Genomic DNA, 46,907 nt, shown 5'->3' with positions numbered 1-46,907 from the left:
CGCAAGATCGTGATTCCGAGCATGCGTCCGGTGTTTTTCTCGGTGCTGCTGATCCTGTGCCACATCACGATCAAGACGTTCGACCTGGTTGTCGCGCTCACCGCGGGCGGCCCGGGCACGTCGTCGTCGCTGCCGGCCATCTTCATGTACACGTTTTCGTTCAACCGCGGGCAGCTCGGCGTCGGCGCAGCTTCGTCGATGATGATGCTCGCGACGGTGGTGGCCGTGCTCGTGCCGCTCATGTACCTGGAATCGAGGAGCACGCGCAATGCAGCCTAAGATGAAGGTGAGCCGCGTATTCATCTACGCGGTGCTGATCCTGTTCGCCTTGTACTTCCTGTTCCCGCTTTACGTGATGCTCTCGACGTCGTTCAAGACGCTCGACGAACTTCACACGGGCAACATGCTCACGCTGCCCGCGCACCCCAGTTTCGCGCCGTGGGTGAAGGCGTGGAGCAAAGCCTGTACCGGCGTGCGCTGTGACGGCATGCAGCCGTTCTTCATGAACTCGGTGAAGATGGTGATTCCGGCCGTGCTGATCTCGTCGATCATCGGCGCGTTCAACGGCTACGTGCTCACGCACTGGCGCTTCCGTGGCGCGGATGCGCTCTTCACGATGCTGCTGGTGGGCTGCTTCATCCCGTTCCAGGCCATCCTGTTGCCGATGGCGCGTCTCGAAGGCTTCTTTGGCCTCTCGAACACGATTGGCGGCCTGGTGCTGGTGCACGTGGTCTACGGTATCGCGTTCACGACGATGTTCTTCCGCAACTTCTACGTGAGCGTGCCCGCTGAACTCGTGAAGGCCGCGCGCATCGACGGCGCCGGTTTCTTCATGATCTTCACGAAGATCATGCTGCCGATCTCGCTGCCCATCTTCATGGTGTGCCTGATCTGGCAATTCACACAGATCTGGAATGACTTCCTGTTCGGTATCGTGTTCTCGGGCGTCGATTCGATGCCGATCACGGTGGCGCTGAACAATCTCGTGAACACGTCCACGGGCGTGAAGGAATACAACGTCGACATGGCCGGCGCGATCATCGCCGCGCTGCCCACGTTGCTCGTCTACGTGATCGCCGGCCGCTACTTCGTGCGCGGTCTCACGGCGGGCGCGGTGAAGGGCTAAGAAGCTCTAATCGATTAAAAGGATTCATAGCATGGCAAGCCTTTCCATTCGCGACGTCTACAAGACCTACCCGAACGGCGTCCCCGTCCTCAAGGGCGTGAACATCGACATCGAAGACGGCCAGTTCCTGATTCTGGTCGGCGGCTCGGGCTGCGGGAAATCGACGCTGCTCAACATGATCGCGGGTCTCGAAACCGTGACCAAGGGCGAGATCATGATGGACGGCAAGGTGGTGAACAACCTCTCGCCGAAGGATCGCGACATTGCGATGGTGTTCCAGTCGTACGCGCTCTATCCGTCGATGACGGTGCGCGAGAACATCTCGTTCGGCCTGAACATCCGCAAGGTGCCGAAGGCCGAGCAGACGCAGATCGTCGACCGCGTCTCCAGCATGCTGCAGATCCAGCATCTGCTCGACCGCAAGCCGGGCCAGCTCTCGGGCGGCCAGCGCCAGCGCGTTGCGATGGGCCGCGCGCTTGCACGCGACCCGATCATGTTCCTGTTCGACGAGCCGCTGTCGAACCTCGACGCCAAGCTGCGTATCGAGATGCGCTCGGAAATCAAGCTGCTGCATCAGCGCGTGGGCAAGACCATCGTCTACGTGACGCACGACCAGATCGAAGCCATGACGCTGGGCGACCGCATCGCGGTGATGAAGGACGGCATCGTGCAGCAGTTCGGCGCGCCGCAGGACATCTACGATTCGCCGTCGAACCTGTTCGTGGCGGGCTTTATCGGCGCGCCGCCGATGAACTTCATCAACGGTCGGCTGGTGGAGCAGGGCTCGGGCGTGGGTATCGAGCTGGACACGGGCGTGGCGCGCAACGTGCTGAATCTGCCGTTCGAGGCGAATAAGGTGCGCGGCCATATCGGCCAGGAAGTGGTGCTGGGCCTGCGCCCGGAACGCATCACCGACGCGCGCAGCTCGCACGACGGTCACGGCCACGAACTGCAACGTCACACGGTCAAGGTCGATGTGATCGAGCCGACCGGTCCGGACACGCTGGTGTTCGCGCAGGTCAACGGCAAGCGCGTGGTGAGCCGCGTGCACCCGGGCGCGAATCCGCAGCCGCTCAACAGCATGGAACTGCTGTTCGACGTGTCGAAGGCCGTGCTGTTCGATCCGAAGACGGAAGAGCGCATCGCGTAACGTCTGCGCTTCGCTGTAAAAGAAAAACCCGTTCGCTGCGCAAGCAGGAACGGGTTTTTTGTTGGGCGCCGCGAGTGATCAGATCAAAGATGACCGTGCTGGCCGTGCCCATGGCCATGCAGCGGCTGCAGCAGCACGAGCACCGCGCCCGCGCCGCCGTCATGCGGGCGCGCCTGGCAGAACGCAATCACTTCTTCCTTCTGCACGAGCCACGCGCGCACTTTGCCCTTGAGCACGGGCTCCTTGCCCACCGAGCCGAGTCCCTTGCCGTGAATCACGCGCACGCAGCGCAGGCCGCGCTTGCCGGCTTCGCGAATGAACGTCTGCAGCGACTCGCGCGCTTCTTCGCGGCGCATGCCGTGCAAATCGAGTTGAGCCTGCACGATCCACGTGCCGCGCCGCAGCTTTTTGACGACTTCCTCGCTGATGCCGGGGCGGTGGTAGTAGAGCGAATCGTCGGTATCGAGCAGGGCTTCGGGATCGAATTCGTCGGAGATCGCTTCGTGAAGGACGGCCTGTTCGTCCAGACGCGTCTGCAACGGCAGCGGCACGGGCGCCGCACGGCGCGGCTGGGCGCGCGGCGGGGCCACGAGCGGCGCGACCGAGCCGATCTCACGGCGGAACAGATCGCTGTCGGCGGCGGCTTCGACGCGCGCCGCCTGAGCGACGACGCGTTCGCGCTCGCGTTGGCGCGTCTGGGTCTTGAGCGCGTCGCGCAGGCTGCCGAGGCCGGAGAAGCCGCTGGCCACCTTGCCGGCTTCCAGTGCGGGCGCAGGCGCTGCGGCGGGAGCCGCGGCGGGGCGCGGGCTGGCAGGGCGCTTGGGCTCGCCCGGATGGGGGACGTTCTTGGGCATGACGAAAGAAACGGGAGGCGCGGGTTAAGTCGATTTTGAAGCGGCGGCGTCTGGCGACGAAGCCAATGAAAAAGGGCCGCCGGCTGGCTGGCCGCGACCCTTCCTGCAATGCGCCGCCAGACTTCAGGGCGCTATTTTACCGGCTTGACGCAAACCGGCTGGCTTCGGCCGCGTTCGGCTTAACGATCCGCTTCGGCGCTCATGACGTGCGCCTGGCCGAGTTCGTCCACGCTTTCCAGGTAGCGCTGCGCGTCGAGCGCGGCCATGCAGCCCGTGCCGGCGCTGGTGATCGCCTGACGATAGACGTGATCCTGCACGTCACCCGCCGCGAACACGCCGGCAACGCTGGTGCCGGTGGCGTTACCGTTCAGGCCGCCGTTGGTGATGATGTAGCCGTTCTTCATCTCCAGCTGGCCTTCGAAGATGTCGGTGTTCGGCTTGTGGCCGATCGCCACGAACACGCCTTGCAGGTCGAGATCGGTGGTTTCGCCGGTCTTGGTGTTCTTGATGCGCAGGCCGTTCACGCCGCCTTCGTTGCCCTTCACTTCGTCGAGGACGTGGTCCCACTTGATCTCGACCACGCCTTCCTTTTCCTTCGCCAGCAGGCGGTCGATCAGGATCGGCTCGGCGCGGAACTTGTCGCGGCGGTGGATCACCGTGACCTTCTTGGCGATGCCAGCCAGGTAGAGCGCTTCTTCGACCGCCGTATTGCCGCCGCCGATCACGGCGACGTGCTGGTTGCGGTAGAAGAAACCGTCGCAGGTCGCGCAGGCCGACACGCCGCGGCCCATGAACAGCTCTTCGCTGGGGAGGCCCAGGTATTGCGCCGATGCGCCGGTCGCGATGATCAGCGAGTCGCAGGTGTATTCGGCCGAATCGCCGATCAGGCGGATGGGCTTTTCATCGAGCTTGGCCGTGTGGATGTGATCGAACACGATTTCCGTGTTGAAGCGCTCTGCGTGCTCCAGGAAGCGCTGCATCAGTTCCGGACCCTGCACGCCGTTCGGGTCGGCGGGCCAGTTTTCCACGTCGGTCGTGGTCATCAGCTGGCCGCCCTGGGCCAGACCCGTGACGAGCAGCGGCGACAGGTTCGCGCGCGCCGCATAAACGGCTGCCGTGTAGCCGGCGGGGCCGGAACCGAGAATCAGGACTTTGGCGTGTTTGGTTGCGGGCATGGTCGAATTCCGTAGAAGGCGCTGCGCGGCGGGAAAGCGGGCGCGGCTGCCGGGGTTCGCATGAGCCGCGCGATGCTGCGGCGGCGCTCATGCAGGTAGTTGGGTATCAGCCCGTAATTATAAAGGCCGTGGCAGACCGATGCGTCATGAGGGTTTCTCATCGCGACGATAGTGTGCCGGTTGCGTGCCGATAGCCGTGCGGGCGCTCCCGCCGCACGGTAAGGTGCCCGCCCGCGCCGTTGTCAGTTACCGTCATTTACAGCGTGGGGGCGCCGGGGCCTAAACAACGCGTTTACAATAGGCCGGATCGGACGGCCGCCGCGCCCGTCTGCCGGGGCCTCCGGCAGCGCGCCCGCGCCGCGCAAGCATCAAGAGTCACCGGGATTCAATGGCCAAAGCTCCCTATTCCGCGCCGGCGCAGGCATTGCCTCACCGCATGTCGCGTCTTTTCACCGAAATCCGCTGGATCCTGCAGGTCGCGCTGGGCGTGTTCCTGCTGATGGCGCTCATCAGCTACAGCCGCCGCGATCCGAGCTGGACCCATGCCGCCCAGGTCGACCATATCTCGAACTGGGCCGGGCGCGTGGGCGCCTGGACGTCGGACATCCTGTTGCTGCTGTTCGGGCTGTCGGCCTATTGGTGGGTCGTGATCCTGGCGCGCCATATTTCGAAGAACTACCGCCGCATCACGCGCCACGAGGCGCTCGCCGACGAGGACGAAGACAAGCCGCGCGACCATAGCTGGATCGCCGAGGGCTTCGCCTTCGTGCTGGTGCTGCTGGCTTGCGACGGCATCGAAGCGTTGCGCATGTGGTCGCTAAAGGTGCAACTGCCGCGCGCGCCGGGCGGCGTGGTGGGGGAGGCCGTGGCGCGCGGCGTCTCGCATGCGCTCGGGTTCACGGGCGGCACGCTGGCGCTGCTGGTGGCGCTGGGCATCGGACTGTCGCTGTATTTCCGCTTTTCGTGGCTTTCGGTATCCGAGAAGGTCGGCGAATCGATCATCAATGCCGTGACGATGGCGCGTCTGCGCCGCGAGGAACGCAGCGACCGCAAGCTCGGCGAAGCCGCCGCGGTCAAGCGCGAAGGCAAGGTCGAGCGCGGCCGCGTCAAGATCGAAGAGCATGAACCGGTCACGATCGTGCCGCCAGTGGTCACGCCGCAGCGCTCGGAGCGCGTGGAGAAAGAGCGCCAGGTGCCGCTCTTCACCGACCTGCCGGGCGACTCCACCTTGCCGGCGATTTCGCTGCTCGACCCCGCGCCCGCCGCGCAGGAAACCATCTCGGACGACACGCTCGAATTCACCTCGCGTCTGATCGAGAAAAAGCTCAAGGACTTTGGCGTCGATGTGGCCGTGGTCGCCGCCTATCCGGGGCCGGTGGTGACGCGCTACGAAATCGAGCCCGCGACCGGCGTGAAGGGCAGCCAGATCGTCAATCTGGCCAAGGATCTCGCGCGCTCGCTGTCGCTCGTGTCGATCCGCGTGGTGGAGACGATTCCGGGCAAGAACTGTATGGCGCTCGAACTGCCGAACCAGCGCCGCCAGACCGTGCGCCTGTCGGAAATCCTCGGCTCGGCGGTTTATGCCGATGCGCCTTCGGCGCTCACCATGGGGCTCGGCAAGGATATCGGCGGCAAGCCGGTGTGCGCCGATCTCGCCAAGATGCCTCACCTGCTGGTGGCCGGCACGACCGGTTCGGGCAAGTCGGTGGGCATCAACGCGATGATCCTGTCGCTGCTCTACAAGGCCAGCGCGGAACAGGTCCGCATGATCCTGATCGACCCGAAGATGCTGGAAATGAGCGTCTACGAGGGCATTCCGCATCTGCTCTGCCCGGTCGTGACCGATATGCGCCAGGCCGGCAACGCGCTGAACTGGACCGTGGCCGAGATGGAGCGCCGCTACAAGCTCATGAGCAAGCTGGGCGTGCGCAATCTGGCGGGCTACAACAACAAGATCGAAGAGGCGAACAAGCGCGAGGAAAAGATTCCGAACCCGTTCAGCCTCACGCCGGACGATCCGGAACCGTGTCAGAAACTGCCGCATATCGTCGTGGTGATCGACGAGCTGGCCGATCTGATGATGGTGGTCGGCAAGAAGGTCGAAGAGCTGATTGCGCGGATCGCCCAGAAGGCGCGCGCGGCCGGCATTCACCTGATTCTGGCGACGCAGCGCCCGTCGGTGGACGTCATCACCGGGCTGATCAAGGCCAACGTGCCCACGCGCATGGCGTTCCAGGTGTCGTCGAAGATCGACTCGCGCACGATTCTCGACCAGATGGGCGCGGAATCGCTGCTCGGCATGGGCGACATGCTGTATCTGCCGCCCGGCAGCGGGCTGCCGGTGCGCGTGCACGGCGCATTCGTCGGCGACGACGAGGTGCATCGCGTGGTGGACAAGCTCAAGGAGCAGGGCGAGCCGAACTATATCGAGGGCATTCTCGAAGGCGGCGTGACGGGCGAGGGCGACGAGGGCACGGCAAGTGCTTCCGGCACCGGCGACGAGTCCGATCCGCTCTACGATCAGGCCGTCGAAGTGGTCATCAAGAACAAGCGCGCTTCGATTTCGCTTGTGCAGCGGCATCTGCGCATCGGGTATAACCGTGCTGCGCGGCTGCTCGAGCAGATGGAGCAGTCGGGGCTGGTTTCGGCGATGTCGTCGAGCGGCAACCGCGAAATCCTCGCGCCCACGCGCGACGCCGATTAAGGCGCACGCGCCCCCATTCGCTATTGGAGAACGATAGATGCAGTTTTTCGCAGGACATTCCGCAGGTTCAACGCTGGCGCGCGCGGGCCGCTCGCTCGCCGTGGCGCTGGGCGCAACGCTCGTGATGGCGAGCCACGCCTACGCCAGTGGCACCGACCAGCTCAAGCAGTTCGTCAGCCAGGTTCACGCCGCGCGCGGCAGCTTCGTGCAGCGCGAACTGAAACCGCCCTCAAGCGCCAAAAACGCCAGCGACGCCATCGCCACGGCCACGCTCAACGCCAAGGTGTCGAGCGGCACCTTCGTGTTCTCGCGCCCGGGCAAGTTCGTCTGGTCGTATGAAAAGCCGTACCAGCAACTGCTGCAATCGGACGGCGACAACCTCTACGTCTACGACAAGGATCTGAACCAGGTCACCGAGCGCAAGCTCGGCGGCGCGCTGGGTGCGAGCCCGGCGGCGATCCTGTTCGGCAGCAACGATCTGGACAAGAACTTCACGCTTTCCGATGCGGGCGTGAAGAACGGCATCGACTGGCTCGAACTGATTCCGAAGTCGAAGGACACGCAGTTCAAGAGCGTGGGCATCGGCTTTCGCGACGGCAACCTCGAAGCGATGGAACTGCACGACGTGTTCGGCAACGTGACGCTGCTGACCTTCTCGAACATCGAGAAGAACCCGTCCCTGCCGGCCTCGACGTTCAAATTCGTGCGACCCAAGGGCGCCGATCTGATTACGGGCGGCGCGAACTGATCCGCGCGTAGCCTGAAGTGAAAAGGGGCGGCTCGCACATCGCGAGCCGCCCCTTTGTTTTTCAGCGCTGATTGTTCAGGAGGAGAAGCGGATCACGCCATCCTCGCCGATCTGGCGCGTGAGCTTGCCCTCAAGCCAGAGCAGATGCAGATGCGCCAGCGCCTCGCCCAGCGCGAAGGTCAACTGATGCATGTCGAGCTTGCGCTTGAACATGAGCGGCACGATGTCGGCGGCGCATTGCGGCGCGGCAGCGCACGCTTCCTGCACTTCGGCCAGGCGCGCGTCGTGGTGCTCGCGCAGTTGCGCAATGCGCGTGTGCAGGCCGCGAAACGGCTTGCCGTGCGAGGGCAGCACGAGGGTGTCAGCCGCCATCGTCTCGTAGCGGCCCAGCGATTCCAGATAGAGGCCGAGCGGATTACCCTCCGGCTCCATATCGAACACCGACACGTTGGTCGAGATGCGCGGCAGCACCATGTCGCCCGAAATCAGCACGCCGGTTTCTTCGCACAGCAGCGCGCAATGTTCGGGCGAATGGCCAAAGCCCGTGACGACGCGCCAGTCGCGCCCGCCAATCTTCACCGTATCGGCTTCGCGCAGGCGACGATACTGCGAGGGCAGTGCGGGCACGAGGTTCGAGTAGTAGTTGCGGCGCGTGCGCAACTGGTCGAGCGAGCCTTCGTCGGTTACGCCATGGCGCGCGAAATGGCGCGCCGCGCCTTCGCCACCGGCGTTCGAGCCGTTGCCCGAAGCCAGCACGCAGGCGCTCATATATTCGCCAAGCGTCGTCCACAGGCGCACGTCCCAGCGCTGCTTGTCGCCGCCCGCGCAGATCCAGTGCGCGAGACCAATATGGTCCGGATGGCAGTGCGTGACCAGCACGCGCAGCACCGGCAGGCCCTCCAGCTGGCTTTCGAACACCTTTTCCCAGTGCGCCTTGATGGTGTCGTCGGTGATGCCGCAGTCCACCACGGTCCAGCCCTGCTGGCCGTCGATCTCGTCGCGCAGCAGCCAGAGATTGATGTGGTCGAGCACGAAAGGCAGCGGCATGCGCAGCCATTTCACGCCGGGCGCGACGTCGAAAGCGATGCCGGCGTCGGGCAGGGTATCGGCGAAAGGGTAGTCGAGCTGGTGTTCGAGGGCGTTCATCTTGGGTGGTGTCTCTGTCGTTATCGTGGGATTTCAGTGCGCATCAGACGTTGCCTGACAGCATTGTCGCCGCATTGCATCATTTCTGCTGGCGGCCCCGTAGACTGTTCCGACATGCGGAACAACAAGGGTGGTTGCGCAAGCCCGGACTTGACGATAACGTAAACGTCGATCCCAACGATAGCCATGCCGCCCGGCCCCAGGCCGCCCGCAGCGAAGCGCCCCCGCCATGAACCAGTACACGATTACCGAGCTCGCCCGCGAATTCGACGTGACGCCCCGTGCGATCCGTTTCTACGAAGACCAGGGCCTGCTCGCGCCAAGCCGCGAAGGCGCCGGCGGCCTCAAGCGCGTGTTCTCGGGCCGCGACCGCACCCGCCTGAGGCTCACGCTGCGCGGCAAGCGGCTGGGTTTCACGCTCAATGAGATTCGCGCGCTGCTCGATCTCTACGAATCGCCCACCGACACGCTACCGCAGTTGCAGGCCTTCCTCGAAACCGTCGTGCGCCACCGCGAAATCCTGGAGCGCCAGCGCGACGATCTCGACGCCACGCTCGAGGACCTCGCGCAGTACGAAGCGCAGGCGCGCGCGCTGCTGGCGAAGAACGCGGCGGGCGACGTGCGGCAGGCGCCGTCCGAAGTGAAATAAGAGCAAGCGACCAGACCGCGCCGGGAAACGCGCCATGAGACATTTTCCGAAACTGCTTTCCTCGCAGATCGGCTTCGATGTGGCGCAGACCGTGCTGGACGGTTTCAATCGCCATTACCAGAGCTTTACCGCCGCAGCGGTGCGCGCGCGAGCGTGTTTCGAGTCGGCCGACTGGCGTGGCCTGCAGCAACTCGCGCGCGAGCGCATCGTGTCCTATGACGAGCGCGTGCGCGAATGCCTCTACACGCTTCAGGACGAATACGACGCCGAAAGCATCGAAGACGAGGTGTGGGAACAGATCAAGCTCCACTACATCGGCTTGCTGACCACCCACCGGCAGCCCGAATGCGCCGAGACGTTTTTTAATTCGGTGTGCTGCAAGATTCTGCATCGCTCGTACTTCAATAACGATTTCATTTTCGTGCGGCCCGCGATCTCGACCGAATATATCGAAAACGACGAGGCCGCCGCGAGACCCACGTATCGCGCCTACTATCCGGCCAAAGATGGGCTTGCCGCCACGCTGGCGCGCATCGTCACGAATTTCCAGCTGGACACGCCTTTCGAGGACCTGGAGCGCGATGTGGGCTGCGTGATGCGGACCATGCTGGACACCTTCGGCATGGTCGAGCCGAAGCCCAATTTCCAGATTCATACGCTGGCTTCGCTGTTCTTTCGCAACCAGTCGGCGTATATCGTCGGGCGCATCATCAACGGCGATCAGATCGCGCCGTTTGTCGTGCCGATCCGGCATGTCGAAGGTGGCAAGCTCGCGCTCGATACGGTGCTGTTGCGCACAGACCCGGTGCTCATCATGTTCAGCTTCGCGCACTCATATTGCTTCGTGGATATGGAAGTGCCGTCCGCGTACGTCGAGTTTTTGCGCACCATCATGCCGCGCAAGGCGAAGGGTGAGATCTACACCTCGCTCGGGCTGCAGAAGCAGGGCAAGAATCTTTTCTATCGCGATCTGCTGCACCATCTGTCGCATTCGAGCGATCAGTTCGTCGCCGCGCCCGGGATTCGCGGCATGGTGATGATCGTGTTCACGCTGCCGTCGTTTCCCTATGTGTTCAAGGTCATCAAGGACCGCTTTCCCGCGCCGAAGGAAACCACGCGCGAGCAGGTGGAAGCCAAATATCAACTGGTGAAGCGCCACGACCGGCTGGGCCGTCTGGCCGATACGCTCGAATATTCGAGCGTCGCGCTGCCCATCGCGCGGCTCGACGAGGCGCTGCTGAAAGAGCTGGAAACGCTCGCGCCTTCAATGCTCGAATACGAAGGCGACAAGCTTGTGATCCGTCATCTCTACATCGAGCGCCGCATGGTGCCGCTCAATATGTGGCTGCAAAACGGCAGCGACGCAGACGTGGAGCACGGCATTCGCGAATACGGCAACGCGGTGAAGGATCTGATGCGCGCGAATATCTTTCCGGGCGACATGCTCTACAAGAATTTCGGCGTGACGCGACATGGCCGCGTGGTGTTCTACGACTACGACGAAATCGAATATCTCACCGATTGCAACGTGCGCGCCGTGCCCGCGCCACGTTATGAGGATGACGAACTATTGGACGAGCCGTGGTACGCGGTGGGCCCGCGCGATATTTTTCCGGAAACGTATGGCACGTTTTTGCTCGGCGACCCGCGCGTGAAGCGCTATTTCCTTGAGCATCACGCCGACTTCTTCGAGCCCGCGCTCTGGCAGGAAAGCCGTGCGCGCCTGCTGGCGGGCGAGGTGCCCGATTGCCTGCCTTATGACGCTGCGGAACGCTTTCGGGAACGGTATCCCGAGCGATTCCACGCATCATCGAACCTATGAACAAGGAGGATGGACATGAGTGAGACACAGACACAATCCCAGCAAGATCCGATCGTGATCGTCGCCGTGGCGCGCACGCCGATGGCCGGTTTTCAGGGCGAATTCGCTACGTTGACGGCGCCGCAACTGGGCGCGACGGCCATTGCTGCAGCAGTCGAGCGCGCGGGCCTCAAGCCCGAACAGATCGACGAAGTGGTGATGGGCTGCGTGCTGCCGGCGGGCCAGGGTCAGGCGCCCGCGCGCCAGGCGGCGCTGGGCGCGGGCCTGCCGCTCGCGGCGGGCGCGACCACCGTGAACAAGATGTGCGGCTCGGGCATGCGCGCGGCCATGTTTGCGCACGACATGCTGCTGGCGGGTTCCGCCGATGTGATCGTCGCGGGCGGCATGGAGAGCATGTCGAACGCGCCGTATCTGCTGCCGAAGGCGCGCGCGGGCATGCGCATGGGGCACGGCCAGGTGCTTGACCATATGTTCCTCGACGGTCTCGAAGACGCCTACGACAAGGGGCGTTTGATGGGCACCTTCGCCGAGGAATGCGCGGGCGAATTCGACTTTTCGCGCGAGCGTCAGGATGCCTTCGCCATCGAGTCGCTCAAGCGCGCGAAGCGCGCCAACGAGGACGGCGCGTTCGCGTGGGAGATCGCTCCCGTGAAGGTCGCATCGCGCGCGGGCGAAACCACCGTCGAGCGCGACGAGCAGCCCTTCAAGGCCAACCTCGACAAGATTGCCACGCTCAAGCCTGCGTTCAGCAAGACGGGCACGGTGACGGCTGCGAATGCGTCGTCGATTTCGGACGGCGCGGCGGCGCTGGTGATGATGCGCGAATCGACGGCAAAGCGTCTGGGCGTCCAGCCGCTCGCGCGTGTGGCGGGTCACACGAGCTTCGCGCAGGCGCCCGCGAAGTTCACGACTGCGCCGGTCGGCGCAATTGCAAAGCTGTTCGACAAGACCGGCTGGAAGGCCGAGGACGTCGATCTCTACGAGATCAACGAAGCCTTCGCCGTGGTCACGATGGCGGCGATGAAGGAGCACAACCTGCCGCACGACAAGGTCAACGTGAATGGCGGCGCGTGCGCGCTCGGGCATCCGATCGGCGCTTCGGGCGCGCGCATTCTCGTCACGCTGATCGGCGCATTGCGTGCGCGCGGCGGCAAGCGCGGTGTGGCGAGCCTGTGCATCGGCGGCGGCGAGGCCACGGCAATGGCCGTCGAACTCATGTAGGCTCTTGAGTGACGTGCGCCGCAGGGAGGCGGCGCGCGGCAAGACCCGCACGCGATGCGTCATGAAGATCGCGGCATACAAGACAGGTGCAACATGAAAACAGCATTGATCGTGGGTGCCTCGCGCGGCCTCGGCCTTGAGTTCGCGCGCCAGTATGTGAAGGCCGGCTGGCGCGTGCTGGCCACGGCCCGCTCCGAAGCGTCGCTGGCGGAGTTACGCGCGCTGGGTGCGCAAACTTATCCGCTCGATATCGCGCGGCCTGAAGACATCGCCGCGCTGGGCTCCAGGCTCGACGGCGAGCGGCTCGATGTGGCGCTGATCGTGTCGGGCGTCTATGGCCCGCGCACCGAGGGCGTCGAGACCATCACCGCCGAAGACTTCGAGTACGTGATGAACACCAACGTGCGCGGCCCGATGCAGATCATCCCGATCCTGCTGCCGCTCGTCGATGCAGCGCATGGCGTGCTCGGCGTGCTGTCCAGCCGCATGGGCAGCATCACGCAGACCACGGGCACGACTGGCTGGCTGTATCGCGCGAGCAAGGCGGCGGTGAACGACGTGCTCAAGATCACCTCGCTGCAGACGCGCCGCGCTACCTGCATCGCGCTGCATCCAGGCTGGGTGCGCACTGACATGGGCGGCGCGCACGCGGCCATCGACGCGACGGCGAGCGTCGCCGGCATGCGCGAAGTGGTCGCCGAGGCCGCCGCCGCGCGCGAAGTCTTCAACGGGCGCTTCTTCCAGTACGACGGCACCGAACTCGACTGGTAAGCTCTTCCGTGTGAATGAATCAGGGCCGCTACGCTCGCGCGGGCGGCTTTTTTGTTTTGTCGAAGGAATGGCTTTTTTATGAGCGCAAATCTACAGCGTCCCGTCGAATGTCCCTGCGGCGGCGCCGCGTCGGATCAAAAATCGGGCGCGAAGTCACCGCGTTACGCCGACTGCTGCGGCCGCTTTATCGACGGTGGCGCGTTGCCCGCCACCGCGCTCGAACTGATGCGCTCGCGCTATACGGCATACGTGCTGGGCGACGTGCCGTATCTGCGCGCGACATGGGCCGTGGAAACCTGTCCCGCCGATCTCGACGTCGATACCAATGCGCCGGGCGCGCCGCGCTGGCTGGGACTGGCCGTCAAGCGCCACGAAAGCATCGACGCCACGCATGCGATCGTCGAGTTTGTGGCGCGCCATAAAAGCGGGGGAAGGGCGTATCGGCTGCATGAAACAAGCCGCTTCACACGCGGTGACGACGGTCGCTGGCGCTACGTGGACGGCGATATCCTGGAAGGCTGACGCTTTAGCAGCGATCCGGCGCTTTCAATAAAATGCGTGTCCAGGCACGCAAAATCACGCTGTTGCAAACACACGCTTACCTGCAAAAAACGGGGATGTAGACGCCGCGCGACACGTCGCATCCGCCATTATTTTCTGTTTTCGTTACTTCGCATTACCCCGAAATCCACCGATGCGCCGTGCTTAAAGGCATGGGCGCGGTTGGCACGCCTTATGCCGGGTTAGCCCTGAATTGCACAACAATTATTTGTCGTGCGAGGATGCAATCACGGTGTCCGTTTCGCCATTAAGAGTTTGTTGAAAAACAATTTCGCGGCGACTTCAAAACGGGTGCTGGCGGCGAGTCTGATCGATGACAGAAAGGCGCCGCATAGGTGTTCCGATCGGTTTTACTTCCCTGCAACGGGTCATATCCCACGCCGGCCTCAGGTCCTGGCGCGCAAGTGTCCTGTTGTGCCCGCGAGGGGCGGGAAGTGTTGCTCGGTAGTCAGATTCACAGCAGGATTTTCGCAGGCGGGTGTAGCGCATGGCGTTCAGGAAGCTTCTTACCGGATGGGCGGTGGCCGGCACAGCATGTTTGCTGTCGGTGGCGCACGCAGCTTCTCTTTCCGATCCGGCGGCCTTGTCGGGCGCGCATGGCAGCGCCAGCAGCGGCGCGCAATCCTCCCTCGCATCGAACGCAAACAGCGCAAACGGCGCAGCCGGCCCGCTCGGCAGCGCGCACGTACCGCGCATCGCGCTCGACGATGCCTATCTGCCCGTCGTGCATGCGGGCATGAACGCCCAGATCATCCAGATTCCCGTGCCGGGCGAGTCCGACGTGACGCTCGAAACCACGGTCTACCGCCCGGACGGCCCCGGCCCGTTCCCGATGGTGGTGTTCAACCACGGCAAGATTCCCGGCGACCCGCGCATGCAGCCGCGCAGCGACCCGATGTCGTTCGCGCGCGAATTCGTGCGCCGCGGCTATGTCGTCGTCGCGCCGAATCGTCGTGGCTTCGCGGGCTCGGGCGGCAGCTACGAGCAGGACGGCTGCGATGTGGCGAGCAACGGCATGGGCCAGGCCGCCGACGTCGCCACGACGGTCGATTACATGGCGAAGCAGCCCTATGTGGACGCGAACCATATTGCCGTAGCGGGCACCTCGCATGGCGGTCTCGCGACCATGGCTTATGGCACCGAAGCTGCGCACGGCGTGCGCGCGCTCATCAACTTTTCGGGTGGCCTGCGCCAGGATGCCTGCACGGGCTGGCAGGACAATCTGACCCAGGCATTCGGCTCGTACGGCGGCAAGGCGCGCGTGGCCTCGCTCTGGCTCTACGGCGACAACGATTCGGTGTGGACGCCCGATCTCGTCACGAAGATGTTCACGGCTTTCCGCACCGCGCAGGCGCAAGACCCGCAGGCGGGCTCGGGCGCGAAGCTGGTCGATTTCGGCGCTTACAAGAACGACGCGCACCGCCTCGTGGGAGACCGCGACGGCGTGCAGGTCTGGTGGCCGACGGTCGAAGCCTTCCTCGCGAACCAGGGCATGCCCACGTCGGTGCAGTACCGCGTGGAGACGCCGTCCGCGCCGCGCGCCAGCGGCTACGCGTCGATCGAATCGGTGGGCGCGGTGCCGTTCCTCGATCAGGCGGGCCGCGACGGCTATCGCAATTTCCTCAAGCAGTACCCGAGCCGCGCGTTCGCGGTGTCCGATTCGGGCGCGTGGTCGTGGGCCGAAGGCGGCGACAATCCGATGGATGTCGCCATCGCGAACTGCCAGAAGCACAGCTCGGACCCGTGTCGGCTCTATGCGGTGAACGCCAGCGTGGTGTGGGCGAACGAAAACGCCGCCACCGCGCAGAACGATCATGCCGACGACGGTCACGCCGTGGCTGACAACGGCAACGCCGTGCCCACAACCGCCGATTCGTCGCATTCGCTGGCGAGCCGCTAAAGCGACGCCGCCGCACGCGCTCCCGCGCGTTGCGTGATTCCGTAGCCACGAAGGCGCCCTTGCGGCGCCTTTTTTATCGGCTGGTTCTGCGGCCTCGCATCGCGATGCCACCCCAAATAATTCACCCGTTCGCGCGGCAAACGCGGCCTGCGACGGCCGCGCGCGCATATTTTTTTGCACAAGCGCGCGTCACTTTGACGTCGTCATCTACGGTCATTTCGAGCCTTTGCAAACGAATGGCTCCCAGCTGTCACGAACCCCGGCAAACCTCGCCGCGACGGGCTTCGAAAGCCCATTTTGGGGGTAGTGCATTGCGCGATCGAACGCGCTAAATTCGGCTGCGCTGTCGTATCGGGAGCCGTAAGTGGACTCGCAAAACAAGAATTCGCAACTCAAACCTGGCAACGATGCCTGGATCGCGCGCAGCCTGCGCGCGGTCTGGCACCCTTGCACCCAGATGAAACACCACGAGCGCCTGCCGCTCGTCGCCGTCGCACGCGGTGAGGGTCCGTGGCTCTATGACCACGAGGACCGGCGCTATCTCGACGCCATCAGTTCGTGGTGGGTGAATCTGTTCGGCCACGCCAATCCGGCCATCAACGCCGCGCTCAAGGCGCAGCTCGATACGCTCGAGCACGTGATGCTCGCGGGCTGCACGCACGAGCCCGCGGTTGAGTTGGCCGAGCACCTCGCGGCCCTCACGGACAATGTGCTCGGTCACGCGTTCTTTGCTTCGGATGGCGCGTCGGCAGTCGAGATCGCGCTGAAGATGAGCTTCCACGCGTGGCGCAATCAGGGCGCGAGCGACAAGCGCGAATTCGTGTGCCTCGCCAACAGCTATCACGGCGAGACCATCGGCGCGCTCGGCGTAACCGATGTGAAGCTGTTCCGCGACGCCTACGATCCGCTGCTCACGCACGCGCACGTGGTTGCTTCGCCCGATGCGCGCACGGCGCGCGAAGGCGAAAGCGCCGCCGATGTGGCGCGCCGCGCGCTCGCCGATGTGGAAAGGCTCTTTGCCGAACGCGAAGGCCGTATCGCCGCGCTGATCGTCGAGCCGCTGGTGCAGTGCGCCGCCGGCATGGCGATGCACGACCCGTCGTACCTGCGCGGCCTGCGCGCGCTGTGCGACCAGTACCGCGTGCATCTGATCGCCGATGAAATCGCGGTGGGCTGCGGGCGCACCGGCACCTTCTTCGCCTGCGAGCAGGCCGGCATCTGGCCCGATCTGCTCACGCTTTCGAAGGGCATCAGCGGCGGTTATCTGCCACTGTCGATCGTGCTCTCGCGCGACGAAATCTACGCGGCGTTCTACGACGACGACACCACGCGCGGCTTCCTGCATTCGCATTCGTACACGGGCAATCCGCTCGCGTGCCGCGCGGCGCTGGCGACGCTCGACCTGTTCGCGCGCGACGGCGTGCTGGAGTCGAACGCGCGCAAGTCCGTACAACTGCGCGAAGCGTTCGCGCCGCTCGAATTGCATCCGCTCGTGCGCAATATGCGCCAGTGCGGCACGATCCTCGCGTTCGACGTGGCGCTCGCCGATGCCGAACGCGCGCGCACGTTCTCGCGCCGTTTCTTCGAAAACGCCTTGCAGCGCGAATTGCTGCTGCGTCCGATCGGCACGACGGTCTACGTGATGCCGCCATATATTCTGGATACCGAAACACAGGCGCTGCTCGCGACACGTACACGCGAGACATTCGACGCCACCGTCGCGGAGGACCTCTGATGCATCTGCTGGACACGCTCGAACAGAGCCTGCGCGAACTCGATACGCACGGCTTGCGCCGCCGCCGCCGCACCATCGACACGCCGTGCGACGCGCACATGACGGTCGACGGCCGCGAGACGATTGGTTTCGCGAGCAACGATTATCTGGGCCTCGCCGCCCATCCGCAGCTTGTCGCGGCGCTGGCCGAAGGCGCGCAGCGCTACGGCGCGGGCAGCGGCGGCTCGCACCTGCTGGGCGGTCACTCGCGTGCGCACGCGCAGCTCGAAGACGATCTCGCGGCTTTCGCGGGCGGCTTTGTCGATGCGCCGCGCGCGCTGTATTTCAGCACCGGCTATATGGCGAACCTCGCGGTGCTCACGGCGCTGGCTGGCCGCGGCACGACGATCTTCTCCGATTCGCTCAATCACGCCTCGCTGATCGACGGCGCGCGCCTGTCGCGTGCCGAGATCCAGATCTATCCGCATGCGGATATGGAGGCGCTTGGCGCGATGCTCGACGCTTCGGACGCCGGCGCGAAGCTGATCGTGAGCGATACGGTGTTCAGCATGGACGGCGATGTCGCGCCGCTCGCGCGTCTCGTCGAACTGGCGGAGCAGCACGGCGCGTGGCTCGTCGTTGACGATGCGCACGGTCTGGGCGTGCTCGGCCCGCAAGGGCGCGGCGCGATTGCCGAAGCTGCGCTGCGCTCGCCGTATCTCGTGATGGTGGGCACGCTCGGCAAGGCGGCGGGTGTGTCGGGCGCGTTCGTCTGCGCGCACGCCACCGTGATCGAATGGCTCGTGCAGCGCGCGCGTCCGTATATCTTCACGACGGCGTCGTCGCCGGCCGTGGCGCACGCCGTTAGCGCGAGCCTGCGCATCATCGCGGGCGAAGAGGGCGATGCACGCCGCGCACATCTGGGCCATCTGATCGCGCGCACGCGCGGGATTCTCAAGGAGACCTGCTGGATGCCGGTCGATTCGGCGAGCGCCGTGCAGGCGCTGGTGATCGGCTCGAACGACGCCACGCTGGCGCTGCAGGCCACGCTCGAAAGCGACGGCCTGTGGGTGCCCGCGATCCGCCCGCCGACCGTGCCGGTGGGCACGTCGCGCCTGCGCATTTCGCTGTCGGCGGCTCACTCGGATGCCGATCTCGACCGTCTGAACGATTCACTGCAACGCGCGAGCCGCGCGGCCATGGAGGGCGCATGAGCCTCGCTAAAGTTTCTTTCTTCGTCACCGGCACCGATACGGAAATCGGCAAGACCTTCGTGAGCGCGGCGCTGCTGCGCGGCCTCACGCACGCGGGTCTGCGTGCGACGGCGCTCAAGCCCATCGCCGCGGGCGCCTACGAAGTTGACGGCGTCTGGCACAACGAAGACGCCGATCAGCTCGACGCCGCCGCGAGCGTCCTGTTGCCGCCCGAGATGCGCACGCCCTTCCTGCTCAAGGAACCGGCCGCGCCGCACATCGCTGCCGCGCTCGAAGGCGTGACGCTCGACATGACCCGCATCGTCGATTGCCATCGCGCCGCCTGCGAGCGCGCCGATGCGGTCGTGGTGGAAGGCGTCGGCGGTTTTCGCGTGCCGCTCACGCCGACTGAAGACACCGCCGATCTGGCCGTCGCGCTTGGCCTGCCGGTCGTGCTGGTGGTCGGCATGCGGCTGGGCTGCATCAGCCACGCACTGCTCGCCGCCGAGGCCGTCGCCGCGCGCGGGCTGAAGATCGCGGGCTGGGTCGCCAACCGAATCGACCCGAACATGACTTTCCCGCAGGAAAACATCGACACGTTGCGCACGCTTTTAGCCGCGCAATTCGACGCGCCGCTGCTGGGCGTCGTGCCGCACATGCGCGGCGCGAGCGCCGACGACGCGGCTGCACACCTGAACATCGACACCTTGCTTGCGCGCCTGGCTATGCTTGCCGCGCGCTAAGACAGAACCCAGCAGAACAACACAGTCACACGTCACGAAGGACTTCGACACCATGACGCAAACCCACATCGACCTCACCTCGCTGAAGGCCACCGCGCCGAGCGCCCACGCCGCCGCCGAAGCCGAAGCGCGCTGGAAAGTCGCCGACGTCGCCGCGCTCTACGAGCTGCCGTTCAACGACCTGATGTTCCGCGCCCAACAGGTGCATCGCGAGCACTTCGACGCCAACGCCGTGCAGCTTTCGACGCTGCTGTCGATCAAGACCGGCGGCTGCGAAGAAGACTGCGCGTACTGCCCGCAGTCGTCGCACTACGAAACCGAACTCGAAGCCGGCAAGCTGATGGCTGTGGACGCCGTGCTGGACGCCGCACGCGCGGCCAAGTCCAACGGCGCGACGCGTTTCTGCATGGGCGCGGCGTGGCGTAACCCGAAGGATCGCCACCTCGAGCCGATCAAGGACATGATCCGTGGCGTGAAGGCGATGGGTCTGGAAACCTGCGTGACGCTCGGCATGCTCGAAGATCACCAGGCGAAGGAACTCGCCGACGCGGGCCTCGACTACTACAACCACAACCTCGATACCTCGCCCGAGTACTACGGCAAGATCATCACGACGCGCACCTACGAGGACCGTCTGGAGACGCTCGAACGCGTGCGCGACGCGGGCATCAACGTGTGCTGCGGCGGCATCGTCGGCATGGGCGAGTCGCGCCGCGAGCGCGCGGGCCTGATCGCCCAGCTCGCCAACATGGAGCCGTACCCGGAATCGGTGCCTATCAACAATCTCGTGCAGGTCACGGGCACGCCGCTCGAAGGCACCGAGCCGATCGATCCGTTCGAATTCGTGCGCACGATCGCGGTCGCGCGCATCACCATGCCGAAGGCGATGGTGCGCCTGTCGGCGGGCCGCGAACAGATGGACGACGCGCTGCAGGCGCTGTGCTTCATGGCCGGCGCAAACTCGATTTTCTACGGCGATCAACTGCTGACGACCAGCAACCCGCAAGCCGAAGCCGACCGCAAGCTGCTCACGCGTCTGGGCATCTCGGCGCAGGCCGCACAGCATCTTCCTGCTGATGACCATGGCCACGCCCACGGCCACGATCATTCGCACGGCGGCTGCGGCCACTGCGAATAAGCCGCTTTTGCAGGGCTAAAAACAAAAACGCCACGCTGATGCAAACAGCGTGGCGTTTTTTATTGCGGATCTGGATGCTTTACGCGTAAGCCGCGCGACGGCGTCCCGCGAGCACCAGATAGCACAGCGCGCCAATCACGAGCGAAGGCAGCGTCGCGCCCAGATTCGGCAGCCATTGGTTGAGCGCCTGATACGCGCCAAAGCCGATACCCCACGCGACAAACGCCGTCACATGCCAGCCGCCCGTGTAGCCATAGGCGCCGTTCAGATCGGCCAGCGCCTGCGCGTCGATCCGGCGGCGGCGCACGATGAAGTGATCCGCCAGCACCACGCCAAACAGCGGCGCAAACACCGAGCCGATGAAGAGCAGGAAGTTTTCGTACTTCGCCATCGGCACGATCAGGCCGATCAGCGTGCAGATCGCGCCAAACGCCGCCGACAGGAACGGCACGCCCGCGCGCGTCCAGACCGTGCCGGTCGACACGGCCGCCGAGTGGATATCGGCGAAGGCATTGTCGATTTCGTCGATCAGCACCAGCAGCAGCGCAAGGCCGCCGCCCGCCTGGGCCAGTGCCGTGGTGAGCAGCGCGTCGCCGCCGCCTGCCGCGAGGCCATAGATCGCGCCGAGCGCGTAGAACCACAGATTCGCGATGCCATAGCCGAACAGCGTGCCGCGGAAGGTTTCGCCCGCCTTGCGGCCGAAACGCGTGTAGTCGGCGATCAGCGGCAGCCACGACAGCGGCATTGCCACCACCAGATCGATCGCGCTGCCGAACGGCATGTCGCCGGTGCCGGGGCGCTTCATCAGCGCGCCGATGTCGTGCTGCGCCAGCAGGCTCCACGTGAGCCACGCCGCGCCCGCGAGCAGCAGCCAGATGCCCCACGTGCGCAGGAAGCGGCGCACGAACGAGAGCGGACCGCTCACGGCCAGCAATGTCGCCAGAATGCCGAAGATCACGGTCCAGACGAGCGGCATCGACAGGCCGAACGCCTGTTTGGCCAGCGCATCGGCGGAATCGCGCATCACGATGATCTCGAACGAGCCCCAGCCGACCAGTTGCACCATGTTGATGACGGCCGGCACCGACGCGCCGCGAATGCCGAGCGTCGGGCGCAGCGAGGACATGGCCGCGAGGCCCGTATCGGTGCCGATCACGCCCGCGAGCGCGAGCAGCACCACGCCGATCACGCTGCCGATGCCGATGGCCAGCAGCGCATGCGGCAGCGACAGGCCAGGCACGAGCAGGGCGCCTGCCTGCGCGACCAGCAGGCCAATGCCGAGGGAGAACCAGAGCGCGAAGGCGTCGCCGGTGCGGAACTGGCGGCGCGCGTCGGGCACCGGCACATTGGGCGCGTAAGTCGAGCCGGATTGCGATCCGGCTTGCGAATTTTCAGTCATGGGAAAAGCTGTCCTCTGTGTCGTCTGTATTGAATTCGTATGGTGTGCGTAGGGATCACGCAAAGTTCGTGCGGACGGCGCGCCTCGCGCGGCGACGCGGACTGTCATAATGCACGACTGATTCCCGCGCGGCGGCCCATTTTCAGGGGCGCGAACACAGGGCGTTCGTGGCGCTGCCCGAACCCGCCCGCCGGAAAAGCCGACATTATCGCGAAAACGCCATGTTTGAAGAAACCCGTGCCAACGTTCCGCTCGCCGAGCGGCTGCGCCCGCGCACCATCGACGAAGTCATCGGCCAGAAGCATCTGCTTGGGCCCAACAAGCCGCTGCGCGTTGCTTTCGAGTCGGGCGAAGCGCATTCGATGATTCTCTGGGGGCCGCCGGGCGTGGGCAAGACCACGCTCGCGCGCCTCATGGCCGACGCGTTTCACGCTGAATTCATCGCGCTCTCGGCGGTGCTCTCGGGCGTGAAGGATATCCGCGAAGCCGTCGAGCAGGCGCAGATGCATCGTGCGCACGGCCACCAGACGCTGGTGTTCGTCGACGAGGTGCATCGCTTCAACAAGAGCCAGCAGGACGCCTTCCTGCCGCACGTCGAGTCGGGCCTGTTCGTGTTTATCGGCGCGACCACGGAAAATCCGTCGTTCGAGGTGAACAGCGCCTTGCTCTCGCGCGCGGCCGTCTACGTGCTGCGCAGCCTCGACGAGGACGAGCAGGGCGAACTGCTCGCGCGCGCGGCGCAGGAACTGGGCGGCCTGACCTTCACCGACGAAGCGAAGCAGGCGCTGATCGGTTCCGCCGATGGCGACGGCCGCAAGCTCCTCAACAATCTGGAGATCGTCGCGCGCGCGGCGGCCCAGCAGAAGAAGAGCGAAATCGACGGCGAGCTGCTCGGCAGCGCGCTCGCGGAGAACTTGCGTCGCTTCGACAAGGGCGGCGACGCCTTTTACGACCAGATCAGCGCGCTGCATAAATCGGTGCGCGGCAGCAATCCGGACGGCGCGCTCTATTGGTTCTGCCGCATGCTCGACGGCGGCGCGGACCCGCGCTATCTCGCCCGCCGCATCGTGCGCATGGCGTGGGAGGATATCGGTCTGGCCGACCCGCGCGCCGCGCGCATCACGCTAGACGCCTCGGAAACCTACGAGCGGCTCGGTTCGCCCGAAGGCGAACTGGCGCTTGCGCAGGCGGTGATCTATCTGGCTGTCGCGCCCAAGTCGAACGCCGGCTACAACGCCTACAACGAAGCGCGCCGCTTCGTGAGCAAGGACCAGTCGCGCGCGGTGCCCATCCACCTGCGCAACGCGCCGACCAAACTCATGAAGGAACTGGGCTACGGCCACGAGTACCGCTACGCGCACGACGAGCCGGACGCCTACGCAGCCGGCGAAACCTACATCCCCGATGGCATGCGCGAGCCCAACTGGTATCGGCCCACGCCGCGCGGGCTCGAAGGCAAGATCGGCGAGAAGCTCGCGCGCCTGGCCGATCTCGACGCGCAATGGCGCGAAGAACATCGCGACGAAATCCGCGAACGCAAACGCAAGGGTCAAAGCTAAGGCCCACGCGCACGGACTCAGCGCGCCGGTGCGCTAAAATCGACTCCTCACACAACGAAACTGCGTCTCACAATCCCATGCTCGACATCCAGCTGCTGCGTAAAGACCTCGACGGCGTTGCCAAACGCCTCGCCGACCGCGGCTACACCCTCGACGTCGCGGCTTTCTCCGCGCTCGAAGCGGAACGCCGTGACATCCAGACCCGCACCGAAGAACTCCAGGCGCGCCGCAACAGCCTGTCGAAGCAGATCGGCGCGATGAAGGGCCGCGGCGAGGACACCTCGGCGGTCATGGCCGAAGTGGGCGGCATCGGCGACGAAATGAAGGCGTCGGCCGCCAAGCTCGACGAGATCCAGGCGAAGCTCTCGGATCTGCTGCTCGGCGTGCCGAACCTGCCGCACGAAAGCGTGCCGGTGGGCCGTGACGAAAACGGCAACGTGGAAGTGCGCCGCTGGGGCACGCCGCGCGCGTTCGACTTCGAGGTGAAGGATCACGTCGATGTCGGCACGCCGCTGGGTCTGGACTTCGAGACGGGCGCCAAGCTCTCGGGCGCGCGCTTCACGATGCTGCGTGGCCAGATCGCGCGCCTGCACCGCGCGCTCGCGCAGTTCATGATCGACACGCACACGCTCAATCACGGCTACACGGAAACCTACACGCCGTACATCGTGAACCCGGAAATCCTCTACGGCACGGGCCAGTTGCCCAAGTTCGCCGAGGACATGTTCCGCGTGGAGAAGGGCGGCGCAGAGAACACGGTCACGCAGTACCTCATTTCGACTTCGGAAATCTCGCTGACGAACACGGTGCGCGAGAGCATCCTCGAAGCCAACGCGCTGCCGGTCAAGCTCACCGCGCATTCGCCGTGCTTCCGCTCGGAAGCGGGCTCGTATGGCCGCGACACGCGCGGCATGATCCGTCAGCACCAGTTCGACAAGGTCGAAATGGTTCAGGTGACCACGCCGGAAACGTCGTACAACGCGCTGGAAGAGATGGTCGTGCACGCCGAGACCATTCTGCAGAAGCTCGGCCTGCCGTATCGCGTGATGTCGCTGTGCACGGGTGACATGGGTTTCTCGGCCAGCAAGACCTATGACCTCGAAGTCTGGCTGCCGGCACAGAACACCTATCGCGAAATCTCCAGCTGCTCGAACACCGAAGCGTTCCAGGCCCGCCGCATGCAGGCGCGTTATCGCAACGCGCAGGGCAAGCCGGAACTCGTGCATACGCTCAACGGCTCGGGCCTGGCCGTGGGCCGCACGCTGGTGGCGGTGCTGGAGAACTATCAGGAAGCCGACGGCTCGATCACCGTGCCCGAAGCACTGCGTCCGTATATGAACGGCGTGGCGCGTCTGGCAGTGGGCGGCTGAGGTTTCTGAGGATGATGGAACATGGGTCTGCAAAGCCCTCGAAAAATTTTTCGAAAAAGGGCTTGCAAGATCCAAATTATGTTCTATAATCTTCGCTTCTCTGGTCGCCGACCAAGACCTGAGAAGCAGTAAATAGCAGTACCCCGGAGAGGTGGCAGAGTGGTCGAATGTACCTGACTCGAAATCAGGCGTACGGTAACCCCGTACCGTGGGTTCGAATCCCACCCTCTCCGCCAAATTTAGAAAACCCCTGCATGCTTAACCGCTGCAGGGGTTTTTGCTTTTCTACGCCGCTTTTCTACGCCGCTTTTCAGTTGGCGCTACCCGATACCGTCGACACCACCGGCGCATGCCCACGCTGCTCAAGCGAGCGCAAGAACGTGCCCGAGATCGCCGACGCGCCGTGATGCACGATCTTCTCGTCGATCAGCGCCCATACCGGCATGCCAGCCGCCCGCGCGCGCTGGCAGAACGACAGGTCCTCCGAGAGATACACGCCTTTGTCGCCGACCGTGTCGAAGAACGCGTGAAAGCGCCCGTCGGGCAGATACGCCGCGTATTGCGAAGGCGGGCGATAGAGCTGCGTGAGCGGCGCCATCGCCTGCATGGCGTCGCGGCGCACGAGGAAGATGCCCGTGCCGATGTGATTCACCTCGACCCAGCCGTCACTAACGCTGCCGTTGCCGTTCGCATCGGTGCGGATCGCCGTGTTGTAGTCCACGGTCTTTTCCTGCCACTCGCGCAGCGTGAGGCCCGCATCCGCGCTGGTGATCTTCTTTTCCACGTCGAAGAAGCGGTAGGGGCACGCGATGCCCGCCACCGGCTTGTTGCCAGCCAGCAGGCGCGGAATCGCCTCGCGCGAGAAGTCCATGTCCGTGTCGAGGAACAACACGTGCGTGAACTGCGGATGGCTCAGGAAATAATTCGCAAAGAAGTTGCGCGCGCGGATGATGTGCGACGACGCCGTGTGGATGTACTCGAAGCCGATACCGCGCTCCTTGAACGTCTCCATCAGGCGCGCTAGCGCCATGGCGAAGTCGAAGTGCACTGAATTGTCGTAAGTGGGCAGCGCGATGAGGATATTGAGGGGCGCTTGCGTGGGTGCGTCGATGCTCGCGTTGGCGCTGGAAGAATGGGGCGTTTGGGTCATGATCTGGCGTTCTGCTCACGTCGTTGTAAGATATTTCCCATTCTTGACGGCGGCTTGCGCCAGGACAATCGGACGTATCTGAATATTGCCGATCCGGCCTGCGCGGCCTGCCCGGTACAATGGCGCCTCCGAGCGGCGCTCCCATGAATTCGCGGCGAGGCGCATCATGCGCCGTCGCGCCCACTTTGGTTCTCAGATGGCTATCACTTACAAATCCGCTGGCGACATCGAGCGTCTGCGCATTTCCGGCCGGCTTGCCGCCGACGTGCTCGCCATGATCGGCGAACACGTCAAGCCCGGCGTCTCCACCGACGATCTCGACGCAATCTGCAACGACTTCATCGTCAATACGCTCAAGGCCGTGCCGGCTAACGTCGGCTATCTCGGCTTCCCGAAGACGATCTGCACGTCCGTCAATTCCGTGGTCTGCCACGGCATTCCGAGCCGCAACGAGGTGCTCAAGGACGGCGACATCATCAACATCGACGTGGCCGTGATCAAGGACGGCTATTTCGGGGACACGAGCCGCATGTACACGGTCGGCACGCCCAGTTCGGTGGGGCGCCAGTTGATCGACACGACCTATGAGGCGATGCTCGCGGGCATCCGCCAGGTGAAGCCGGGCGCCACGCTCGGCGATGTGGGTCACGCGATCCAGAAGCGCGCCCAGGCCGATGGCTTTTCGATCGTGCGCGAGTACTGCGGCCACGGCATCGGCAAGGTGTATCACGAGGAGCCGCAGGTGCTGCACTACGGCCAGCCGGGGCAGGGTGTGCGTCTGAAGCCGGGCATGGTCTTCACGATCGAGCCGATGGTCAACGCGGGACGCGCGGGCACGGCGGTGCAACGCGACGGCTGGACCGTGGTGACGAAGGACCGCTCGCTCTCCGCGCAGTGGGAACACATGGTCGCCGTCACCGACGACGGCTATGAACTGCTCACGCCCTGGCCGGATGGCACGGGTGCGTATGAAGCCCCGTGAGGGCAGCCCGGGCAGTGAGCGCCGCGATACAGCGGCCTGTGAAGGGTGTCGGCCAGTCTGTCAAGCCTTGTGCGCGCGGCGTTCAAGGAACTTTTTTGTCAAATAAGGATTTGACTCTCTGGCCAGTTCGGTTAAAGCTACGCGTTAGTGCTTTATTGGGGTTTACGACTGCATGAGTCCGTCACTGACCGTTCGCCGTATCGTTGCCGATCAGGGTGCCGTGCTCCGCGAGCTTCGAACTGCTTCGCTGCGCGATGCGCCTTATGCGTTCGGCGACTCGCTCGAAGACGCCTTGTCCGCCGATGCGGCCGTCTTTGACGCCGCGGCCGCCCGTCATGCCGATTCGCATACCGCCACGTCGTTCATCCTCTACACGGAAGGCCATCCGGCCGGCCTGATCGGCGCGAACTTCGAAAGCGCGCCGGCGCGCCGGGCGTTCGTGTTCGCGTTGTGGGTGGCGCCGGCGGTGCGGCATCTGCGTGGCGGCGAGCTGCTCGTCAACGCGGCCATCGACTGGCTCGCGAGCGAAGGCGCCAACCAGATCTATGCGTGGGTCACCGACAGCAACACCACCGCGATGCGTTTCTACGAGCGTCTGGGTTTTGTTGCCACGGGCGACCACGCGCGCAGCACGCAGACGCCCGAGCAATGGGAAACGCTGCTGATGCGTGAGCTTGCCGGCGCCGCGCCGCTTGCTTCCGCGCAGTAAGCGCGGTCCATTTTTGCGGTTGTTGCGCGGTTTTTTCCGCCACATGTCGTGCACGCAGTGCGTCATGTGGCGGCTTCCCGGATGTCTTCCACGGCGGATTCAACGCCAATCTTTCGTCTTTCCCTTCGCTGCCGCATTTTGAGCCGTTAAAAATAATGGCCGTGCGCGTCGACGCCTGTAAAATACGCAAAATTTTTCGCCGATCGCCATGTCGCCCAAGAAATCGCCATATTTTGAACTGAAGAGCGGTTCAGTCGATACGCTGCTGTTCGTGGTCAAAACGACTGAACTCGATGCGATGCGCGCCGAACTCACGCGGCGCTTCGAGGCGACGCCGGAATTCTTCGCCAACGACACAGTGGCCATCGACCTGCGCCGTCTCGCCGACGGCGAGCAGGTCGCGCTGGGCGACATCGCGCGCCTGCTCGAAAGCGTGCGCATGCGCCCCGTGGGCGTGGTGGCCCTTCCCGCGCAGCATGGTTGGGCCGCCGATGCGGGCCTGCCGTTCCTCGAAGCGCGCGACAAGCGCGTGGCGGGTGGCGCTGCAGCCAGCGCGAAGGCCGAAGCCGAAGACCACGCCGCCGACGCTAGCAAAGCCAACGCGCCGGCCACCGCGCAGCCCGAACTCTTCCCCCTCGATTCCACGCAAGACGCGAACACTGGCGGCGACGCCGATGTTGATATCGACTCACGTGGCACGGCGCCGCGCGAGGCGACGCTCGTGGTCGACCGTCCGCTGCGCTCGGGTCAGCGCGTCTATGCGAAGGGCGATCTGGTGGTGCTCGGCATGGTGTCCAATGGCGCGGAAGTGATCGCCGAAGGCAACATCCATATTTACGCGCCGTTGCGTGGCCGCGCGCTCGCGGGCGTGCATGGCAACCACGACGCACGTATTTTCTGCACGAGTCTCGAAGCGGAACTGATTTCGATTGCGGGCATCTACCGTACCACTGAAGTTCCACTGGCCGAGGACGTGCGCGGCAAGCCGGCGCAGATCCGGCTCGACGATGAAGAAAAGCTGTTGATCGAACCGTTGAGGCTCACCTGAGCCGCCGCTTGCGCGTGGCGAAACGCTGCGCGTGCGAGCGGTGCGCGATGAGACCAAACTGGGAAACTGACGAACGCAAGGTAAGGGAATGGCAAAAATCATTGTGGTGACTTCGGGCAAGGGTGGCGTTGGCAAAACGACCACGAGCGCGAGTTTCGCATCGGGCCTCGCGTTGCGTGGCCACAAAACCGCTGTTATCGACTTCGACGTCGGTCTGCGCAATCTCGACCTCATCATGGGTTGCGAGCGCCGCGTCGTGTACGATCTGATCAACGTCATCCAGGGCGAGGCCAACCTCAACCAGGCGCTGATCAAGGACAAGAAGTGCGAGAACCTTCACATCCTGCCGGCCTCGCAGACGCGCGACAAAGACGCGCTGACGAAGGAAGGCGTGGAGAAGGTGATCGAAGATCTGCGCAAGATGGACTTCGAGTACATCGTCTGCGATTCGCCCGCAGGGATCGAATCGGGCGCGATGCTGGCGATGCACTTCGCCGACGAAGCGCTGATCGTGACGAATCCGGAAGTGTCGTCGGTGCGTGACTCGGATCGCATCCTCGGCATGCTGTCGTCGAAGACCAAACGTGCGATCGACGGCAAGGAACCGATCAAGGAACACCTGCTCATCACGCGCTATAGCCCGAAACGCGTCAACGAAGGCGAAATGCTTTCGCTCGCGGATATCTCGGAAATCCTGCGCATTGAGCTGATCGGCGTGATTCCTGAATCGGAGGCCGTGCTGCACGCATCCAACCAGGGCCTGCCCGCCGTTCATCTGGACGGCACCGACGTCGCGGAAGCCTACAAGGACGTCGTCGCGCGCTTTCTTGGCGAAGACAAGGCGCTTCGCTTCACCGATTACCAGAAGCCGGGGCTCCTGCAGCGCCTGTTCGGTAGCAAGTAAGGGAGGCGCACGTCATGTCGTTTCTTTCGTTTTTTCTCGGCGAGAAGAAGAAGTCCGCCTCGGTAGCGAAGGAACGCCTGCAGCTCATCATCGCTCACGAGCGCGCAGGCGGCCATCCGCCCGCCGATTACCTGCCGGCCCTGCAACGCGAACTTGTCGCCGTGATCTCGAAGTACGTGAAGATCTCCGATGAAGACATCCGCGTGAGCCTGGAACGCCAGGACGACCTCGAAGTGCTCGAGGTCAAGATCGAGATTCCGCAGGCCTGACCTGCGCGGAGAGTGCGGCGCATTCGTGTGCCGCACTCATCTCGATATTGCTGCGCGACCATCTTTCGCGCGCTTTCAGCACGCCCCGCGCAGCATTCCTTACCTTACCGAAATATTCAGTTTCACTTCACCCGCTGCGGTTACACGGCCGCTGTCAGCGCAGTCGCACGCTCGCGCATTGATCGGGTAACGCCACTCATGGCGTCCAACTCGAAGGGTGATCAACATGAATAACTCCATCCGCCTGCTTATCGCCAAGGCCGCAATCGTCGCTGCGGGGACTTGCGCTGTCGCTGCGCCCGCATTCGCTGAAATCGTCGTCGTCGAGCCGAGCGCACCGCCGCCCGCCGAGCGTATCGAAGTCGTGCCCGCGCCGCGCGTCGGCTATGTCTGGGACAAGGGCCACTGGCGCTGGGATCATGGCCGCTATGTCTGGATCGCTGGCCACTGGCAAGCCGAGCGCGTGGGCTATCACTGGGTGCCGGGCCACTGGATCGCACACGGTCCGAACTGGCGCTGGGTCGAAGGTCACTGGGCCGCTTGATAGCTCGCGGTACACCGCTTGATATCGCTTGATTGGCCACTGGTTCTATCGGCAAGGAGAAACACCATGAGCAGAAAACTGCTCGCTGTGGCGGCGCTCGCCATCGTGCTGGCGGGTTGCGTCGTCGTCCCCGCGCGGCCGATGTATGTGCGAGCCGCGCCCGTTGTGATTTATTGAGGTTGGTTGGCGGCTCGCTGGCGTAGATCGGCATGCCGCGCCAGGCCCGGCGTGCGTCAGTGTTCGAGCGATCGAGCGCTGATGTGCCGCCGGGTTTTTTTTGTTTTTGCACGCTGCGACGCCCGTCCAGCACGGCGGGTCCATGATTCCTGCAAAGCGGGGTCCGATGAAATCCGCAAACGTTCGCAGATTTCGCCTGTTGCGAACGGCTCCGTCCGATAGAATCTCGGAAAAAATGCCGGCAAATCATCGAAATCGGACCTCAACGTCCGCAGCACAATGAAACGAGTTTTGATAGTCAAGGTGACCTCGCTTGGCGACGTCGTCGAGGCCCTTCCCGTAGTCGCCGATGTTCAGCGCAAATTCCCCGGCGTGAAGGTCGATTGGGCCGTAGACGACGCCTTCGCGGAGATCGTGCACTGGAACGCGGGCATTGACCGCGTGCTGTGCGCGCCGCTGCGCCGCTTCAAGAAGGCGCGCCGCTGGAGCGACTTCAAGGCGATCTGGGACTCGATCGCGGAACTGCGCGCCGAGCGCTACGACGCCATCATCGACATCCACGGTGTCTACAAGAGCGCGATCATCGCGTTTATCGCGCGCGGCAAGCGCCGCTTTGGCTATCTCGCGCAGGATCTCGGCGAGCAGGGCGCGGCGTTTGCCTATAACGGCCGCTTCGGTCCGCGCCCCAAATGCGATGCGTGGCTCGGCATGCGTATCAGCACGGGCGAGGCGCTCGGCTATAGCATCGATACACCGCCCGACTTCCAGATGCGCATTCCGCGCGACGGCAATGCGCTGCCCGCGCCCGATGCGCCCACCGCGCTGATCTTCCACGCCACGTCGAAGGAAGAGAAGAAGTGGCCGGTCGCTCACTGGGGCGAGCTGTGCAACGAACTCGTCAAACGCGGCCTGCGCATCGAATTGCCGTGGGGCTCCGACGCCGAGCACGCGACGGCGAAGGAAATCGCGGCGCTGGTGCCGGGCGCGGTGATCCTGCCGCGTCTCACGGTCACCCAGGTGGCGCAGCGTATCGAGGACAGTGCGCTGGTGGTCGGCACGGACACGGGCTTCGTGCATCTGGGCCACGCGCTGCTCAAGCCCACGGTGATGATTTTCATCGCCACGAATGCCGAACACCTGGGCGTACGCGCACCGGATCGCTCGATTTCGATCGGCGACGGTCATCATGTGCCGCCGGTTGCGGTAGCGCTCGACGCAGTCGATCGCGTTTATCCCGCACGTACCGGCGACGCATCGAAAGGAGCGGCTGTGACGGCCGCCTGAAGTTCGCGCGTCTGGTGCGAATCGATGCAAACGGCCCGCTCGTCTCATGCAGACGCGCGGGCCGTTTTCATTGAAGCAGCGCTCATGGCGCAGCTATCGTTAATTACCAACTTGTTAAAAGTGTCGCCGTTGCGTGCACTATGCGGCGTGTATCGCACGTGGCTGTGCGCAGGCGCGTGCGGCCTGTAACACGGGCCACACCGCTACTTACAAATTGCAACGCCTGGCGGATTCGCCGTCGTGTTCAATCACAACTGTCCACTGCGCGCCATGCGAGGCACGGCAAGCAAGGCACCAGACATTGACTCGATGGGAGAACGAAGTGAAACGATTGACGCTTACCCTGATTGTGGGTGCAGTATTCGCAGCGTCGCTGGCCGGCTGCATCGTCGTGCCGCCGGGCGGTGGCTACCACGGCGGCGGTTACTACCACGGCTACTGATATCGATGCACGCTTCGCTGCGCGCGGCGACGCATGGGAGGCGCACCACGCTGCGTCACGCGAGCAGCATCTCGACAGCGACGACCGCCGCAACGGCGGCGGCGTTGGCGACCAGCGCTTCGATCACCACCGCGCGCCACGTGGCCGTACGCAGCCGGAAGGCAAGGAGCAGGGAAATGCCCAGCGCGAGGGCAACCATCAGGACGACATCGGCATTGCTCAGATGCAGGTTCATCGTCGGCCTCCCGTGTGCGGTTACGCGGACCTCGTTGATTCGAGTATAGCCACGCCGCGTGCGTGTCCAAAGTGAACAAAAAAAGCGGAGTCCGGTTTCTCGGACTCCGCTTTTTTGCTTGCTACGCGGGAAAGACTGCGACGAAATCAGGTCAGCGACGTATGACGCGTCTCGCGCATGCACAGCACGCCGACCAGGCTCACGCAGGCCGCGATCGACACATACGCGCCCACCCACGAGAGCCCGCCGCGCGCGGCCAGTTGCTGCGCGATATACGGCGCCACCGACGCGCCCAGGATGCCGCCCAGGTTGTACGCGACGCCCGCGCCCGTGTAGCGCACGCTGGTCGGGAACAGTTCGGGCAGCAGCGCGCCCATCGGGGCGAAGGTCGCGCCCATCAGGAACAGTTCGATCACGAGGAACAGCAGCACCAGCGGCAGCGAGCCGCTACCGAGCAGCGGCTGCATCGTGAAGCCCGAGAGAATCGCCAGAATGCAGCCGACGATCAGCACCGGCCTGCGGCCGAAGCGATCGGACAGCGCCGCGGAAATCGGCGTGGCGATCCCCATGAACACCACCGCGATGCACAGCATGCCGAGGAAGGTCGGACGCGCGATGTGCAGCGCCGTCACGCCGTGCGAGAGCGAGAACACCGTGGCGTTGTAGAATAGCGTGTAGCAGACCACCATGGCGAGCGCGCCGAGAATCGTCGGCCACCAGTAGCTGCCGAGCAGCGTCGCGACCGGCACCTTGACGCGTTCCTCGCGCTCGATGGCGGCCTTGAACGCGGGCGTTTCGGCGATCTTCAGACGCACATAGAGACCCAGCGCGACCAGCACCGCGGAAACGATGAACGGCACGCGCCAGCCCCAGTCACGAAACTGCTGGTCGGAGAGCGTCGAGGCCAGCCCGAAGAAAAGGCCATTCGAGGCGAGAAAACCCACCGACGGACCAAGCTGCGGAAACATGCCGAACCAGCCGCGCTTGCCCTGCGGCGCGTATTCGGTGGCGAGCAGCGCAGCGCCGCCCCATTCGCCGCCCAGCCCGATGCCCTGGCCGAAGCGCAGCACGCACAGCAGGATGGGCGCGAGGCTGCCGATCGAGTCGTAGCCCGGCACGAAGCCGATCAGCGTGGTGGAGACCCCCATCACGAGCAGCGAAGCCACCAGCGTCGATTTACGGCCGATACGGTCACCGAAGTGGCCGAACAGGAACGAGCCGATCGGCCGCGCGACGAAGGCGATGCCGAACGTCACGAACGCCGACAGCGCCTGCGCCGTGGCCGAGCCGTGCGGGAAGAACACCGGGCCGATCACGAGCGCGGCGGCGGTTGCGTACACATAGAAGTCGTAGAACTCGATCGCGGTGCCGATAAAGCTCGCGAAGATCACGCGTGCGGTGCTTTGCTGGCGGGCGGCATCGGGCTGATCGGCGCTCGCCGACGAAAGCGGTGAGGTGGACATCGAAGGGTCTCCAGTCATTGTGACGCGCGCTGGCGGGCCTGGGCTGCTGTCGGTCGATTGGCAGGCACGAGGCGCGGCGCGGGCGTCTTTGTTCAGGTCTCGAAGCGGCAGGGGGCGCGCAGCGCGGGCAGCGCCACGGCATGCGCGATTTCCTTGATCCGGCAACGATTCGTCAGTATGCATCGCACAGCGGCAACTGTGCGCGCGAAAGCGGGGACCGGCGCTCGCAAGCGCCGATAGGCGCAAAGCGGGCATGGAGCACGATCGGAGCGCGCTACGGCGCGGCGTGGGTGACGCGGCGCGCAGGCAGGGCCGGCGCGAAGCCGGCGGGGGATAGCGAAAAATTATAACGAGCGGGTGCGGCGCGCAGCAAGGCGAGCGCAAGCTGCGCCGACGGCGTTCGAAAGGCGCGCCGTCATGCGCAGTGGATCAATCGACGATCAATAGTCCCGCGCTTGCGGCGACGCCAGTGTGCGCAACTGGAACTTGCCATCGTCGTTGAACAGCCAGTCCTCGAACAACTCGATCTGGCCGACCGAGTTGAGCAGGCGCGGCGGCGGCGCGGGCAGCGGTTGCGCATGGCGCAGCGTGGCGAGCGCGGTGGTTTCGGCGTCGTCGTCGCCATTGGTGCGATAGACCGACGACTTCACGACCTGACCGTCGCGGTTGACCGTAAACGACACCACCACCAGCGAGCGCAACATCGCTTGAGGCGTGCCGCGCAGCACGTAGGACGGATTCCGATCGACGATGCGCTTGGCGATCTGCGCGCGATAGTCGTCCAGTGTCGTGCTGTTGATGGCCTGCGGCGGAATGACGAGTAACGGTCGAGGCGGTGGCGTGATCGTGCAGGCGCTTGCGAACGCAAGCATCAGCGCCGGGCCGAGACGGCGGAGAGCGGCTGCGCTCACGGCTACAAGGCCGCTGCGCGTACGAACGCGGATGAGCATGGCGAGCAGGCTCGAAGGCGAGACAGATTCGAGCTTAGTCCAAACGCGAGGGGAATCAATCCGCAGTCACCCGCGCCGTAAGGGCAGGTAAGGAACGACGGCGTATGTGATGAAGGAAGAGGCGGAGGTGTCGCGAGGCGTCGCGCACAAGAGGCGACGCTGCGTTGCTCAGTAGCTTGCCGAGCGGCTTATGCGTGACGCTTATTCAACCGGAAATTGTGCGCAGGGATCGGCCACCACAGTCGAGCAGGCGTACGAATACTCACCGCTCTTCAGGAACAGTTCCTTGCCAACCTGGACGTTTTCGCGCAGATCGGGCGAGGTTTCCCACGCGATGTAGCTCGAGCACGTCACGGCAAACATGACGACGATCGAAAAAGCAAACTTTTCAAGCAGTTGGTAACGGTGCGGCATGGCGGTTGATCCCATCGAAGGTTGGGATTTTACCGCAATACTAGGGTTTTCACCTAGCCAAATGCCGAAGAGCAGGCACGGCATATAAACGAAAAATATGCACGCGACCCTTAAATTTTACATTTGCTTACCGATAACTCGTGCGGAGACCCGCAATCAACAACGCGGTAATACTCCTCAAATATTCGTAATGCATTTACTTTAAATCGGGGGAAGTTGTGAAGAAGATCGCTTTGTGCGCTGTCATTCTGGCTTTGGCGGGCTGCGCCGGCACCGGCAACGACAGCCTGCGCTCGGAGACCGAAGAAACCGTCTCGACGAAGGTCGTCGAGGGCAAAACGACCAAGGATCAGGTTCGCGAAATGTTCGGTTCGCCGGCCAAGACCGAATTCACCGACGGCGGCCTTGAAATCTGGCGCTACGAGTTCGCGAAGATGCACGGCGATGCCGTCAACTACATTCCGGTCGTGAATCTGTTCGGCTCGAGCGCGAGCGGCAAGAAGAAGGAACTCGTCGTGATGTTCGATCAGAAGAACATCGTGAAGCGCTACTCGATGAGCGTGTCGGACGTCTCGCAGAAGACGGGCGTGTTTAACCAGTAAGGCTTCAGATGCAGGTCGCCAGCGGGTTTCGCTGAAGGTTGCGAAACTCGTTGGTGGCTGTGGTGATGGTTGGCCTCACGCGCGTGGAGGCGAGTGCCATCAGGCAGCAATTACGTTCGGGGAAGATAGCGGGCCAGGCCGCGAGAGAGACCGCTTAGGTCGGCGCAGATGGGTCGGCGTTGACCCATGCGTGAATCTGGCGGAGGCGGTGAGATTCGAACTCACGGAAGGATTACTCCTTCGCCGGTTTTCAAGACCGGTGCATTCAACCACTCTGCCACACCTCCGGAGGCGCGCATTGTAACCTGGAATGTGCGCACACCGGCAGCCCTGCCGATGGCGCAGATCAAATCCTTACACCGGGATCAGTGCCCGTCCTTCAAAAACAGCTCCTGCAGATCGTTCAGGAAGCGCTGGCCCAGCTCGGTCGGCACGATTTTCTCGTAGTCGCGCGCGATCAGCCCGCGCTTTTCCGCTTCCTGCAATTGCGGCTCGATGGTCGTGATCGGCAGGCCCGTGCGCTCCATGAAGCGATAAACCGGGAACCCTTCCACCAGACGCAGCGCATTGAGCATGAACTCGAACGGCAGATCCTTCGCGCTCACCTCGTGCTCTTCCTGGATCGGCTTGCCCGCGCGCGCTTCTTCGATGAAGGTGGCCGGATGCTTGTAGCGCATCTGGCGCACGATGCGGTTCGGGAACGACAGCTTGGTGTGCGCGCCCGCGCCGATGCCCAGGTAATCGCCAAAACGCCAGTAATTGAGGTTGTGGCGGCTCTGGCGCCCCGGCTGCGCGTAGGCGGAAACCTCGTAGCGCCCATAGCCGGCTTCGGCCGTGCGCGCGTGAATCCACTCCTGCATATCCGCCGACTGGTCGTCGTCGGGCAGCACGGGCGGGAACTTCGCGAACATCGTGTTGGGTTCGAGCGTGAGGTGGTAGAGCGACAGATGCGGCGGTGCGAACGCCAGCGCCGTTTCGATATCGGCCTGGCATTCGGCGAGCGTCTGCCTGGGCAGCGCGAACATCAGGTCGAGATTGAAATTGTCGAAGGTGTTGGCCGCGACTTCCACCGCATGGCGCGCCTGCGCCGCATCGTGAATACGGCCGAGCGCCTTCAGATGCGCCTCGTTGAAGCTCTGGATGCCGATCGACAGGCGATTGACGCCGCTCGCGCGAAACTGCGCGAACTTGTCGGCTTCAAAAGTACCGGGATTCGCTTCGAGCGTGATTTCCGCATCGGCGTCGAGCGGCAGCAGCGCGCGCACATCCGACAGCAGCCGGTCGAGCCCCTTCGCCGACAGCAAACTAGGCGTGCCTCCGCCGATGAAGATCGTGTGCACCTGGCGGCCCCACACGAGCGGCAAGGCTTGCTCGAGATCGGCGCGCAAGGCGTCGAGGTAATCGTCCTCGGGAAAGCGCTCGCCTTTCCATTCGTGCGAGTTGAAGTCGCAGTACGGGCACTTGCGCACGCACCACGGGAAATGCACGTAGAGCGAGAGCGGCGGCAGCGATGTCAGACTAATGCTGCCCGGCATCGTGAACGACTGCACGACGTCCAGACCGATCTTGTGCTGCTGGCTCACGCTTCCTCCTGGAGCCGTGCGAGCAGTTGCCGCAGGGCGATTGCGCGATGGCTCGACGCGTTCTTGAGTGCCGGATCGAGTTCGGCAGCGGTCGCTTCAAGGCCCGGCACGTAGAAGTACGGGTCGTAGCCGAAGCCATTGTCGCCGCGCGGCGAGTCGATCACGACGCCGTGCCAGCGGCCTTCCGCGATCAGCGGTTCGGGGTCGTCGGCGTGGCGCACCAGTGCGAGCACGCAGTAGTAGTACGCGCGCCGATCGGCGTGTTCCTGAAGATTCTGCACCAGCAAAGCGTTGTTCGCGGCGTCGCTCTTTTCGCCGCCCGCGAGTTGCGCGTAGCGCGCCGAATATACGCCCGGCGCGCCGCGCAGCGCGCTCACGCACAGGCCGGAGTCGTCGGCGATGGCGGGCAGGCCGGTGAGCTTCGAGGCGTGACGCGCCTTGGCCAGCGCGTTTTCGACGAAGGTGGCGTGCGGTTCTTCCGCTTCGGGCACGCCGAGCGTGCCCTGCGGCACGAGCTCGATCCCCGCGGCGTCGAGCAGCGCCGCGAATTCGCGCAGTTTGCCGGCGTTGTTCGACGCCAGCACGACGCGCCCGAGCGGGCGCGCGCCGTTATCTGCGATATCAGGCGTAGCAGCCATCAAACGATCTCCAGCGCGGCCTTCTGCATGCCGATCAGCGTGGCGATGCCGCCTTGCGCGAGATCCAGCAGCGCGTTGAGTTCGCTGCGCGAGAACGGTGCGCCTTCAGCGGTGCCCTGGACTTCGACCATGCCGCCCGAACCCGTCATCACGACGTTCATGTCGGTGTCGCACTGCGAATCTTCGGCGTAATCGAGGTCGAGCACCGGCAGGCCTTCGTAGACGCCCACCGAGATCGCCGCTACGTAGTCGGTGATGGGCGAGCGCTCGATCTTGCCGGCTGCCAGCAGCTTCGAAACCGCGTCGTGGGCCGCGACGAAGGCGCCCGTGATGCTTGCCGTGCGCGTGCCGCCATCGGCCTGCAGCACGTCGCAGTCGAGGTTGATGGTGCGTGCGCCCAGCGCTTCGAGATCGAACACCGCACGCATCGCGCGGCCGATCAGGCGCTGGATTTCCTGGGTGCGGCCCGTCTGCTTGCCGCGCGCGGCTTCGCGGTCGCTGCGCGTGTGGGTGGCGCGCGGCAGCATGCCGTATTCGGCGGTGAGCCAGCCCTGACCCTTATCGCGCAGGAACGGCGGCACGCTTTCGGACACGCTCGCGGTGCACAGCACCTTGGTATCGCCAAACTCGACGAGGACCGAACCTTCGGCGTGCTTGGTGAAATGGCGGGTGATGCGGACGTCGCGAAGCTGGTCGGCGGCGCGGCCGGAGGGGCGCAGAATGGTTTGGGTCATCGTGGGGTGTGCGCGAGGGCACGGGAAGGAGGGGGAAAACGCAATTTTACCGCCTTCGCGCGGTGGACGACGCGCGCGCCTGAGGGGGCGGATCCGGCGCAATGGCGGCACCGGCGGCCGCGCGGCCAAAAATGGGATAATACGGTTTCTCCGCCCCGCGTCATCGAGCGTCACAGACAGCACGCGTACACGCCGGGCGCCTCGAATCCCTTCGCCGTGACCGGCGCCTTTCAGGTGCGCCGCTGCGGCTTTATCGCGAGACGAACCATGATTTACAGCATGACCGGCTACGCCAGCGCCACGCGCGAACTGGTTGCGGCATCGGGCACGGGCGGCGCCAGTGTCTCCGTCGAATTGCGGACCGTGAACTCGCGCTTTCTCGACCTGAACTTCCGCATGCCCGAAGACGTGCGCGTCATCGAGCCGACGCTGCGCGAAATGCTGATGACGAAGCTCTCGCGCGGCAAGGTCGATATCCGCATCAACATCCAGCGCAGCGAGCAGGCCGCCAACGCAGGCGCGCTCAACCGCGATGCGCTCGAACAGCTCGCGGTGCTCGAACGCGCCGTGCTCGAAGCGTTTCCGGAATCGGGCCGTCTGCGCACCGGTGAAATCCTGCGCTGGCCGGGCGTGCTGGCGGAAAGCGGCGTCGCGCCCGAAGTGCTACGCGATGCGGTGCTCGGCTGCGGCAAGCAGGCGATTGTCGATCTGATCGACGTGCGTGGCCGTGAAGGCGCGCAGCTCGCCAACATGCTGCTTGCCAATGTCGCGGAGATGGAAGCGATCGTCACGAAGATCACGCCGCTCGTGCCGGACCTGATCGTCAAGCATCAGCAGAAGATCGTCGAGCGTCTGCAGGAAGCGCTCGGCATTGCCGCGCCGGATGCAGCGAACGGCAATATCGGCAACATTTCGCGCGAAGAAGTCGCCGAGCGCATTCGCCAGGAAGTGACGATGTACGGCATCCGCATCGACATCGCCGAAGAGCTTTCGCGCCTCACCGCGCATCTGAACGAAACGCGTCACGTGATCGAGAAGGGCGGGCGCGTGGGCAAGCGTCTGGACTTCATGATGCAGGAGTTGAACCGCGAAGCGAATACGCTCGGTTCGAAGGCGGCGGCGAAGGAACTTGCCGATGCGTCGATGACGCTCAAGCTGCTCATCGAACAGATGCGCGAGCAGGTGCAGAATCTCGAATAAGGACGCGCGTGTGTGTACGTGCACACACGGAGCGTCGGGTAACAAAAACGCAGCAAAATAAGCAGCAAAACAGGAAGCAACGAACATGACCGACCAGACCAGCGCACACGGTGCGCACAAGGCTGAAACGAAACCGCGCAATCCGTACGCGGGCGTTTATCCGGGCAATCTTTTCATGGTGGTCGCGCCCTCGGGCGCGGGCAAATCCACGCTCGTGAACGCGCTGCTCGCTGAAGACAGCGCGATCCGTCTGTCGATTTCGTACACGACGCGCGCGCCGCGCTCGAAAGAGCGTGATGGCGAGCACTATCACTTCACGACCGTCGACGATTTCCTTTCGCGCCACGCGGAAGGCGAGTTCCTCGAAAGCGCGGAAGTGCATGGCAACTACTACGCCACCTCGCGCGTGTGGATCGAAGACCAGATGAAGAAAGGGCACGACGTGCTGCTCGAAATCGACTGGCAAGGCGCGCAACAGGTGAAGAAGCAGTTCCGCAATGCGGTGGAGATTTTCATCCTGCCGCCGTCGCTCGATGCGCTCGCGGAACGCCTGAAAAAGCGTGGTGAAGACGAGCCCAACGTCATCACGCGACGCCTGCTCGCAGCCGGTAGCGAGATGGCTCACGCAAGCGAATCGGAATACGTCGTCATCAACGAAAACTTCGATACCGCGCTGCAGGAGCTGCGCAATATCGTGAGCGCTACGCGCATGCGCTTTGCTTCGCAATATGCGCGACACACCGAGCTCTTCGTCCAGCTCGGCATCCACCTGCCGCAGCCCGGCGCATCGGGCACATAAGGTAGAATAAGAACCTGCTGAGAATGAGAAGGAACCGACATGGCCCGCATCACCGTCGAAGATTGTCTGAAACAGATTCCGAACCGCTTTGAACTGGCGCTCGCTGCAACGTATCGCGCACGCCAGCTCGCACAAGGTCACACGCCGAAGATCGAAAGCCGCGACAAGCCGACCGTCGTCGCGCTGCGTGAGATCGCGTCTGGTCAGGTGGGTCTGGAAATGCTGAAAAAGGTGCCCGTTTAACGGCGCCTTGCAGTCCTCGTAGTAAGTCTTCGTTGTATCCGTAGTTGCCGTACCTGTTTTACCAGTCATGTAATTGGCGCTGTGCGCCGACCGTCAACGCCTGACCTGATACGGAGGGGAACATGAGCACGACGCCCTCGCCGGCCACCGAGGTGGACCAGGAAGCCGAGACCTCAAGCCCTGCGCGCAATTACATCGACGCGGTTCTCGAACAGTCGTTTCGCCATCTGTTCGGGCCAACCGCAACACCTGAGCAGCCCCGCAAACACGGGGTCGTCTCCATCGCCAATCTGACCGCTGCGCTTTCCGGTTACCTCACACCTGAGGAAATCAAGGAGATCAAGGCGGCGTTTCACTTCAGCGACGAAGCCCACCTCGGGCAATATCGTCAGAGTGGCGAACCCTACATTACGCATCCCGTCGCCGTCGCAGAAATCTGCGCCGGCTGGAAGCTCGACGCCCAGGCCATCCAGGCGGCGCTGCTTCATGACGTGATCGAAGACCAGGGCGTGACCAAGGCGGAAATCGCCGAGCGCTTCGGCGCCAAGGTCGCGGAACTAGTCGATGGCCTGTCGAAACTCGACAAGATGGAGTTTCGCAATCGCGAGGAAGCGCAGGCGGAAAACTTCCGCAAGATGCTGCTCGCGATGGCGCGCGACGTGCGCGTGATTCTCGTCAAGCTCGCCGACCGTCTGCACAACATGCGCACGCTCGGCGCGGTGCCGCCCGAAAAGCGCCGCCGTGTGGCGCGCGAGACGATCGACATCTACGCGCCGATCGCCCACCGCCTGGGTCTGAACAATACCTATCGCGAGCTGCAGGATCTCAGCTTCCAGAACTTCAACCCGAATCGCTACGCCACGCTCGAAAAAGCGGTCAAGGCGGCGCGCGGCAATCGCCGCGAAGTGGTTGGCAAGATTCTGGAGGCAGTGCAGCGCGCGATCGCCGACGCCAAGCTCGACGCCGAAGTCACCGGCCGCGAAAAAACCATCTACAGCATCTACAAGAAGATGCGCGACAAGCAGCTGTCGTTCTCGCAGGTGCTCGACGTTTATGGTTTTCGCGTGGTGGTGGAGTCGGCGCTCGAATGCTATACGTGCATCGGCGCGCTGCATGCGCTCTACAAGCCCGTGCCGGGCAAGTTCAAGGACTACATCGCCATTCCGAAGGTGAACGGCTATCAGTCCCTGCACACGACGCTCGTGGGTCCGTTTGGCGCGCCCATCGAGTTCCAGGTGCGCACGCGCAAGATGCACGAGATCGCCGAAGCGGGCGTGGCCGCGCACTGGCTCTACAAGAACGGCGGCGCCGATCTGAACGACGTGCAAAAGCGCGCGCATCAGTGGCTCAAGTCGCTGCTCGACATCCAGAGCGAGGCGGGCGACTCCAGCGAATTCCTCGAACACGTCAAGATCGACCTGTTCCCGGACGCGGTCTACGTCTTCACGCCGAAGGCGAAGATCATGGCGCTGCCGCGCGGCGCCACTGCGCTCGACTTTGCCTATTCGATCCACAGCGACCTGGGCAACCAGTGCGTCGCCGTGAAGATCAATAACGAACTCCTGCCGCTGCGCACCGAGCTCAAGAGCGGCGACATCGTCGAAGTCATCACCGCACCGTATTCCAAGCCGAATCCCGCGTGGCTCGGCTTTGTGCGTACCGGCAAGGCGCGCTCGGCGATTCGTCATTATCTGAAGACGATGCGTCTCACGGAGTCCGTGCAGCTGGGCGAACGACTCGTCGATCAGGCGCTCAAGGGCTACGGCTACCAGCTTTCGGAAGTCACGCCGGAAACGTGGGAAAAGCTGGTCCAGTGGACCGGCAACAAGAATCGCCAGGAAATCTTCGCGGATATTGGTCTGGGCCGGCGCGTCGCGGCGGTCATGGCCAAGCGTATCGAAGTGCTGATGAAGGGCCTCGACGCCGACGACGAAGAACACCACCACCCGCCGCGCGATCCGAACGCGCCGCAGGCGCCGCCCGTGGTCATCACGGGCACCGAGGGCATGTCGGTGCAACTGTCGGCATGCTGCCGGCCGATTCCGGGCGACGACATCATGGGTTATATCGGCATCGGTCTGGGGATGGCGATCCATACGACCGACTGCCGCGTGGCGCAGCGCATCCATCGCCGCGATCCGGGCCGCTGGATCGACGTGGCTTGGGCGCCGCAGCCAGGCCGTTTGTTCGATGTCGCCGTGAAGGTGCTGGTGAAGAACACCAAGGGCGTGTTCGCGCGCGTGGCCGCCGATATCACCTCGGCCGACGCGAACATCGTCCACATCGCCATGGACGACGACCTCGCGCAGGAGTCGAACATGTTGCGCTTCGTCATCCAGGTGAGCGACCGAGTGCACCTCGCGAACGTCATGCGCCGCGTGCGCACGAATCCGGACGTCATGCGCATCACGCGCGAGCGTCCGAGCGACGAAGGCCATCATCGCCACGACGGCGGCATGCGCATCGATCGCGAACGCGCCGATTACTGATTGCGGTTTCAAGCGGGCGGCTCTTATGGGCCGCCCGTGTCGTATCTGGCGACACAATCTCTCTGGCCCGACCTTATGCGGCCAACCCGGCGCTGTCTCAAAGCGCCCCTCGAACACTTTCCATCAGGAAACGAGGACAAGCCATGAACGTAGCTGATCTGACCGGTCTCGAACTCGATTACTGGGTGGCGCGCAGCCTGCCGGACTTCGTGCGCGAGATCTATTTCACCGATAGCGGCGAGACTGTCGCCGTGCGCGGCAACGACCGTGGCAAGCCCTGGGACGGGCGCTTTGAGCCGACCACGTCGTGGGACGCGGCGGGCGTCGTGCTGGATCGCGCCGTGCGTGTCGAGTTGCGCGAGCGGCGTGAGGGCGAGCCGGCCTTCTGTGCGGGCGAATTCATCGGCAGCCAGCACGCGGCCGAAGCTTATGGCGCGACGACGCGCGAGGCATTGCTGCGCGCTTTCGTGAAGAGCCGCTTCGGTGCGACGGTGGAGACGATGTTGCGGCAGCCTCAGGCGCTTATGGGCGCGCAGGCGGAACTCGCGGCGGAGCCAAGTGAGGTCGGCGACGTCGAGGACGTGCCACGGCCCGACGCGCAGATCGGCGATATCGGCTCGCCGCCGCGCTGAATCAATGAGAGAAGAGAAGGGCGTGCGAAAAAGCACGCCACAAAGACAAAGGGCCTTCCTGAATCAGGAAGGCCCTTCGAGAGGTGGCGCGGCTGGCAGGATTCGAACCCACGACCCCTTGGTTCGTAGCCAAGTACTCTATCCAACTGAGCTACAGCCGCACACAGAAAGGAGATTATAGCAAGGATTTCGGAAAATGGAAGCCCCTTATCGCGATTTGTTTGAAAGCGTGCTTCGTGTAACCTCAGGGGAGGGCCGCAGGGGTCTCGCCGGGATCTTGAAGACCTGCATGCAGTACTGGGCAACGCATCAGCATCACACGAGCAACGCAGTCAATCGAACCATCATGAACAAGGCCTTTGTCAAAGAATCGACCGACAACGACGACGACGATCTCGAGTCCGGTCATCCAGAAATTCCCGCGGGTGCGAAGAACTACATCACGCCCGCCGGCTACGAACGCATGCGCAGCGAGCTGCTGCATCTGATCGACGAGGAACGGCCTGAAGTCGTCAAGCTCGTCTCCTGGGCAGCCTCCAACGGCGACCGCTCGGAGAACGGCGATTACATCTACGGCAAGCGCAGGCTGCGCGAGATCGACCGGCGTATCCGCTTTCTCACCAAACGGCTTGACCTCGCCGAGGTGGTCGACAGCAGCCGTCAGGAGAGTGTGGATCAGGTGTTCTTCGGCGCGACCGTGGAATACGGCACCGAGGACGGCGAGGCGCATACGGTCACGATCGTGGGCGTTGACGAGGTCGACCTGGACGTCGGGCACGTGAGCTGGGTTTCGCCGATCGCGCGGGCGCTCATCAAGGCGAAGATCGGCGATCAGGTGACACTGTTCACGCCCGCGGGCCCGGAGCCGATCGATGTGCTCGACGTGCGTTATCCGGCGCCTTCCGCCTGAACGGCCGCTATACCGCTTGTGTTGAGACAGAAATGAAAAAAGCCGCCCGAGGGCGGCTTTTTAGCTGCACGGCTGGCCGCAAGGGCCAGCGAGGTGCATCTTAGAAGCGGTGACGCATACCAACCGTCACAGCGACCTGGTCTTGACGACCCGAAGCCGAGCTCAGACCGTTCAGGAACGCCGTCACGCCGCCGTCGTTCGACGACACGTGTTGCCAGTCGCCTTGCAGGTAGACGTCGGTGCGCTTCGACAGAGCGTAGTCCGATTGCAGAGCCACGGTGTGGAAGTTCGGGTTCACGCCGCCGCCGAAGTTCGAACGCGTGTACGTGTACGCGCCAGCCAGGCTGATTGCCGGCGTCAGAGCGTAGCGAACATTGCCTTCGAAGTTCTGGAAGCGAGCGCTGTTTGCGTTGAAGCCCACGCCGTTCGTCGTGCCCGATTGCGTCGGCGAGATGCCGATTGCCTGGCTCAGTTGCGTCTGCGTGTACACGAGGCCAGCCGTTGCCGGGCCGAACGTGTAGTTCACGCCGCCGCCGAACGTGCGTTGACGGCCTGCGCCGAACGTGTAGTCGCCGGCTTCCGCGCCCGAGAACGTCGCCGCGTTGAATTGCTGGTTGTTGACGTTGTTGTTCGTTTGCAGGTAACCAGCAGCAACGTTCAGGCCAGCGTAGTTGTACGATGCGCCGAAGCTGTATGCACGGTTGTTCGCGAATTCGGTGCTGTTCGAGAACGAGTACGTGCCGCCGAACTTGAAGCCAGCGTAGTTGATGCTGCTGTACTTGATCGTGTTGTTGAAACGGATCGAGTTGTTCAGGTTGTCGTTATCGAACGGGTGAGCAGCGATCGTGCCGCCGAATTGCGTACCCGTGTTCGACAGCGGTGCCAGGTAGTCGACGACGGAGTCGTACTGACGGCCGAGGGTCACAGCGCCGAACTGGTCGCTTGCGAGACCGACGAATGCTTGACGACCGAACAGACGGCTCTTCTGACCCATGTTGCCGTTGTCGATGTTGAAGCCGTTTTCCAACGTGAAGATAGCCTTCAGGCCGCCACCGAGGTCTTCAGCGCCACGCAGGCCGAAACGGCTGCCGTTGACGGTGCCGCTCGTTGCCTGGTAGGTAGCGTGGCCTTTTTGCGCGCTCGAGTAGGTGAGGCCGGCGTCGATCAGGCCGTACAGGGTAACGCTGCTCTGAGCGTGTGCAGCCGTTGCAAAAGCGCCCGCGAGGGCAGCGACCATGAGAGTCTTTTTCATCTTTGTAAACTCCGAGAACAGAGGTGGGTTTCGTCGAACCCTGTTTGGGAAACCGTCCACACGAATCGCAGCGAGAGGCAAAGCCCGCGTGGCGCGTTAAATCCGTCGCTGTCGGTTTCCGGACAGGCAGAGTGTAGAAGAGGGTCGCTGCAATCGAGGCATTCCGATTTGCGCAATAAAGTATTGTGAATTCCGGAATGATAATTGGGCCGGCTTCAAGCCTTACTGGTCGGGGCTTTCAGCGGATTTACGTAAGACCTTGGAAGAAGTGTCAACCGAATGGCGTTGTGCGATCGCTACAATAATCGATT

Annotated in this window: 43 protein-coding genes, 3 tRNA genes and 1 pseudogene; 32 read left to right on the top strand and 15 right to left on the bottom strand. The window is 63.9% G+C overall.

Annotation, left to right across the window (positions count from 1 at the left end):
• The 3 genes and pseudogenes from VG320_RS30630 to VG320_RS30620 form a co-directional block, all read left to right on the top strand.
• Nucleotides 1-279: pseudogene (locus tag VG320_RS30630) on the top strand (sugar ABC transporter permease); the annotation flags it as partial.
• Nucleotides 269-1,126: a carbohydrate ABC transporter permease gene (locus VG320_RS30625; RefSeq protein WP_327203816.1), complete on the top strand. Its 858-nt coding sequence runs from the start codon at nucleotides 269-271 to the stop codon at nucleotides 1,124-1,126. The pseudogene VG320_RS30630 and the gene VG320_RS30625, both read left to right, overlap by 11 nt.
• A 31-nt stretch (nucleotides 1,127-1,157) precedes the next feature.
• Nucleotides 1,158-2,276, top strand: coding sequence for a sn-glycerol-3-phosphate ABC transporter ATP-binding protein UgpC (locus VG320_RS30620; RefSeq protein WP_327203815.1), 1,119 nt, complete (start codon nucleotides 1,158-1,160; stop codon nucleotides 2,274-2,276).
• Nucleotides 2,277-2,359: 83 nt separating this feature from the next.
• On the opposite strand, the gene VG320_RS30615 is transcribed toward VG320_RS30620, so the two are convergent.
• On the bottom strand, nucleotides 2,360-3,130 hold the full coding sequence (locus VG320_RS30615) for a Smr/MutS family protein (protein WP_327203814.1): 771 nt from the start codon (nucleotides 3,128-3,130) through the stop codon (nucleotides 2,360-2,362).
• Between the two features lie 179 nt (nucleotides 3,131-3,309).
• Nucleotides 3,310-4,305 carry a thioredoxin-disulfide reductase gene (trxB, locus tag VG320_RS30610; protein WP_327203813.1) on the bottom strand — a complete coding sequence of 332 codons (996 nt, stop codon included), beginning with the start codon at nucleotides 4,303-4,305 and terminating at the stop codon, nucleotides 3,310-3,312.
• Between the two features lie 388 nt (nucleotides 4,306-4,693).
• Between trxB and VG320_RS30605 the strand changes: the two genes are divergently transcribed.
• Together VG320_RS30605 and lolA are read left to right on the top strand one after the other, a co-directional pair.
• The gene (locus tag VG320_RS30605) at nucleotides 4,694-7,009 is read left to right on the top strand and encodes a DNA translocase FtsK (RefSeq protein ID WP_327203812.1); all 2,316 of its coding nucleotides are present in this window, start codon (nucleotides 4,694-4,696) and stop codon (nucleotides 7,007-7,009) included.
• A 37-nt stretch (nucleotides 7,010-7,046) separates the two neighbouring features.
• Nucleotides 7,047-7,757 carry an outer membrane lipoprotein chaperone LolA gene (lolA, locus tag VG320_RS30600; protein WP_327203811.1) on the top strand — a complete coding sequence of 237 codons (711 nt, stop codon included), beginning with the start codon at nucleotides 7,047-7,049 and terminating at the stop codon, nucleotides 7,755-7,757.
• Nucleotides 7,758-7,832: 75 nt separating this feature from the next.
• On the opposite strand, the gene VG320_RS30595 is transcribed toward lolA, so the two are convergent.
• Entirely contained in the window at nucleotides 7,833-8,903 is a 1,071-nt protein-coding gene (locus VG320_RS30595; protein ID WP_327203810.1) for an MBL fold metallo-hydrolase, read from the bottom strand.
• A 229-nt stretch (nucleotides 8,904-9,132) separates the two neighbouring features.
• Between VG320_RS30595 and VG320_RS30590 the strand changes: the two genes are divergently transcribed.
• The 10 genes from VG320_RS30590 to bioB all read left to right on the top strand — a co-directional run bounded on the left by VG320_RS30590 (nucleotide 9,133) and on the right by bioB (nucleotide 20,615).
• Nucleotides 9,133-9,552 carry a MerR family DNA-binding transcriptional regulator gene (locus VG320_RS30590; protein WP_327203809.1) on the top strand — a complete coding sequence of 140 codons (420 nt, stop codon included), beginning with the start codon at nucleotides 9,133-9,135 and terminating at the stop codon, nucleotides 9,550-9,552.
• A gap of 34 nt (nucleotides 9,553-9,586) precedes the next feature.
• A complete protein-coding gene (gene aceK, locus VG320_RS30585) occupies nucleotides 9,587-11,374 on the top strand; it encodes a bifunctional isocitrate dehydrogenase kinase/phosphatase (protein ID WP_327203808.1) in 1,788 nt (595 codons plus the stop codon).
• A 15-nt stretch (nucleotides 11,375-11,389) separates the two neighbouring features.
• Nucleotides 11,390-12,595, top strand: coding sequence for an acetyl-CoA C-acetyltransferase (locus tag VG320_RS30580; protein ID WP_327203807.1), 1,206 nt, complete (start codon nucleotides 11,390-11,392; stop codon nucleotides 12,593-12,595).
• 93 nt (nucleotides 12,596-12,688) lie between these two features.
• Nucleotides 12,689-13,366: an SDR family oxidoreductase gene (locus VG320_RS30575; RefSeq protein WP_327203806.1), complete on the top strand. Its 678-nt coding sequence runs from the start codon at nucleotides 12,689-12,691 to the stop codon at nucleotides 13,364-13,366.
• A gap of 78 nt (nucleotides 13,367-13,444) precedes the next feature.
• Nucleotides 13,445-13,888, top strand: coding sequence for a YchJ family protein (locus VG320_RS30570; protein ID WP_327203805.1), 444 nt, complete (start codon nucleotides 13,445-13,447; stop codon nucleotides 13,886-13,888).
• A 526-nt stretch (nucleotides 13,889-14,414) separates the two neighbouring features.
• On the top strand, nucleotides 14,415-15,827 hold the full coding sequence (locus tag VG320_RS30565) for a dienelactone hydrolase family protein (RefSeq protein WP_327203804.1): 1,413 nt from the start codon (nucleotides 14,415-14,417) through the stop codon (nucleotides 15,825-15,827).
• Between the two features lie 364 nt (nucleotides 15,828-16,191).
• On the top strand, nucleotides 16,192-17,562 hold the full coding sequence (bioA, locus tag VG320_RS30560; protein ID WP_327203803.1) for an adenosylmethionine--8-amino-7-oxononanoate transaminase: 1,371 nt from the start codon (nucleotides 16,192-16,194) through the stop codon (nucleotides 17,560-17,562).
• Entirely contained in the window at nucleotides 17,562-18,755 is a 1,194-nt protein-coding gene (gene bioF / locus VG320_RS30555; RefSeq protein ID WP_327203802.1) for an 8-amino-7-oxononanoate synthase, read from the top strand. Before bioA ends, bioF begins: the two co-directional genes overlap by 1 nt.
• Nucleotides 18,752-19,477, top strand: a complete 726-nt coding sequence (gene bioD / locus VG320_RS30550) for a dethiobiotin synthase (RefSeq protein ID WP_327203801.1) — start codon at nucleotides 18,752-18,754, stop codon at nucleotides 19,475-19,477. The genes bioF and bioD overlap by 4 nt, the downstream gene beginning before the upstream one ends.
• A gap of 52 nt (nucleotides 19,478-19,529) precedes the next feature.
• Entirely contained in the window at nucleotides 19,530-20,615 is a 1,086-nt protein-coding gene (gene bioB / locus VG320_RS30545) for a biotin synthase BioB (protein ID WP_327203800.1), read from the top strand.
• 79 nt (nucleotides 20,616-20,694) lie between these two features.
• Here bioB and cytX read toward each other — a convergent pair whose 3' ends face one another.
• Nucleotides 20,695-22,014 (bottom strand): putative hydroxymethylpyrimidine transporter CytX, encoded by a 1,320-nt coding sequence (gene cytX / locus VG320_RS30540; protein ID WP_327203799.1) that lies wholly within the window; start codon nucleotides 22,012-22,014, stop codon nucleotides 20,695-20,697.
• 221 nt (nucleotides 22,015-22,235) lie between these two features.
• On the opposite strand from cytX, the gene VG320_RS30535 reads away from it, so the two are divergent.
• The 3 genes from VG320_RS30535 (at nucleotide 22,236) to VG320_RS30525 (ending at nucleotide 25,179) form a co-directional block, all read left to right on the top strand.
• Complete coding sequence (locus VG320_RS30535) at nucleotides 22,236-23,573, top strand: replication-associated recombination protein A (RefSeq protein ID WP_327203798.1); 1,338 nt, start codon at nucleotides 22,236-22,238, stop codon at nucleotides 23,571-23,573.
• 77 nt (nucleotides 23,574-23,650) lie between these two features.
• Complete coding sequence (gene serS, locus VG320_RS30530) at nucleotides 23,651-24,943, top strand: serine--tRNA ligase (RefSeq protein WP_327203797.1); 1,293 nt, start codon at nucleotides 23,651-23,653, stop codon at nucleotides 24,941-24,943.
• 145 nt (nucleotides 24,944-25,088) lie between these two features.
• A tRNA-Ser gene (locus VG320_RS30525) sits at nucleotides 25,089-25,179 on the top strand.
• 74 nt (nucleotides 25,180-25,253) lie between these two features.
• Here VG320_RS30525 and VG320_RS30520 read toward each other — a convergent pair.
• On the bottom strand, nucleotides 25,254-26,093 hold the full coding sequence (locus tag VG320_RS30520) for a hypothetical protein (protein ID WP_327203796.1): 840 nt from the start codon (nucleotides 26,091-26,093) through the stop codon (nucleotides 25,254-25,256).
• Nucleotides 26,094-26,289: 196 nt separating this feature from the next.
• On the opposite strand from VG320_RS30520, the gene map reads away from it, so the two are divergent.
• The 7 genes from map (at nucleotide 26,290) to waaC (ending at nucleotide 32,010) form a co-directional block, all read left to right on the top strand.
• Nucleotides 26,290-27,075, top strand: coding sequence for a type I methionyl aminopeptidase (gene map / locus VG320_RS30515; RefSeq protein WP_167066582.1), 786 nt, complete (start codon nucleotides 26,290-26,292; stop codon nucleotides 27,073-27,075).
• A gap of 172 nt (nucleotides 27,076-27,247) precedes the next feature.
• Nucleotides 27,248-27,784: a GNAT family N-acetyltransferase gene (locus tag VG320_RS30510; protein WP_327203795.1), complete on the top strand. Its 537-nt coding sequence runs from the start codon at nucleotides 27,248-27,250 to the stop codon at nucleotides 27,782-27,784.
• Nucleotides 27,785-27,992: 208 nt separating this feature from the next.
• Nucleotides 27,993-28,832, top strand: a complete 840-nt coding sequence (minC, locus tag VG320_RS30505) for a septum site-determining protein MinC (RefSeq protein WP_327203794.1) — start codon at nucleotides 27,993-27,995, stop codon at nucleotides 28,830-28,832.
• A gap of 88 nt (nucleotides 28,833-28,920) precedes the next feature.
• Nucleotides 28,921-29,736 (top strand): septum site-determining protein MinD, encoded by an 816-nt coding sequence (gene minD, locus VG320_RS30500; protein WP_183720593.1) that lies wholly within the window; start codon nucleotides 28,921-28,923, stop codon nucleotides 29,734-29,736.
• 14 nt (nucleotides 29,737-29,750) lie between these two features.
• Nucleotides 29,751-30,005, top strand: a complete 255-nt coding sequence (gene minE / locus VG320_RS30495) for a cell division topological specificity factor MinE (protein ID WP_027795398.1) — start codon at nucleotides 29,751-29,753, stop codon at nucleotides 30,003-30,005.
• Between the two features lie 226 nt (nucleotides 30,006-30,231).
• Entirely contained in the window at nucleotides 30,232-30,549 is a 318-nt protein-coding gene (locus VG320_RS30490; protein ID WP_327203793.1) for a YXWGXW repeat-containing protein, read from the top strand.
• Nucleotides 30,550-31,005: 456 nt separating this feature from the next.
• Nucleotides 31,006-32,010, top strand: coding sequence for a lipopolysaccharide heptosyltransferase I (gene waaC, locus VG320_RS30485; RefSeq protein WP_327203792.1), 1,005 nt, complete (start codon nucleotides 31,006-31,008; stop codon nucleotides 32,008-32,010).
• A 497-nt stretch (nucleotides 32,011-32,507) separates the two neighbouring features.
• On the opposite strand, the gene VG320_RS30480 is transcribed toward waaC, so the two are convergent.
• From VG320_RS30480 to VG320_RS30465, 4 genes are all read right to left on the bottom strand, one after another.
• Nucleotides 32,508-32,687, bottom strand: coding sequence for a hypothetical protein (locus VG320_RS30480; protein WP_327203791.1), 180 nt, complete (start codon nucleotides 32,685-32,687; stop codon nucleotides 32,508-32,510).
• A gap of 146 nt (nucleotides 32,688-32,833) precedes the next feature.
• The gene (locus VG320_RS30475; RefSeq protein WP_327203790.1) at nucleotides 32,834-34,150 is read right to left on the bottom strand and encodes an MFS transporter; all 1,317 of its coding nucleotides are present in this window, start codon (nucleotides 34,148-34,150) and stop codon (nucleotides 32,834-32,836) included.
• A 440-nt stretch (nucleotides 34,151-34,590) separates the two neighbouring features.
• Nucleotides 34,591-35,022 (bottom strand): energy transducer TonB, encoded by a 432-nt coding sequence (locus tag VG320_RS30470; RefSeq protein WP_327203818.1) that lies wholly within the window; start codon nucleotides 35,020-35,022, stop codon nucleotides 34,591-34,593.
• Between the two features lie 279 nt (nucleotides 35,023-35,301).
• Nucleotides 35,302-35,514, bottom strand: coding sequence for a hypothetical protein (locus VG320_RS30465; RefSeq protein WP_327203789.1), 213 nt, complete (start codon nucleotides 35,512-35,514; stop codon nucleotides 35,302-35,304).
• A 233-nt stretch (nucleotides 35,515-35,747) separates the two neighbouring features.
• On the opposite strand from VG320_RS30465, the gene VG320_RS30460 reads away from it, so the two are divergent.
• Complete coding sequence (locus tag VG320_RS30460; protein WP_327203788.1) at nucleotides 35,748-36,116, top strand: hypothetical protein; 369 nt, start codon at nucleotides 35,748-35,750, stop codon at nucleotides 36,114-36,116.
• Between the two features lie 197 nt (nucleotides 36,117-36,313).
• On the opposite strand, the gene VG320_RS30455 is transcribed toward VG320_RS30460, so the two are convergent.
• From VG320_RS30455 to rph, 4 genes are all read right to left on the bottom strand, one after another.
• A tRNA-Ser gene (locus VG320_RS30455) sits at nucleotides 36,314-36,403 on the bottom strand.
• 78 nt (nucleotides 36,404-36,481) lie between these two features.
• Nucleotides 36,482-37,651 (bottom strand): radical SAM family heme chaperone HemW, encoded by a 1,170-nt coding sequence (gene hemW / locus VG320_RS30450; RefSeq protein ID WP_414696172.1) that lies wholly within the window; start codon nucleotides 37,649-37,651, stop codon nucleotides 36,482-36,484.
• 44 nt (nucleotides 37,652-37,695) lie between these two features.
• The gene (gene rdgB, locus VG320_RS30445) at nucleotides 37,696-38,337 is read right to left on the bottom strand and encodes an RdgB/HAM1 family non-canonical purine NTP pyrophosphatase (RefSeq protein WP_327203786.1); all 642 of its coding nucleotides are present in this window, start codon (nucleotides 38,335-38,337) and stop codon (nucleotides 37,696-37,698) included.
• On the bottom strand, nucleotides 38,337-39,071 hold the full coding sequence (rph, locus tag VG320_RS30440; RefSeq protein ID WP_327203785.1) for a ribonuclease PH: 735 nt from the start codon (nucleotides 39,069-39,071) through the stop codon (nucleotides 38,337-38,339). Before rph ends, rdgB begins: the two co-directional genes overlap by 1 nt.
• Nucleotides 39,072-39,338: 267 nt before the next feature.
• On the opposite strand from rph, the gene VG320_RS30435 reads away from it, so the two are divergent.
• The 5 genes from VG320_RS30435 to VG320_RS30415 all read left to right on the top strand — a co-directional run bounded on the left by VG320_RS30435 (nucleotide 39,339) and on the right by VG320_RS30415 (nucleotide 44,434).
• Nucleotides 39,339-40,271, top strand: coding sequence for a YicC/YloC family endoribonuclease (locus tag VG320_RS30435; protein WP_327203784.1), 933 nt, complete (start codon nucleotides 39,339-39,341; stop codon nucleotides 40,269-40,271).
• An 85-nt stretch (nucleotides 40,272-40,356) separates the two neighbouring features.
• Nucleotides 40,357-41,070, top strand: coding sequence for a guanylate kinase (gene gmk / locus VG320_RS30430; RefSeq protein WP_327203783.1), 714 nt, complete (start codon nucleotides 40,357-40,359; stop codon nucleotides 41,068-41,070).
• 39 nt (nucleotides 41,071-41,109) lie between these two features.
• Nucleotides 41,110-41,313 carry a DNA-directed RNA polymerase subunit omega gene (rpoZ, locus tag VG320_RS30425; RefSeq protein ID WP_027817423.1) on the top strand — a complete coding sequence of 68 codons (204 nt, stop codon included), beginning with the start codon at nucleotides 41,110-41,112 and terminating at the stop codon, nucleotides 41,311-41,313.
• Between the two features lie 122 nt (nucleotides 41,314-41,435).
• Complete coding sequence (locus VG320_RS30420; protein ID WP_103706522.1) at nucleotides 41,436-43,802, top strand: RelA/SpoT family protein; 2,367 nt, start codon at nucleotides 41,436-41,438, stop codon at nucleotides 43,800-43,802.
• A gap of 143 nt (nucleotides 43,803-43,945) precedes the next feature.
• Nucleotides 43,946-44,434, top strand: a complete 489-nt coding sequence (locus tag VG320_RS30415; RefSeq protein WP_327203782.1) for a phage protein NinX family protein — start codon at nucleotides 43,946-43,948, stop codon at nucleotides 44,432-44,434.
• Nucleotides 44,435-44,518: 84 nt separating this feature from the next.
• Here the strand turns inward: VG320_RS30415 and VG320_RS30410 are convergent.
• A tRNA-Arg gene (locus VG320_RS30410) sits at nucleotides 44,519-44,595 on the bottom strand.
• A gap of 185 nt (nucleotides 44,596-44,780) precedes the next feature.
• Between VG320_RS30410 and greB the strand changes: the two genes are divergently transcribed.
• Nucleotides 44,781-45,344, top strand: a complete 564-nt coding sequence (gene greB / locus VG320_RS30405) for a transcription elongation factor GreB (RefSeq protein WP_327203817.1) — start codon at nucleotides 44,781-44,783, stop codon at nucleotides 45,342-45,344.
• A 100-nt stretch (nucleotides 45,345-45,444) separates the two neighbouring features.
• Here greB and VG320_RS30400 read toward each other — a convergent pair whose 3' ends face one another.
• Nucleotides 45,445-46,596, bottom strand: a complete 1,152-nt coding sequence (locus tag VG320_RS30400; protein WP_327203781.1) for a porin — start codon at nucleotides 46,594-46,596, stop codon at nucleotides 45,445-45,447.
• Nucleotides 46,597-46,907 lie beyond the last annotated feature (311 nt).

It is taken from the genome of Paraburkholderia sp. (genome assembly GCF_035948235.1).
In the GTDB taxonomy this organism is placed as follows: domain Bacteria; phylum Pseudomonadota; class Gammaproteobacteria; order Burkholderiales; family Burkholderiaceae; genus Paraburkholderia.
Note: the sequence above shows the minus strand (reverse complement) of the source record. Positions and strands in the feature narration are given on the sequence as shown.

Bases quoted from the DNA above. Each gene is read 5' to 3' on its own strand.
- VG320_RS30625 (WP_327203816.1), top strand. From the start codon at position 269: ATGCAGCCTAAGATGAAGGTGAGCCGCGTATTCATCTACGCGGTGCTG.
- VG320_RS30620 (WP_327203815.1), top strand. From the start codon at position 1,158: ATGGCAAGCCTTTCCATTCGCGACGTCTACAAGACCTACCCGAACGGC.
- VG320_RS30615 (WP_327203814.1), bottom strand. From the start codon at position 3,130: ATGCCCAAGAACGTCCCCCATCCGGGCGAGCCCAAGCGCCCTGCCAGC.
- trxB (WP_327203813.1), bottom strand. From the start codon at position 4,305: ATGCCCGCAACCAAACACGCCAAAGTCCTGATTCTCGGTTCCGGCCCC.
- VG320_RS30605 (WP_327203812.1), top strand. From the start codon at position 4,694: ATGGCCAAAGCTCCCTATTCCGCGCCGGCGCAGGCATTGCCTCACCGC.
- lolA (WP_327203811.1), top strand. From the start codon at position 7,047: ATGCAGTTTTTCGCAGGACATTCCGCAGGTTCAACGCTGGCGCGCGCG.
- VG320_RS30595 (WP_327203810.1), bottom strand. From the start codon at position 8,903: ATGAACGCCCTCGAACACCAGCTCGACTACCCTTTCGCCGATACCCTG.
- VG320_RS30590 (WP_327203809.1), top strand. From the start codon at position 9,133: ATGAACCAGTACACGATTACCGAGCTCGCCCGCGAATTCGACGTGACG.
- aceK (WP_327203808.1), top strand. From the start codon at position 9,587: ATGAGACATTTTCCGAAACTGCTTTCCTCGCAGATCGGCTTCGATGTG.
- VG320_RS30580 (WP_327203807.1), top strand. From the start codon at position 11,390: ATGAGTGAGACACAGACACAATCCCAGCAAGATCCGATCGTGATCGTC.
- VG320_RS30575 (WP_327203806.1), top strand. From the start codon at position 12,689: ATGAAAACAGCATTGATCGTGGGTGCCTCGCGCGGCCTCGGCCTTGAG.
- VG320_RS30570 (WP_327203805.1), top strand. From the start codon at position 13,445: ATGAGCGCAAATCTACAGCGTCCCGTCGAATGTCCCTGCGGCGGCGCC.
- VG320_RS30565 (WP_327203804.1), top strand. From the start codon at position 14,415: ATGGCGTTCAGGAAGCTTCTTACCGGATGGGCGGTGGCCGGCACAGCA.
- bioF (WP_327203802.1), top strand. From the start codon at position 17,562: ATGCATCTGCTGGACACGCTCGAACAGAGCCTGCGCGAACTCGATACG.
- bioD (WP_327203801.1), top strand. From the start codon at position 18,752: ATGAGCCTCGCTAAAGTTTCTTTCTTCGTCACCGGCACCGATACGGAA.
- bioB (WP_327203800.1), top strand. From the start codon at position 19,530: ATGACGCAAACCCACATCGACCTCACCTCGCTGAAGGCCACCGCGCCG.
- cytX (WP_327203799.1), bottom strand. From the start codon at position 22,014: ATGACTGAAAATTCGCAAGCCGGATCGCAATCCGGCTCGACTTACGCG.
- VG320_RS30535 (WP_327203798.1), top strand. From the start codon at position 22,236: ATGTTTGAAGAAACCCGTGCCAACGTTCCGCTCGCCGAGCGGCTGCGC.
- serS (WP_327203797.1), top strand. From the start codon at position 23,651: ATGCTCGACATCCAGCTGCTGCGTAAAGACCTCGACGGCGTTGCCAAA.
- VG320_RS30520 (WP_327203796.1), bottom strand. From the start codon at position 26,093: ATGACCCAAACGCCCCATTCTTCCAGCGCCAACGCGAGCATCGACGCA.
- map (WP_167066582.1), top strand. From the start codon at position 26,290: ATGGCTATCACTTACAAATCCGCTGGCGACATCGAGCGTCTGCGCATT.
- VG320_RS30510 (WP_327203795.1), top strand. From the start codon at position 27,248: ATGAGTCCGTCACTGACCGTTCGCCGTATCGTTGCCGATCAGGGTGCC.
- minC (WP_327203794.1), top strand. From the start codon at position 27,993: ATGTCGCCCAAGAAATCGCCATATTTTGAACTGAAGAGCGGTTCAGTC.
- minD (WP_183720593.1), top strand. From the start codon at position 28,921: ATGGCAAAAATCATTGTGGTGACTTCGGGCAAGGGTGGCGTTGGCAAA.
- minE (WP_027795398.1), top strand. From the start codon at position 29,751: ATGTCGTTTCTTTCGTTTTTTCTCGGCGAGAAGAAGAAGTCCGCCTCG.
- VG320_RS30490 (WP_327203793.1), top strand. From the start codon at position 30,232: ATGAATAACTCCATCCGCCTGCTTATCGCCAAGGCCGCAATCGTCGCT.
- waaC (WP_327203792.1), top strand. From the start codon at position 31,006: ATGAAACGAGTTTTGATAGTCAAGGTGACCTCGCTTGGCGACGTCGTC.
- VG320_RS30480 (WP_327203791.1), bottom strand. From the start codon at position 32,687: ATGAACCTGCATCTGAGCAATGCCGATGTCGTCCTGATGGTTGCCCTC.
- VG320_RS30475 (WP_327203790.1), bottom strand. From the start codon at position 34,150: ATGTCCACCTCACCGCTTTCGTCGGCGAGCGCCGATCAGCCCGATGCC.
- VG320_RS30470 (WP_327203818.1), bottom strand. From the start codon at position 35,022: ATGCTTGCGTTCGCAAGCGCCTGCACGATCACGCCACCGCCTCGACCG.
- VG320_RS30465 (WP_327203789.1), bottom strand. From the start codon at position 35,514: ATGCCGCACCGTTACCAACTGCTTGAAAAGTTTGCTTTTTCGATCGTC.
- hemW (WP_414696172.1), bottom strand. From the start codon at position 37,651: ATGCCGGGCAGCATTAGTCTGACATCGCTGCCGCCGCTCTCGCTCTAC.
- rdgB (WP_327203786.1), bottom strand. From the start codon at position 38,337: ATGGCTGCTACGCCTGATATCGCAGATAACGGCGCGCGCCCGCTCGGG.
- rph (WP_327203785.1), bottom strand. From the start codon at position 39,071: ATGACCCAAACCATTCTGCGCCCCTCCGGCCGCGCCGCCGACCAGCTT.
- VG320_RS30435 (WP_327203784.1), top strand. From the start codon at position 39,339: ATGATTTACAGCATGACCGGCTACGCCAGCGCCACGCGCGAACTGGTT.
- gmk (WP_327203783.1), top strand. From the start codon at position 40,357: ATGACCGACCAGACCAGCGCACACGGTGCGCACAAGGCTGAAACGAAA.
- rpoZ (WP_027817423.1), top strand. From the start codon at position 41,110: ATGGCCCGCATCACCGTCGAAGATTGTCTGAAACAGATTCCGAACCGC.
- VG320_RS30420 (WP_103706522.1), top strand. From the start codon at position 41,436: ATGAGCACGACGCCCTCGCCGGCCACCGAGGTGGACCAGGAAGCCGAG.
- VG320_RS30415 (WP_327203782.1), top strand. From the start codon at position 43,946: ATGAACGTAGCTGATCTGACCGGTCTCGAACTCGATTACTGGGTGGCG.
- greB (WP_327203817.1), top strand. From the start codon at position 44,781: ATGAACAAGGCCTTTGTCAAAGAATCGACCGACAACGACGACGACGAT.
- VG320_RS30400 (WP_327203781.1), bottom strand. From the start codon at position 46,596: ATGAAAAAGACTCTCATGGTCGCTGCCCTCGCGGGCGCTTTTGCAACG.